Origin of the sequence: Epibacterium sp. Ofav1-8 (assembly GCF_022348185.1) — a bacterium.
Lineage (GTDB): Bacteria > Pseudomonadota > Alphaproteobacteria > Rhodobacterales > Rhodobacteraceae > Epibacterium.
On the sequence record NZ_JAKRFD010000017.1, the window covers coordinates 56802 to 104355 of the forward strand.

Below are 47554 nucleotides of genomic sequence, written 5' to 3' on the forward strand. Positions count from 1 at the left end.
TGTCGCCACCTGTCCCCAAGGGGGTGACGCCCGGCCCATCAAGAACGAGCGTTGTCCCACAGTGGGTACAGTTGGTCATCTTGATGAGCGCCAGTCGCACCGCAACCGAAGATCCGCAATTGGGGCAGCTAAACTCTGTCATGGGCGCAACTTGCGCGAATGGTGCTGAATATCAAGTCTCCATTTGGCTGCGCTGGGGGTGAGATCCGGCCGCGATGGCAAGCGCTGTTCCCCGACCACGACACCGGTCAGAACGCCGGGTTTGGCTGGCCCGGGTTGCTGTATTCGGCAGGGGCGAATTATCCCTTCAAGAATGGGCGCATTATCAGATGTGAAGTAATCACCAAATGTCTTCGTGCCGCAGTCTGGCGGACGCGAGCTCCTCCGGAGCGCGTGTTCCCGTGCCGGGCGTGCTGGCGCTGACCAAGGACGCTTGAACCGGCGTCGCACCAACAAGAGACATATATCATGACGCTTATCAAACGCACCAAAGCCGTGGCTCTGACCCGCTATCTGCCTGCCGATGACCCCGATGCCTTTCTCGATACGGAATTGCCGGTGACGGCGCCGACGGGACGCGAGGTGCTGGTCGAAGTGAAGGCCATCTCCGTCAACCCGGTGGACACCAAGGTCCGCGCGCCGAAGGACAAGGTGGAAACGACCCCCCGGGTGCTGGGCTGGGATGCCTCCGGTGTGGTCGTGGCAACCGGCCCGGAGGCGACGCTGTTTCAACCCGGGGATGAGGTCTACTACGCCGGAGACATCACCCGCCCGGGCTGCAACCAGCACTATCATCGCGTGGACGAGAGAATTGTGGGACACAAGCCCCGAAGCCTGACCCACGCCGAAGCCGCCGCCCTGCCCCTGACCACGATCACCGCCTACGAGGCCCTGTTTGACCGGCTGGGGATCGACCGCGACGGTGCGGACGCGGGCCAGTCGGTCCTGCTGATCGGAGGCGCCGGTGGCGTCGGTTCGGTGGCGATCCAGTTGGCGAAACGCGCGGGATTGACGGTGATCGCCAGCGCCTCGCGCCCGGAAACCATCGCCTGGGTGCAGGACATGGGAGCCGACCACACGGTCAATCATCACGAAGACATGGTGGCGCAGACCCGGGCGCTCGGGTTCCATCACGTCGATCACATCGCGATTTTCAACGATATGCGCCATTGGGACACGGCGGTGGAACTGATCCGCCCGCAAGGGGGGATCGTGTCGATCGATGACACCGACCTGCCAATGCCGATGGCGGGCCTGAAGACCAAGGCGGCCTCCCTGCACTGGGAGTTCATGTTCGCCCGCGCCATGCATCAGACCGCGGATATGATCGAACAGCATAGATTGCTGAGTTTCGTCGCTGCCGAGATCGATGCCGGACGCCTGCGCACAACGGTGACGGAGGTCCTGACACCGATCAATACCGACACCTTGCGGCAGGCGCATCAGGCGATCGAGACCGGTTCTGCCAAAGGCAAGATTGTCCTGAGCGGGTTCTGATCCCGACAGAACGTCACCTCAAGCGGGCGGGAGGCGGGGACACCTCTCCCGCCGCCTTCGGGCTGGTGTGGCGCGAGGCGTTGGGCGGCCTTGCGCCGCCTCAGACGGCGAGAAACCCGCCGTCCACCGGCAGGACCGCGCCGGTGATCATGGCAGATCCCTCTGACAGCAGCAAAGCGACGCTGGCTGCGACCTCCTCCACTTCGGCAAAGCGACCGACAGGATGGCGGACCATCATGGGCTGGGATTTTTCCGGCGCGGACCATGCCTCCACCGCAAGTTCTGTGAGGGTGATGGTCGGCGCGATGCAATTGACGCGAATGCCGTGAGGGCCAAATTCCTTGGCCATGACCCGGCTGGCACCTTCCAGCCCGGCCTTTGACGCCGCATAGCACAGGTGTTCGGCAAACCCCCGATGCCCCGCGATCGAGGTGATATTGACGATCGCGCCGCCCCCACCTGCGGCCACACGCGCGCGCGCAAATGCCTGACAGGTGATCAGGGCTGCCCGCAGGTTGATGCCCAGCACCGCCTCATAACCCGCATCGGTCATGTCGAAACTGCTCTCCAGCACGTTGATGCCCGCGCTGTTGATCAGGAAATCTGCGGGCCCTGCCTCTGCCATTGCATCACGTGCGGACTGCGGGTCAGACAGGTCAGCCTGCACCGTTCGGCAGTCGATTTCGGCGGCGAGGCTCTGAAGGTCGGCCTGCGTGCGGCTGATCGCGATAACGCGCGCGCCCTGCCCCGCCAGATAGAGGGCGCAGGCCCGGCCGATGCCCTTGCCCGCGCCGGTAATGATGACGCTTTTGCCGTCAAAACTCATGACTCTTCCTCCGCTTGATTGAGGTCACCTTTCCGCATTGTCCGTGGCTTGGGCGCTACATGCGCTCAAACGCGGTCGGCATCACGATCACATCGCGCACCGTGACCTGCCGCTTGCGGGTCAGCATGAATTCCAATGCATCGGCCACCTCTTCGGGGTCCATCAGCGCCCCGGCCTCTTTGGCCTTGCGCAGGTTTTCCTCGGGCCAATCGGCCAGCAGCGCCGAAACCACAGGGCCGGGCGACACCTGCGCGACCTTCACGCCATAGGGGATCATCTGGCGGCGAATGCCCTGCATAAAGCTGGTGATCGCCCATTTAGAGCCTGAATAGACCGGCTCCCAATAGGCCGGGTAATGTCCGGCAATCGAGTTTGTCACCACGATGTCGCCGCTCTTGCGCTGCATCATATGGGGCAAGACCGCCTGAATGTTCTTCATCACCGCATTGATGTTGAGGTTCAGCATCCGGTCGATGGCCGCCGGATCGCTCTGCCACAGGTCGCCGCCGATATACGCGCCGGCGTTGCAATACAGGATGTCGATCTGACCCACCTTGGCGAGGATCTCGGGCACCATGGCATTGCAGCTGTCCACGTCCAGCAGGTCGGTCACCTGCGCCACGGCGTGATCGCCATATTTTGCAACCAGATCCGCAAGTGCGGCGGCATTCCGGTCAACCATCACGACCTTGCAGTCATTCCTGAGAAGCATCTCGACGGCGGCCAGACCGATACCGGAGGCCGCACCGGTCACTACGGCGACCTTGCCCTTGAGCGATTGAGACATTCGCGAATTCTCCTGATTTTTGTTTTGGGGGAGATTTTGTGCAGAGGGAGCGGGCGACCACGCGGGGCCGCCCGAAGGACCTACCATTCGCGCCCGATGTAGATGGCGAGCAGGATGATAAGGCCCTTGATGACGTCCTGAAGGTAGGGGTTGATGCCCATCAGGTTGAGGCCGTTGTTGAGGATGCCCAGAAGCACCGCACCGATCAGCGTGCCAAGGATCAGCCCGCGTCCACCGGCAATCGCGGTTCCGCCCAGCACCACAGCCGCAATCGCGTCCAGTTCAAAGCCAACGCCTGCGTTTGGCTGACCGGACATCAACCGCCCGGTGAGGATGAGCGCCGCAAGCGCCGAGGTCAGCCCGGAAATTCCGTAGACCGTGAGCTTGATGAACTGGGTTTTCACGCCAGAGAGCTTGGCCGCGAGCTCATTGCCACCGATGGCATAGACGTGACGCCCAAAGGCCGTGCGCTGCAACAACACCCAAGCCAAGGCGTAGATCACCACCATGGCGATCACCGGCACGGGCACGATCCCGATGCGACCAATGCCAAACCAAGAAATCCACGATGGGATACCAGAGATGGGATAGCCACCCGAATAAAGCAGGCCCAACCCGCGTGCGATGCCCATGGTTGCAAGTGTCACGATGATCGCAGGCATACGCCCCCATGCAACCATGGCACCGTTGAACAGACCAAGGCCGACACCAACGCCCAGCCCCGCCAGAAGCCCGACCCAACCGGGCATCGCCATATTGACCATCAGCCCAGCTGCAAATGTGCCCGACAGCGCCATGACCGCGCCGACGGAGAGGTCGATCCCGCCGGTCAGAATGACAAAGGTCATACCAACCGCGAGGATGCCGACAATCGACACCTGCCTGAGCACATTCATGATGTTTGAAACCGAAAAGAAGTTCTCGGAAGCAAATCCCATCAGGATGGACACCACGATCAGCCCGATCAGGGGCAATGCCAGCGGTGAGTGCAAAATCCGGCGCAGATTGAAGGCGCGACTCGCGCGACCTGACTCGGCCGTAGTGGTGTTATGCGACATGTCGAACCCTCCCCGTGGTGGCATGTGTCATGATGTCTTCTGAGGTTATGGCCGTGCCCTCGACGGTGGCGACGATGCCGCCCTGCCGGAACACGCAGACCCGGTCGGACATGCCGATCACCTCGGGTAGTTCCGAAGAGATCATGATGATGGCATAGCCCTGCGCCGTGAACGCCCGCATGAGCTGGTAAATTTCGGCCTTGGCACCGACGTCGATGCCCCGTGTGGGTTCATCAAAGATCAGCACTTTCATCTGGTGGTTGAGCCAGCGCGCAATCACCACCTTTTGCTGGTTGCCGCCCGACAGGGTGTCGACACGGTCCATGGGGCCTTGTGCTTTGACACGCACCTGCTGCATCGCCGTTTCGGTGTCGGCGCGTTCCTTTTGCAGATCAAGGAACCAATGCCCGCGGCGGTATTTGCCGTAATTGTTAATGGAGATGTTTTGCAGGATCGAGAAGCTGGTGATCAGCCCCTGTTCCTTGCGGCTTTCGGGCAAGAGACCGATCCCCCGTGCCAGCGCCTCTGCTGGTTCGCGAAACCTTATGTCTTCGCCTTCTACCTGAAGCGCGCATTTCGCGGCCGGATAAGCCCCCAGCAATGCCAGCGCGGTTTCCGTGCGCCCTGACCCGACCAGCCCGGCAAAGCCGAGGATTTCACCTTCGCGCAACACAAAATCCGACACCGGACCACCACGTCGCAGCTGCACCTCCTGGCAGTTCAACAGGACCGGCGCATCCTGCGGGATGCTGGGTTTTTCCGGAAAGCTGTTTTCGATCCGGCGGCCCACCATCATCTCGACCAGACGGTCATTGTCGGTTTCAGAGACGAGGCAATCGCCCACATATTCCCCATCGCGCAACACGGTGATGCGGTCGCAGATTTCAAAGATCTCTTCGAGGTGATGCGAGATGAAAATGATCGCAACACCCTGCCGGCGCAGCTCACGCATCACCTTGAACAGATGTGCCACCTCGGAGGGGGTCAGGGTTGCAGTGGGTTCATCCAACACGAGAATACGGGCGTTGAGCGAGAGCGCCTTGGCGATTTCGACAAATTGCTGCTCGGCCACCGACAGTTTCCGGATCGGCACATCAAGCGGCACGTCGACCTCAAGCCGGGCCATAATGTCCTCGGCGCGTTTGCGCATGGCCTTGCGGTCCAGCAGGCCAAACCGCGTGCGCAATTCGCGAGCCAGAAACATATTTTCAACCGCATCCAGATAGGGGATGAGGCTGAATTCCTGAAAAACGATGCCGATCCCTGCGGCGATGGCCTCGTCGTAATTGGCGAACTGGCGCTCCTGACCTTCAATGAGGATGGACCCTGCACTGGGCTGCAAAATGCCCGTGAGAATCTTCATCAGGGTGGATTTCCCGGCCCCGTTTTCCCCAAGCAGCGCATGAACTTCGCCAGCGTTGACCTGAAGATCGACGCCGTGCAGCACCTGAATGGTGCCAAATCTCTTTTTGATTCCGCTCAGTTGCAGCATGACGCACCTGTTGTTGGCCATTGCGGGACAAACCACCCCCGACACTGAGCCGGGGGTGGCGGGTGGTTTTACCAGCTGAAGTCAGCGGCGTTCTCTGCGTCGACGACGCGCACATCGATCGGCACTTCGCTGGGTACAACACGCGCGCCCCACTTTTGCGCCAGCGCCATGGCGAGGCCGACGCGCACCTGATCGCGTGGGAACTGAGCTGTGGTCTCGATGAAGGGTCCGCCCGCGGCAATCGCGGCCACCGCTTCGGGAGCGCCATCAACCGAGGTCAGTTTGATGTCACGACCCGACCCTTGAATTGCAGCCAATGCACCCATCGCGCCGCCATCATTCACCGAGAAGATCCCGGCAAGGTTCTGGTGCGACTGGATCATGTTCTCAACCACGCCGAGGGCGACGGACCGGTCCTGACGGCCGTTTTGGGTATCGACCAGCGTGATCCCGTCATATTCCGCAAGCGCGGCCTTGCAGCCTTCGACCCGCTGGAGGATCGGCACCACCGGGATACCGTCGAGGATTGCCACCTCGCCAGACCCACCAAGCGCATCCGCCAGATACTTGCAGGATTGATACCCCGCATCGCGGTTCTTGGAGCCGACAAACGTATCCACCGGGCCATTGGCGTTTGCATCAACGGCGACGACGATCACGTCCTGCGCTTTGGCCATATGCACCGCACTCTCGATTCCGGCGCTGTCGGTTGGATTGAGCAGCAGAATGTCGATGCCCTGGGTCAGCATGTCCTCCACATCCGAGATCTGCTTGGCCACGTCATGACCGGCGTCGGTCACGACAACCTCGGCGCCCAGATCCTTGGCGGCATCGGTCAATGCCTCCTGCATCGAGACAAAGTAAGGATTATTCATTTCCTGAAATGTCATGCCGATCTTGAGGCCGTCCTCGGCCATCGCCGGCACCGCCATGGCGACGGCCATCGCCGCCGCAGATACGGCTCCTATCATCTGTTTCATTATGGTTCCTCCCAAGTTGTTCCAACAGGCACAGCCTGTCCCTTTCCGAATGGCCCCTCGCCATTCGAATTCACTAAATTCGAATTTCCGTCTGGTTCAGCCCGTTTCCGAGAACACCCCGTTCGCGGCAAAGGTTGCGCGGAACTGCGAGGGCGACATGCCCTTCAGCCGCGCAAAATGACGGTTGAAGTTGGAGAGGTTGGAGAAGCCGACATCATAGCAGATCTCGGCCACTTTGGCCTCTGGTCGGGTCAGGAGCATCTGGCAGGCCAGATCCACCCTGAGTTGGTTTTTGTATCGCACCAGCGTTGAGCCTGTGTGGCGTTTGAAGGACCGCGAGAAGGCGCTGGGGCTTTGATTGACCATCTGCGCGAGGTCTTTTTCGTCGATGTTCTCGGTCAGGTTCTCACGCAGATAGGCAATCGCCTTGTTGACGCCGTTTTCCTGCAAGGACTCTAGATCCAGCTCGTAGCTGAGACTGGCCAGCACCTCCGGTTCCGGCGCGCAGGCCAGCACGTCGAGGATCGACCAGAACAGCGCCAGACGGCGCAGGCCGCGGGCCTCGAACAGCTCCATCATCAATGGTTTGATGCGGTCGGCGGTGGCCTCGTCAAACAGCAGCCCGCGGTGACTGCGATCCAGAAGCGGACGGATCGCGTCCATCTCCGGCATGGCGGCGGCGGCATCCTCGATAAAGGTTTCGGGAAACTGGAGCACAAAGGAACGTTCAGGCACCACCTGTCCCGGTTCGACTTCGGAGATCCAGTTCTGCGGCAGGTTGGGGCCGGTCATGATCAGCTGGCCGGGACCAAATTCGCCAATGTGGTCGCCGATGTAGAAGGTGCCATGTGTGTTCACGACCAGATGGATTTCATACTCGGGGTGAAAGTGCCACCGCACGGTCCGGAACGGGTAGCCATGCATCCAGGCGGCAAAGCTCTCGCCTTTGCGAATATGCACGAGTTCCAGATCGGGTAGCATCGTTTCTCCTCCTTCGTGGCACCCCCTTCCGTCTCCACCCGGAAAGGACCACTCCCCAAACGGTAGCCCCTGCAACGCGGTGGCTCTACCTCAGAACGCGATTTTGGCAGATACTTTTTTGACCGTTGCCCTCGAATAAGCGCCCAGAGCAGGATCGCATGGGCCTGCCCGAAAAACCGAACCGCGCTGCAATGCAGCGCGGTTTGCTTGGGTACGTTGAGATCTGAGCGGTTTTCCGATGGGGCCGGGGCGTTGATGGCGTCACTCGCGCGCGGTGAAACGCACATGCCCGACTTGTACTTTTTCGGCATGCTGATCTCCTCCGGGCGCGTGGCCACGTCGGCTTGTCATTCAGGCATGGCGATCTGCAGCTTCACATCGCTGTCGCGAGCCTCCGCCGCGCGATCAAAGCCCGCGATGCTGTCTTCGAATGGCACTGTCGCCGAAATCAACGGCGTCAGGTCCACCTTCCCCGACGCCATGAGCGCAAGCGCCCGGTCGTAGACATTGGCATAGCGGAACACCGTCTCGATCCGCAGCTCCCGCGCCTGCAACCCGACAATATCAACGGGCACTGGATCAACCGGCATGCCCACCAGAACGATGGCCCCGCCGGGCCGGGCCAGTTCGTGCATGTGCAGAACCGCAGGCGCGGCGCCGGAGCATTCGAACACCACATCCGCACCCCAGCCATGTGTGGCCGTGGCGACCGCCTCTGCCAGAGGCTGGTTGCGGATGTTGACCGTTTCGATCCCGTCATAGGCGGCAATGATGTCCAGTTTCGGCTGTGCCAGATCGGCCACGATCACCCGCGCACAGCCCCCCGCCAGCGCCGCCAGTGCCACCATCATGCCAATGGGACCAGCGCCGGTCACGACCGCAATGTCGCCGGGCTGAATGCGGGCCCGCAGTGCTGCCTGCATGCCGATGGCAAAGGGCTCGACCATGGCGCCTTCGGCAAAACTCACGTGATCGGGCAATTTGTAGGTAAAGGTCGCCGGGTGGATCACCTCCGGCGTCAGGCAGCCATGCACCGGCGGAGTGGCCCAGAAACGGACCGCCGGATCGACATTATAGAGCCCAAGCTTGCTGGCGCGCGACGTGGGATCAGGAATGCCGGGTTCCATGCAGACACGATCACCCGGTTTCAGATCGACGACCGCATCCCCACAGGCCAGCACCACGCCAGAGGCCTCGTGCCCCAACACCATCGGCTCCTGCACCACAAAGTGGCCGATCCTGCCATGGGTGTAGTAGTGAACATCCGATCCGCAGATGCCCACCGTATGGGTCTTGATCCGCACATCGCGCGGCCCGAGCGTGCCGGGGATCTCGAAATCGCGCAGGGCGAGCTTGCCCTTTTCCTCCAGAACCAACGCTTTCATCCCAAGGGCCTCCATCCTGTTGTTGAGCGGCGGGCGCAGCGCGCCCTGTTTCTGTGCTCCACCGGCAAGGCGCGGCTTGTAAACCAAAACCCGCCGCGGCCATGGCATTTTCCAGTGCCGCGGAAATTTCGTATCGGTGCGATGGCGGGAACCGCATAGCCGCGCAGATACTGCACCCTCACACCCACCTCGCAGGGGGCGCATCCGGGCTGATTCGCGACCGGTCATGGTGGGACCCGACGCCAGGGCAGCGCCTCTCAACCGGGATCGACGTCCCGGGAATGCGCCGCACAGGAGCACCCGGGCAGTGTTTCCCCTCGACCTTTGGCGCGCTGACGCGCATGCTGCCCCCGGTTCGCCTGATTCCGCCCGGGTCCGGTTGCATGTAGGCTTGCGTCGTCCCCCAGCCACGACAGGATAAACACCGTACTGTGCGGGCACTACTCTGCCCGCGACAGCACAGAACGGTCTTCAATTTTGCTTGGGTGGTTTTGAGTGTCTGCACGTCCCGATTACAATCTCCTGATAACCCTCGACGCCCTCCTGAAAGAGGGCAGCGTTCTGGGCGCGGCCAACCGGTTGCAACTCAGCCCCTCCGCGATGAGCCGGTCCCTGGCCCGATTGCGCGAAACCACCGGCGATCCGCTGTTGGTGCGCACTGGGCGCAAACTGGTGCCGACGCCCCGCGCCGTGGAGTTGAGCCAGATCACCGCGCAGCTGGTTGACGAGATCGAGGCGGCTCTGAGCCCGCGGCAAGACATCGACCTGAAGAGCGTTTCCCGCGTCTTCACGTTGCGCAGCAGCGACGGGTTTGTCGAAACCTTCGGCCCGAAACTGATTGCCCGGCTGGCAACAGAAGCCCCCGGTGTCCAACTGCGGTTCGTGCAGAAAGAGGCCGACAACAACCGCCCGCTGCGCGATGGCGATGTCGATATCGAAACCGGGGTCATCAGCGAAAACACCGATCCGAACTTTCAGAGCCAGGCGCTGCTGAAGGATCATTTTGTCTATGCCATGCGGCCCGGTCACCCCTGCGCGGCGTCACCCTTGACCACCGCGCAATATGTCAGCTGCGAACATGTGGACGTCGCGCGCCATGCCGATGTCGACAACCAGCGCCGTGGTCCGATCAATGCCGCACTTGCTGGCCTCGGCCACCAAAGCCGGGTCAAAGTGGTGGTCGGCGGCTTTGCCGCGGCATTGTCGCTGGCCCGCTGCACCGATCTGGTGGCAACGGTTCCCGCACATCACACCCGCAACCTGCGTCGCGACCTGTGCAGCCATGCGCTCCCCTTTGCGGTACCTGGCATCACCGTGTCCATGTTGTGGCACCCCCGATTTGACGCGGACCCGCTGCACCGCTGGATGCGCGCGACCCTGCGCGAGATCTGCGCCCAGACCACGCAGGAGGCCCCCGGCCGATCCCCGGACATGACGTCTGATGCAGCTGTGAAGTGCAGATGACGCAACTTCTGAATAGACGAGAGAACAAGTAAGGATTGTGCCGCTCCCTCAGATTGACCGGATGTGGCCTCATGACAAAATCCTCTGCCTCTAGCATTCACCTGGACCCTATCGGCTACCTGCGCACCGGGTTTGAGACGCTGGAGGAGTGTCCGGCCTCCATGATGGGCAACGATGACAGCAGCTATATCGAACTGCTGCCGCGATACGCAGCCGGGCTTCACAACATCGAACTGGCATCACATGTGATCGTGCTCTACTGGCTGCACCTGTCGAACCGCAAACCGCATCTGGAGTCTTCGGGATGCAATGGGCGCAAACGGGGCGTCTTTGCCAGCCGCACGCCGAACCGCCCCAATCCGATCGCGATGAGCGTGACCCGGTTGATCGCCCATGATCAGAACATTCTACAGGTCGCAGGCCTCGACTGTGTCGACGGCACCGCCGTGCTCGACATCAAGCCATACGTTCCTCAGCTGGATCACATCACCGATGCGTCGATCAGCTGGACCCCCCCGCATTCTTCGCCAGCCCTCAACCGCTAGCCCATTCCCTGAACAGACGTCTTTGGAGGATTAAATGGGACCACGATTGAGACCGGCCTTTGGTGTATTGAGCCTGTGCCTGGCGATGATGGCACAGGCGCCACTGGTATCTGCCGACACTGCGGACACTGCGAACCCCAGGCGCCTGGTGATTTCCAACAGCAATACCGACTGGGGCCTGGCTACGCCCTATCTGCAGGCCCGCGGCGGTCTGGGCTATATGCTGACCCATTTTGTGTTCGACAATCTCGTGGGGCAGGACCGATCCGGGGCGTTGGCGCCGGAGCTGGCGCGCGAGTGGGAACTGTCGGACGACGGGCTGAGCCTTGATATCAGGCTGAACCCCGAGGCGCGTTGGCATGACGGCACCGACATCACCAGCAGCGATGTGGCGTTCACCTTTGCCTATATGGCGCAGCATCCGCATCCCTTTATCTCGCTCGACAACATTCGCGGTACCGAGATCCTGTCGCCGGACACCCTGCGCATTACGCTGGCCCGCCCCGACGCAGGCGTCCTGTCCAGTGTCATGGTCGGCATGCCGATCCTGCCCGAACATATTTACCGCGATCAGGACAATCCCCGCACCTTCTCCGAGCCGCGCGCCATGATCGGCTCCGGCCCCTATCGGCTCAGCTCCCATGAGCGCGCCAAGGGCCGCTATGTTTTCTCCGCCGTGGAAAACTACTATGGCGGCGTGCAGAAATACGATGAAGTCATGATCGCAAAGCTCCAGCCCGAGGCCGCCATTCAAGCTGCCGCCAATGGTCAGGTGAATGTGATTTCGGATCTGCCCCACCGCCTGGTGGATTATGCCAAAGAACATGATCTGCAGGTGCAGACTTCGCCGTCGGGCCACGCGATCAAGCTGCGGTTCGATCATTCGGGGCCGTTTGCCGCCGTCCAGCGTCGGCAGGCGCTGGCCTACCTTCTCGACCGCGACGCTTTGGCCGCGATTGCCTATCGCGGTGGCGCCCGCAGCGCGAGCCTTGGGTATTTGCAGGACAATTCGGCCTGGTACGCCCCGGACAGCGTGCTGCGCTACCCGCATGACCCAGACCGGGCCGCTGCGCTTCTGCGCGAATCCGGCTGGACCCGCGACGACGACGGGGCATGGCAGCAGGATGACACGCCGGTCACATTGCGCCTGGTCACCAGCGGGCGCGAGGAAGCGCTGGCGCAGGTGATCAAAGACCAGCTGGAGGCCTTCGGACTGGAGCTCAGCGTGCGGGTGATGGAACGCGGCGCCTTGCGCAAACAGCAACCCGGCAAGGATTACGACCTGATCCTGGCGGGGGGCAGCACCCTGGGCGATCCGGTGACCATCCTGGAGCGGGTCTTTGGGACCCGTTGGAACAACGAGCGCTATCGCGATGACGGCACCTTGCGCCAGCTGGCCATGGCCCAGGCTCAAAGCCTTGATCCGGACCGCCGCGCCGCCCTTTTGGCAGAGTTTCAACAGCTCTACTCCCGCGAACTGCCTGCGATCATGCTGGTCAATGTCAACCGCACCGTCGCCCATGACAACGGAATCGAGCCATGGTTCTTTGATGAGGGCCTCGCGATCGGCATTCCCGTGGCAACGCATAAATACATGCTGCTGGAAGACTGAGCGGCCGCATGTCAGGGCACATCTCCCCCACGGCCCGGCAGGAGGCTGGCGCGGCGGCGGCGCCCGCCGGTGTCGCCCTGACGCTGCTGCGCAGCCTGGTGCATCGCATTGCCGTGTTTGGATTTCTGCTGGTGCTGATGTCGGTGCTGCCACGGCTGCTGCCCGGCGACACGCTGGATGTGCTGATGGATTCCGACGTGCAACGCGAGCTTGCGGATGACGATCTGCACGCGCTGCGCGACCGGCTCGGGTTCGGCGGCTCCTTGGCGGAACAGGTTGGTCGGGATTTGCTCCGGCTGCTGCGCGGGGATCTGGGGTATTCCCTGCTCCACGGCGCACCTGTTCGCCGATTGCTCGCGGAGGCGCTGCCCTGGACGGGTTTGCTGATCGCGGCGGCCACCCCCGTTTTCCTCGGTCTCGGGATCATGCTCGGGGTCGAGGCCGGCCGGCAGCCCGGATCACGTGCCGATCGGGTGCTGACCGCCGGCATGAGCCTTCTGGCCAGTATTCCGCCCTTTGTGACCGCCATCGCGCTGCTTCTGGTTTTTGCGATCCTGTGCCCGGTGCTGCCCGCAGGCGGGGCTGAGCCGCTGTTTCCCGCCGCGACACCCTGGCTGCGGGCATTTGAGATCGCCCGCCACGCGGTCCTGCCCGCCCTCGCCCTGGCGCTGCATGAGGTGGTGCGCTATTTCTTTGTGCTGCGCGGCGAGGCTGCGGTCCTGTCGCATCGCGCCTTTGTGGTGAACGCCCGCAGCCGCGGTATCAGCGGCTGGCGCGAGCGGCGCGACTATTTCAGCCGCAACCTGCTGCCGGTGATCTGCGCCCGGCTGGGCCAGTCCGTTGCCACGCTGTTTACCGCCAGCCTCTTTGTCGAGGTGATCTTCGCCTATCCCGGTATCGGGTCGCTGACCTATCAGGCGGTGCTGGATCGCGATTACGCCTTGTTGCAGGGGGCCATTGCAGTGCTCGCCGCTCTGGTGCTGAGCCTGAACTGGCTCTTTGATGCGCTCACCGAAACGCTCGCGCGCAGAGGGTAGCCACCATGTCCGCCCCGGTTTACTCGGACCACGCCACGGAACGGGCCCGACCCCGCCTCACCCTTCAGCTGCTGGGCATCGTGGCGCTGAGCACGCTGGTGCTGCTGTTGCTGATCGCGACCCTTGGCAACCTGATCCCCCCCTATCTGACCAGCACCGAGACACTGCAACCGCCGTCCCAGCGCCATTGGCTCGGAACCAATGACATCGGCCAGAGCGTGATGACCGGCCTCCTGCGCGCCGCTCCGGTCACGATCGGGCTGGCGCTGGCCACCGCTGCACTGGCCCTCTTGATCGGGATCACCATGGCCGGGCTGGCCGTCATGTTCCCCAAGGTGGGTCGCGTGATCGTGCTGCACCTGACCGATATGGCCGAGATCGTACCGTCGATCCTGTTGCTGCTGCTGCTGTCCGCCTGGCACCAACCCGGCGTGATCGAGATCATCCCGTTGATGGCGTTGCTGACGTGGCATGACGATGTGCGAATCCTGCGCTCCGTGCTGCTGCGCGAAATGGGCCGGGAAAACATCACGCTCACACGGCACATGGGGGCGCGCTGGCCCTATCTGCTGCTGCATCACATCCTGCCCGCCATCCTGCCAACGCTCACCGGCCTCTATCTGCAGAACGTGGTACAGGCGACGATGCGGGTGGCGGGATTGGCGTTCCTCGGACTGACTGCCGCAGATCTGCTGACCTGGGGCAGCATGTTGCAGGACGCGATGGGCTATCTGCATACGCCGGCCTGGACATGGCTGCTGCTGCCGCCGGCCTTTTGTCTCACCGGGTTTCTGCTGCTGCTGATGGCGCTGGACCAGCAACAGGCACGCCGTAGCTCCCACCGACAAGGATCCGCCCCATGATCGAACTGCGAAACCTCTGTCTGCATGCAGGGGAGGACACGATCCTGAAGGACATCAACCTGACGGTTCGAACGGGCGAAACTCTGGCGCTCATCGGCCCCTCCGGCGCGGGCAAAAGCAGTCTCGCGCGGCTGTTGTTGCGGCTGCTGGACGGTCAGGGTGCCTGCCCGCACAAGCACCTGTCCCCGCGTGCGCGGTTTCACTGGTCCGGGCAGGCATGGCTCGCGGGCTCCGATGTGCTCAGGGCGCGCGCTGCCGAGGTTCATGCGCTGCGGGGGCGGCATATCGGTCTCATCGTGCAACGGCTCACCGATGCCCTGAACCCGCAGTTGACGGTGCGCGCCCATATTGCCGAAGTGCTTGCCCAGCACCGGATCACCGCCCCCACCCCCGAGGAGATTTGCGCCCGGTACAACCTGCCCCCGTGCGTTCTCGATCAGCGCCCCGCAAGCCTGAGCGGCGGAGAGATCCAGCGTGTTCTTACGGCGCTGGCCCTGTTGCCGCAGCCCAGTTGCCTCATCCTCGATGAACCCACCGCAGCGCTTGATCCGGCCAATCAGGCGCTCACGCTCAAGGCCATGCAGCACGGCCGCGCGGATCGGGCACAGATCCTCATCAGCCACGATCCGGCAGTTGCGGTCTCTCTTGCCAATCAGATCGCCGTTCTGGAGCGTGGTCGCATCATAGAAACCGGCCCCGCCCGCCAGATCCTGCGTGCCCCGCAGCAGGCGCTGACCCAAGCGCTGTTGGGGCAGGCCCCGAGGACGACGCCCCCGACCGCGCCTGCGCGGCCTGGTCCCGTCGTGCTTCGGGTGCATCGGCTGTCCCACAGCTACGGTGCGCGCCCGGTGCTGCGAAACCTGACCCTCAGCCTGCGCGCCGAGGCCTGTCTGGCTGTTGTCGGACGCAGCGGATGTGGCAAGTCCACTCTGGCAAAACTGATCGCGGGGCTGGAGCCGCTGCAATCCGGCCAGATCGACTGGCCCCGCCCGGATGCAATCGCGCACACCGCCCGGCACCGGGTTGGCTATGTGTCGCAGTTCCCGCATCGGGCGCTCACCGGGCATTTCTCCGTGGCCGAGACCCTGGCCGAAACGCAGGCCCTGTCGCAACACCGCCTGCGCTGGTTCCGGCGTCCCCGCCATGGTGACCCCGCGGATGAGCAGGCCATGACAGACGCGTTGAACGCGGTGTCGCTCCCCACCGGGGCGGCCTTTCGGGCGCGGCGCACCCGCGATCTTTCCGGGGGCGAGGCGCAACGGCTCTGCCTTGCGCGGGCGCTTATGGCCGATCCTACGGTCATCATCGCTGACGAACCCACCTCCGCCCTCGACGGTCGCTCCAAGGCCGAGGTGGTCCAGACCTTGCAGGATCTGAAATCACATCGGGGCAAGGCACTTCTGCTGGTGACCCATGACCCATGGGTGGCCGACACTTTGGCCGATCAGCAGCTGGAACTGCAGCAGATGTCACTGTCGCCGCGCGCGGTAGAAATGCCGCCGCAACCGCTCCCCTCGCCCACGCAGTCCCTGTCCTGAGCCGCGCCCAGATGCACCCAGACGCGACCCGGGATCTATGATCCAGCGATTGGCTAGTCGGCGACGGCGTCTCGCAGCGGTGCATCCGCCGCCGTCAGGGACAGGCTCTGGAAAAAGCGGCCCAGCATGTCCTCGATCGGCGTGAACCTCACCCCGAGGCTGTCCCGGCGCGAAAAATCATACAGGGTGGGCAGATGTGGCACATCTCCGTTCGGCGCAGGCAGGCCCGTCGCGGGCACGTAGCGCGCGATTTCCTGGTAGATCCGGGCCCAGGTCCAACTGTCGCTCAGGGTGAAGTATCGCCCCGAAACCGCCGGCGTCTCGCAGGCGGCCAGCGCAAAACGCGCCAGATCCGCCGGATCGGTCAGGGACATGGAGCCGGAAGGCACCTGCCGATGCCAGCCCGGCTCCCCTCGGGCCAGCGCGGCCAAAAACCGCAACACATGCCCCTCCATGTGCCAGGGCAACAGGGCCGGTGCGACCATCATGCTCGACAGCAGCGTGGTCAGACGCAGGCCCACCTGATCCGCCGCTTCCTGCGCGGCCTGTTCCAGTGCCGTCTTCTGCGCTTGCATGTATTTTCCCGTCGCGCGCTGATCTGCCAGCGAGGACACATCGCGCAGCTCGTTCAGGACGGGGGAGGGTGTGGCCGGCGCGGCAGAGGCGGTGCTGGAACACAGAACCGCCGCCGAGACCTCCGCCTGACCCGCGATCTGCAGGATTTGGCGACAGGCGACCTTGGACGGGGCGACAATCTCGCGCCAGGCCCGCCCCGGCTCCAACTCCGCCACAGGTCGCCCGTCACGCCCGCTTCGCGGCGTCGGGAAACAGGCCAGAATGACCGCCTCAGCACCCGTCAGCGGTGCGATAAAACTGTCTGGCGATTCGGTATGTGCCTGAAAAATCTGCAAGCGGTCCGAGGCTCCCGGGAATCTTCGCAGCCGCTCAGCACGGTGCACATCCCGAACGGTGGCATGAACCCGATATCCCTGGTGCAGGGCTTCGTGAACCATATACGCCCCGGCCAGTCCGGTTGCGCCCGCAATGCAAATGGTCTTTGGCTCCGACATGTCCGGCACCGCCTTCTTGCTTTGGTTGAATCTGTTATTTTCGCACCCTAGCAAGGTTGTGCTCAATCGGGGCATCGATTTTCCTGAACGCCCGTCTCAGCAAGCCTGAAGCCGCCCGGAGCCCTGGGTGAGGCTCTTAGTTGCCGCCCTCAGAAAACCTGAAGCGCGCCCTCCAATGAATCGATTGGTATTGCTGGCTGACTTCGCGCTCAATTCCAGCACCTGTGCATTGGAGTGGAGAGTGACATGGCTGATACCGCCGAAGCCAAGACCCTAACCCCCGCAGGTCGCGCTGCGACCGTTCCACAGGGGAGTCAGCTGGCCTTTGCGATCCAATCCGGCCCTCCAGACGACCCGATACAACGACCCGCCGCGCCACGGCCGGATCTGTCGGCCCTGCGCGCGCCCTACAATGACCGCCATGGCAACCTGCACCAGCAGATCGTGCAGTGTCGCAATGCCGGAGCCCATGTTCTGCGCGCCCAGAGCTTTGCAGAGCGCGCCCGTCTGCTTCGGGATCTGCACGCCGGACTGACCGCCCTGGCCGAGGCCGAAACGGCGCAATGTCGTGCGCATCCGTCTCATGAAGGCGATACGTTGCTCTCGGATCCGGGCTTCTTGCAAGGGCTCTCCCGGATGCGGCGGTTGGCCTCCATGGCCCTGCGCAGCCTGCCCGACCAGAAGATGATCGTCTGTGATCCCGCACGCCCCTGTGACCGTGGCGGCCCTCCCTGCCCGGATCGTCAGATGCGCATGCGGCTGAAACAACCCGGCAGCGGCCTTGCCGCGCATGTGGTGGCCAATGCGGCATCCTTTCCAAACCTGCTGGAACGGCTGAGCCTCGCCATTCTGGCCGGGCGCAGTGTTCTTCTCTGCGTGTCGGATACCGCGCAACAGGCCGCGCTTGGGCTGTGCCGTCTGCTCCGCGCCACCGGTGCGCTCCCCGACGGCGTCATGCATGTGGTGCCGGTGATCGAGGCAGAGACCCTGCTGCCGCATCTGGAACGGGGCGACGTGGTGACGCTCTGTGCCGAGCCCGGGCACACCGCCACCTTTCATGCCCACCCCAAGGTTCTGGAGGGCAGCGTGCGGTTGGGATCGTGTCAGGCAAGCTACGCGGCGCTGCTCCTTGCTCCCGAGTACGACCCCGATGCGCCTGCGTGGGACCTGTTCCTCCGGGCGGTGCAGGCGCTGCATCGCAACGCCTCCTTCGCGACCTGCGTTCTGGTGCCGAAATCCTTGGAGGAAAGCGCCACGGATCGGTTGCTGACCCTGTTTGACGAAGTCACCATCAGCCACGCGGAGCTGCCGACTACCCGGCCCTCTTCTGCGGCGTCGACCCGCCCCGGCAGCCCGCAGATTGCGGTGGTGCCCTATACCGACACCCGCTCGGCGCTGGAGATCCTGCGCACGTTTCCCGGCCGGCGCGATTTGACGGTTCTGTCGCGACAACACGGGTTTCTTGGCGATTTCCTCGCCACGCTGGCGCCCTGTCTGGACCAGATCAGCGTGGTCAGCCCGGAGATGGACACCGGCGCACCAGAGCTTGCCGAGGCGATGCCGGGCGGCAATGGCGCGGACGAGAACATCCTGTCCCTGCTGGACTTCTATCTCGAAGAAAGCGAAATCACCGGCCCCGCGACGCTGCTGACCGAAGTGTCGGGCACCTGGATCGAAGGGGTGCCCGTGCGCGAAGGCGAACATCCCTTCCGCAAACCGCTGTCGCGCTTGCGGGTCGGAGATCACCTGCGCAGCGCGGATCGCATTGTCAGCGCCGAGGACGTCGAGGCCTTTGGCCATCTGACCGGAGACCTGTTCTATGCCCATATGGACGAAACCGCCGCGCGCGCGCATCCGTTCTTTGACGGCAGAGTGGCGCACGGGCAATTCATCATGGCGCTGGCCAACGGGTTGTTTGTCGATCCCGAACCGGGGCCGGTGCTTGCCAATCTCGGGGCGAAGGACCTGCGGTTCCATGCCCCCGTCTACTTTGGCACATCGCTCTATGTGACGCTGACCTGCTGCACCATCGGCCCGGTGGGCAAAGGCGGCTCTGCCGAAGTGCAATGGGCCTGCCAGGTGCGGCGCAGTGACGACGACACCCGCGTCGCCCAATTCGACCTGCTCACACTTGTGGCAGCGCAATGGCCCCTGCCCGCCGCCCCGGCCGTCTAGTTTCCTCCCCCCCCCGGTGACCCTCCGTTAGAAAAGGACCTCGCATGACCACCAACGCCTCATCGCCCCACCCCCGCATCCTGATCGGCGCCTGCGGGTCGCTGGACCTGACGATGCTGCCGTTCTACCTGCGTGCGATAAAGGACAATATCGAATGCAGCCTGAGCCTGATGCTCACGCCAAACGCGGTGAAATTTGTCAACACCGACACGCTGGCGCTGCTGGTGGATCGCTTGATCCACGGCGATCATCCGCAGAACTGGAGCACCGACAAGCCGGGCCGGATCGCCGCAGAGCATGACCTGATGGCCGTGCTGCCCACCACCGCCAACACGTTGAGCGGCGTCGCGAACGGCTCCTCGCAAAACCGGCTGACCACGGTCATCCTCGCGGCAGAGTTTCCGGTCCTGTTCTTCCCGGTCATGGGCGGTCCGATGTGGGACAAGGCCTCCGTCCAGCGCAATGTGAGCCAGATCCGCGATGATGGTTATGAGGTTTTTCAGCCGGTCTGGCGCGAACACAACGACCCGCATATGCAAAAGATCCACGGGCATCATTCCCTGCCCGATCCTGCATCCGTTGTCGAAATCATCAAACATCGCCTGCCCGCAGGCGACTGAGGCCTCGGCCTCCCCGGTCCGTTTCAGGACTCCGTAAGCCGGGCCTCCCCGCCCGGCCGACTTCACGCCGCGAGGATCACCCCCTTGCGGCGTTTTTTAGCTCAGATACCGGGCACTGCTGCAAACTACGCTCTGATCGAGGGGGTGACCGAAGGAAGGGCACCGGCAACGCAGACCCGCCATGAACGATCACCCCGAACCAGTAAAAACCCCGCCCCAAGATCGGGGCGGGGTGCAACATGGACGCGCGGTGGGCAGGGCCGATCAGCCCGCCACATCCTTCAACTGAGGGCGGCCGGGCGGCAACAAAGTGGCTTGCAACCAGGCCGCCACATATAGCCCCACCCCAAAGGACAGATGCGACATCAGGCTCTTGAGTTGCGCAAAGGTGGGATCCGGACGGTTGCTTGCCATGACACCGGCGCCCATTGCCGGCTGCATTAGGAAGAAGGGAAACACAATTGTCCCCACACCGATCATCAGCGCGATAACCACGTTCGGCTGGCGCAACTGCCGCTGCCCGCCGACCCCGACATAGAATGCGGCAAAGATCACGCCGACCAGGTAATGTACCGCCCAGCCCAGCGTCGCTTCGCCCGTGATCGGGGCCGCCGCGCGAATACTGTCATGGCTGAAACTGCCCTGCGGCATATGGCCAAGCCATCGGCCAACCATGGCAAAGTTGCTCTGCGGTATGGCAAATAGCGCCTCGGCGATCACGGCCCAAACGTCCATGATTGCCGCAGCGCCCACGCCGACCAGTATCACACGAAATATCAGTTGAGCTGGTGTCATCATGATGGGGGTCACTCCCTGTCTCCGGCGCGCCGACCCAGCCTCGGCCGCGTGCGCGATAAATGATCGCCCGGCCCATGGTCGGACCGGGCTGGCTCTGGGGTGGTGCTATTGCAGGACCATGGTGCTGTCGAAGCCCTCACAAGCGTGCTGCGGAGCCGCATCGGCCTTGACCGGTTGCAGCGCGGTATGGGCGACATGGTGACCGATCTGATAGCCCAGCATGTCGCCGACCGCATTCGACCGGCGATAGTGCACACCGCCGATCAGGCGCGATTCAGATTCTTCCTCGGCAAATTGCTGGAGGCTGTCATAGTCCTTGCTCAGATTGGCCGCGCCCTCGAACCGGACCGGAAACGGCTCGGCCCCAAAGACGGAGGTCATGACTTCCAACGCGGCGCTGCCGCTGGTGCAGTGCTGGCAAGGGTATTCCGGATGCATCGGCGCGGGGATGCGCGATTCCCACGTCATGCCCGCCTCCAAATCCGGATGGGAATAGGTCGTGCCAAGCGCCTCGACCGCGGTCTGCGGCCGCCACAGCGCATAGCTGTACTTGGCGTTGAAACCGGCAATCAGCGCGTCCGTCAGCGCGACGTTCAGCAGGGCAAGCATACGGGTCTCTTCCAGCAGCGGCAGGGCGCAGGCGCGGCTGCTGTTGCGCGCCAGCTGGTTCCACGCGCCGGACCCCGACCCCGCGTGCAGCTTGGCGATCTCGATCTCTTCCGGCGTGGCGGGGCTGTCCTTGCCGCCGCGGGTCACCACTTCCAGCAGGCCCTGCTTATATTGTGCACTGTCGAGCGACGGCGGCGGCGGTACCCGGAAATGGGTTGCGGAGGTGAGCACGAAGGGTGTCATCTCCTTGATCTTTGGCGCCACCATCGCGCGCTCCGACGTGGGCTGATAGACACCGGCGTCCGCTTTGGCGGGCGTAAAATCGAGCGAGAAATCCGCGCCATCCTCAGCCCGGACAGCCAGGACCGCAGCCGCGGCGGCACTGCCAAGACGGCGCCCGGCTTCGCGCGCGGCCTCCTCACCGGCGGCATCAAAATAGGCCGCGGCCATCGCCTCGAATTCCTGCTGTTTCTCCGGCATCAGTTCCGACATCACCGACAGCGCCGCCTGCGCCACAGCGGCCTCTGCCGAAGCGGAGGTGTCAACCTCGCCTTCATAGGCATAGGGCGTGTAGAGCCCCTGGGTGGCATTGGCGGCATCGAACATCGCCAGATGCAGGATGGTCAGCGTGCGTTGCCGCTCGGCCCCCGTCCATTTGGCCTCGATCAGCAGGGGCGCAACGCTGTCCTGCAGATCCGACGCCATTTCCGCCCGGACCAGCGGCGCCGATGCGAGGGTCGCCACAGCGCTGCAAAACAGCAGAGTTTTAACTTTTTGGAATCCAGAGTTCATAATCTCACCTCAAAAGACACAGTTCCCAGCCGAGTGTGAAACGGCCCGATTGTTCGCACAAATCGAAACACCGGAGGTCTGACCCCGGCAAATCCGAAGCCTCCACGCGGCCGGGACATGCGCGTCAGATCTGGCCCAATACGGCCCACCACAGGAAATCCAGCGGCACCAGCAGGCAGAGGCTGATCGCAAACAGGGCGAGGCAAAACCGGATCACGGCACCGGCGCGCAGGTTGCCCGCCTGGATCGCCACCACCAGCGGCGGCGCCTGGAACGGCAGGAAAACATTGGAAAATGCCAGCACCTGCGTCATCAGCACCGTGCTCACCGGCAGGCCCGCAGCACTGGCCAGATCGCCGGCCATCGGGGTCATGACCGCAGGCACCCCCGGCAGGCTGGTCGCCATGGCCACCAGTGTCGACATGCCGGTCAGGACCGAGAGGTTCCACACCGGGGTGTCCGGCGACAGGTTGATCCAGTCCCCGGAGACCTGCACCAGCGCCTCTCCCAATCCGGCATGGCCGATCAGGGCCCCAAGCCCCATGATGCCCGCCACGAACAGCAGCGCACCGTAGCTGAGATCCTGGTTGATACATTTTGGTCCGGTCATCCTGAGGCTCGGCCACAGGCACAGCAGCGCCGCCGCAAGACCGATCCAGGCGGGCGAGATCCCGTGCCAGGCATCCGCCAGCCACAGCGCCAGACACAGGGCAAGGATCGCGATCAGCATCCCCTGTTCCCGGGTGACGGGCTCTGCCTCTTGCGCATCCAGATCCGTGCGGTTCGGCAACCGGTCCGGAAAGAATACCAGTGTCAGGCCGATGATCACCCCGGATTTCAGCAGCCCCAGAACCGGGAAATGCAGCAGGAGGTAGTCGAAATAGGAAAACTCCAGCCCATATTGCGCTTCGCTCATCCCGACGAGGATCATGTTGGGCGCATTGGCGGGCAGAATGGTAAAGGCCGGCGCAAAGGTGGCAAAACACGCGGCAACCAGCATACCCGTGCGCCCGTTGGAACGGGCCTCAAACCCAAGCTGGGCCGCCAGCGCCGAAATCACCGGGAGCAGGATCATGATGCGCCCGATCGAGGACGGCACCAGAAACGCCAGCGCCACGCTGCCCGCAACGATCCCGGCGAGGGTGCCGGTGTAGGTGCGGAACGGCAACCGGGTCAGCAGCCGCGCCACCTGCGAGTCGAGCCCGGTGAACTTGATCGCCGCGCCAAGCACAAGCCCGGCAAACAGCAGCCAGAAGGTCGAGGTTTCGAAACCCGAAAACACCGTCTCCGGCGGGGCGATCTGGGTCACCATCGCCACCAGGAAAAAGGCCAACGCGGTCCAATATTCCGGCATCACCGCCGTGGCCCAGAACCCCAGGCACACAACCGCGATCGCCGCCACCGGGGCCAGATCGGGCGAGAGATACCTATGCGCGGTGGTCCAGGCCAGGATACCGAGCATCACGATGATAAGGATCTTCCACACCGTTGCCGACAGGACCAAAGGCGGTTTGCCGATCGGGATGCTGGCGGACGACAGGGAGACCTGCTCTGCTTTCTTGCTCATGTCACGTTCAATCCAATGCTGAATATATCAAGCAATTCTGTGTCGAGCGTGACCGTGGAAATCCAATCGATTTATCCGAGATGAGGCCCCGGCAAACCAAATGTCTCTCGCGCGCAGTCTGATAAGATCCTGTAAGGTATACAAAAAGTCCCCCTGATGCTGCGCGGCATCAGGGGGACGACAGACCGTTTTCACGAAAATTCGATGGCGCTGCAGAAGCGATCATCCAGATCAGGTCAATTCCCGTTGCAGTTCCCGGACCTCATGTGCCAGCCGGTCCAGCATCGGATCGGCGATGCCCTGCGACGTCAGATGCTCGGCGGTGTTGAACAGATAATCGACGTTCGGGCCCCGCTCACCGGCGGCTGTCGCGATCATTCGGGCCTGTTGATCCGGGGTGAAATCCCCGTATTGCTCGTGATCGCGGTTCACCACATAGGTAAACGCCTGCACAACCCGCCCGTCCTGCAACCGCAGCGGGGCGATGATTTCACGATAGGCCGGATTGAACAGCTCCCGCGCGCGGATGGAGGCCATGACCGGTTCTTCCTCGGCGGGCGGGATGGCCAGTGCCACGCCCTCGCAATAGCTGGCGTCACCCGCATCCAGCGCCAGTACCAATCCGGGGTCCGCAAAGGTGCCGCGATAGCGCAGCGAGCGCAGACAGAACCGGCGATGCCAACCGTCCAGGCGCGCCACGACCTGTTCCTGCGGGACAAAGCCCGGATCCCAGATCAATGATCCATAGGCAAAGACCCAAATACATTCACTCATGTCGCCTCCAATCGGTTGCGGTCTTGGTGTTCAGTCCAGCTTTTCATAAGCGGCAACGAGACTGCTGTAGGGCGGCAGGAACAGCGCATGCACCTCCGCGCCGACCTGCACCGGCTGGCGAATGTCATAATGCAGATGGATGGGAATTTCGGTCAGCCAGCTGTTGCTGACGGTGCCGATGCGATCGCCCTGTTTCACACGATCCAGTGGCGCTACGGTGACGCTGTCCATATCCAGATGCACATAGCGGTGCAGGGCGCCATCCGGTGACTGCACGGTCACCGCAAACCGCCCGATGTGAGAGACCACCCCGTCGGTCGCGGCGACCGTCCAGTGGACACCTTTCTCGCAGGTTGCAGGCCGCAGATCCTGCCCGCTGTGACCGCCCGAGCTGCACACCGCAATGTCGCTGCGGCGAAACTCACAGAAGTTGTCCCGCCACGGATAGCTGTAGTTCACGGCATCGCAGGAATCCCCCTCCGGGCCTTTGGCCCCGCCGATCGAAAACGCGTGCGAATTGGCATAGGCCGGGCCGCTCTCCATCGGAAACCGCATATCCGGAAAGAACACCACCGGGCTCTTTACCCCTTCGCCGCTGTTCTCAAGCAGGTCACCCGGCGCGTGAAAATGGGTGTCGGCGAGGCCCTGGCTGGCAGCCAAGGCCACAAAGGCCGCCGCGGTCAGAGATTTACATGCCATTGGCTTGTCCTTTCACGACAAAGAGGGTTTCGGCCAGGCTGGTCAGATAGTCGGGTTCCGTACAGCGGGTGTCCGTGGTCGGCGCGTCGCAGGTGATGCGCAGGGTGTAGAAGGCCCCGAACCGCTCAAGGCTGTAATCGGCACCGGTGCCGATATTCTCATAGGCGGTGGGCTGATGATGCAGTGTCAGCGCATCCCCCGCCTGCAACACGGATTTTGAACCGGAAATCGACACCTGGATGTCCTCTTCGGCGTAGAACGCCGCATAAGCCGTCCCCTGACTGACAAAACCGGGGGTCGACAACTCTGCCGCACCGCCAAACAGCATCACCGGCAGCGCGGTGGGATCGGCGCTGGCGGGCAAGGCGAGAAACGCATCGGTAGCGGGTTTTTCCTGTTCGGCGGTCTGCACGGCGGCGGCCTCAGCGGCGGGCCAGTCGATACCACGCTCGACCAGTTTGGCCTGTAGCGGCTCTGCCGCAGTCAGGGCCCCTGCCCCGGCAAGCAGCGCGATAGCGCCTGCGCACCAGGGGCTTTTGGTAATGATTTTCAACATACTGATCTCCATTCTGTTCGGGTTCTCCACCCAATCCGCGCTCACGCGGTTTCCAGATTTCGGGACGCTTCCTTGGCCGGTTTCGCCGCCGGCCGGGCCTTGCGCATCATCTGGTTCATGATATTGCGCCGATGCATTTCCTCGGTGCCGCCCACGCTGCAAAAGGCCAGCGCGTCCCGCAGGAAGGTCGATACCTCGCCCTCGTGATAGCCCCGGCTGCCGTAGAGTTTGAGCAGATCCACGGCGCCCTCGGTGATCGCGCTGGCCCCCGCCAGCTTGGCGATCGAGCAGGTCATCACCGCATCGGGCGATTGCGTCAGCAACTGATGCAATGCGCCGTAGGACACCCATTTGGCGGTATCCGCGGCGATGCGCATATCGGTCAGCTTCTTCTGCACATACTGGTGATCCACGATCGGCTGACCAAAGGTCTGCCGGCTCTTGGCATAGGACAGCGCCTCGGTCAGCATCGGGTCACACAGCGTCGAAGCCACCAAACCGTAGTAGAGCCGCCCGAGCGAGACAAACCGCACCAGGTTGCGCAGCCCCTCCCCCGGCACGCCCAGGATATGGCCATAGTGCAGCGGCACATCCTCGAACGTCAGAGCGCCGGTCGGCAGGTCGAGGTTACCGAGTTTGCGATCCTGCGGGCCGATGGTCACGCCCTTGCTGTTCTGGTCCACCAGCACCAGCGAAATACCGTCACGCGCATGGCCTTCCAGTTTGCAGACCACCAGCGTGAAACTTGCCACCGGCGCATGGGCGATATTGTACTTCTGACCATTGAGCACAAATGTCTCGTTCGGACGCGGGCTCAGGAAGGTGGAACTGGCGCGCACATCGGTGCCGGTGTCGGGATCGGCGATCGCCGTGGCGCTCAGTTGGCCGCGCAGGATGCGCCGGAAATAGTCCGACTTCTGCGCCGGTGTTCCGAACAGATCCAGCGCATAGGCCATACCCGCCTGGGCGATCACCGACAGCAACAGGCCCGGCGTGCGGATGGTCGAGGCCAACCCCTCCAGCGCTGCGGTGAAATCCCACCAGTCGCACCCGCGTCCGCCATAATCCTTCGGCACGATCATATGCCACAGCCCGGCGCTGCCCAGTTGGTCCCAGGTTTGTTGATCAAAAGCCCGCCGACCCAGGTGCAGCTCATCCCGGTCGGTCCGGCTGCCAAGGGACGCAAATTCCGACCGGATCGCCAGCTGCTTTGATGTCCAACTCAAATCCATTTGCGCTCTCTCCTTCTTTGATCACGCCTTGCGAGCGAGCGAGATCAGCTCTCGCCCTGAAAGTTCGATACGCGGGTCTTGAAATCTTCGGGGATCGGGTAGGTGGACTGTTTTTCGTAGTCGAACATCACATGCACCGACAGCAGCTTGGCAACCACGCGCCCGTCGGCACTGCCGTGGCGGATCTCGTGCTCAATCTCGAAACTCTTGCCACCGAACTTGGACACGGTGCTCAGCACCACAACGGTGTCACCGTAATGCGCCTGACTGATGTATTCACAGGCGGTCTTGACCATGATGTGCGGCAGTTTCTGGTCCTTGGGCAGCTCCAGCAGCGCATGCATGTATTCCAGATAAGCCGACTGCATGTAGTCGTAGTAGATCGGGCTGCTGACGTGGCCCATGGAATCGGTATCGCGGTAGCGTACCTCGATGGCGGTCTCAAACGCGCGCTGTGTCATTGGGGGATACTCCTTTAGGGTTTGGTGCAGAAACTTCGAAAGTGGCGTCGCGACAGCCCGAGTGTTTCAACGGGCCATGGATGGTGAAGCCCATGGGGACCTGGCCAAAGGCCCGCAGCACGTGCAGGCCGTGTTTCTCGGCGGCAGCCAGAGTGGTGATGCAGCCATCGCCGCGCCCGGCCGCGACCTCGGCAGCGGCATGCGCGTTGCTGGCGGCGTAAATGCGCTTCATCTCGGGCGGTAGCAGTTTTTCGGGGGCAGGATGTGTCTGGCACAGGGTCGGCATCTCGCCGGTGACCGATGCCAGGACCATGTCATCGGTCATCATGATAAACACATCGAGAAGACCCAGATGCGCGATGTGCTCGTAGATGATCGAATGAAGCTGCGGATAGGCGACAACGCTGAGGAGTACGGAACAGCCGCAGGCCGCAACCTGTTCCGCCGCCTGTTCCATTGACCCGTGCAGGGCCAATTCGGCATTTCGGCATTTCAACGCGGCCCATTTCAACGCGGCTTTTTCACAATTCGTGCCCGCGGGTCCAAGCGTGTGAATTGCTCTTACCCAATCATAACTATCAGAGGCTTTCTTGCTATATCGATCATCAGGATCATCCATAAGCGCGACGTCCATTCAAGATTCCTCCAAATGGGATCACCAATTGACTCATCTACATTTCACTTGTCAGGCAAACATCTGCATCGGCCGATATTTGTCTGTTTTCAATTTATCGAACCGAGCCATTTATCGCGGCCCCTGATCACATATGATCGAATGATGCACTATGTCACAATTCGGAAAACTTGAGGGCTCCCATCAGCTTTGGTGACACGGGTTGCAAGCACCTGCCACAGCACAAAAAGCGCGCTCGCAACCGAGCGCGCCCAACCTCTTCCAAGCAGCTGATTTCAGCGATGTGTCGCGATCACCATCCCGGTTGAGCCCTGGGCACAGGGCCCCGGAACACAGACTGAAACGGGTGGCTTATGCTGCCAATCCGTCGCGCGCCGCGGCCCCGAACAGATCCTGACAACGCGAGAACCAACGCTGAACCGGATCATCCTTGTCCAACAGATCCCGGGCACCAACCACCCAGCACCATTGCAAGGTTCCAAACACAATATAGTCTGGAAACAGAGGTTTATCGCCGCAGATCCAGGGCTGCTTCTCCAGCGTCTTACGCAAGGGTACGAGCCTTTCGGTCAGAACCTCGCGTTCCGAATCGCCGCGTTCGGCCAGGGTTTCCAGTGAGACACCGAACCGCTCTTCGCGCTTGGCCCGAAAATACGCCTGATCCGATTCGCTCATCACGTTATACATATCCATCGCCACAATGACCGATAGCGGTGGATGCAGCATGGTCAGGCAATAGGTCTCAAAGAACCGCGCCATCCGGCGCCCTCCGTCACCTTCGAACAGACTTGGTGCATCCGGGTAGACCTCCTCCAGATACTCACAAATATCAAAACTATCGCCCAGCACCCGGTCTCCGTCCCGCAATACCGGGACGCTGTTAAATGCGCCGCCTTCGATTCCCTTTATCGTGGAAAAATCCACTGGTTCTATGGCAAAGTCCAATTGCTTGTGATGGAGCGCCATAATTACCTTCCACACATGTGGGGAGTAGCTTTCTCCTGCTTTTCCACATAAGCTATACAGAGTTCTCATACCGGCCTCCTGCGCCAAATCATAATTTCACATGATTTTGGTTTAACGCGAAACATATCCTGCGGCACAAGCAAAATTTCTGCCATTTTTCATTTTAACCCAACAACGCAGGTATTCATGAATTGAAGCGATGCGCAGATTTCATCTGTACCCCTCGCACCGGGCGCGCGACCAGGCTGGGGCACTCCCCCGCATCCACAGGTCGACGCACCCTCAGCGCCCGTGGCCCATCAGGACCCTGTGGGATGCGCGCCTAGGCGAGTTGAAGCGCTGGCGGCTCTGCCAAGGTCCCCGACTTCATCAAATCGGAGAACAAGGCGTTGACGGCATCAATGGCAGGGTCGTTGATACGCGATGACAGAAAGCCCGACATGATCCGCGCCGTCTTGCGCACCTCATGCAAGAGGGTGACATCCTCGGGTTTGGGAAACCCTTCCTCTGCATTGACATGAACCAGCCCGACACCGGCGCCACTGGCCACCAGCGTTCGGGTCACCGTCTCATCATCCACATTGATCACACGCTTGGGTTGTATGTCATGTTGCTCCATCAGCGCCTTGGCCCAGCGGCCGCAACAGCCATCCTGAGACGAGACAATCCAGACCATATCGGCGAGTTGCCCCCAATCAATCGCATTTCCCGCCTGGACCACCCCCACCGGCGCCGCCAGGTGAATGCTGAAACGTGAAACTTCCGTTAATGTCAGGTCCGGCATATCGCCCTCGGGCTCGGTGAAGAATCCCATGTCCAGTGTTTCGTTGCGCAGCCCGTCGATCACCTGCGCAGAGGTCAGATGCTTGAGCTCGATTTCCAGCTCGGGAAACCGCTCTGAAATCAGGTGCAGAAAGGAACTGACAAAACCGTTGCCAGAATGGCGTCCGGCCCCAAGCGCAAATTTTCCGACAATACTGCCTTTCAGGCGTGTCGCCTCTTGCAAAAACCGCTTGTGGCGCTCCAGGAGCTGGGTCGCCTCGCCCAACAGCCGCTCTCCATCGGGGGTTACGCTCATGCCGCGGGACGTGCGCTCGAACAGGGCCAACCCCAGCGCCATTTCGATTCCCTTGATCTGGGCGCTGACAGAGGGCTGACTGCGGCACAGGATGTCGGAGGCACGGGTGATGCTGCCTTCTTGGGCAACGGTAACAAAGACTCTTAGCTGTTGAATATCCAAAACTGTTCTCGTTCGTTTTTCACGCAAATACCCTTGATCGGTCCACGGGGTTGGCGGAGACGTTCGACCTGTTCAGCTCTGCGATGCGACCGTCCAGAGCGGACAGGCGCATGGCGTGGATGCTGATCCAGAACGTTGCACTTCACACCCCAGAATACAAGCTAAACGTGCATAGCCATTGCTGAGGACAGGCACTATTCTCACGTCAACGACAATAATTGTGCATGAGATGCCGCATTTGCACGGTTTGCCGACGGCGCGCGCCAGATCACGCGAAATAGCGAGGCCGGAGCGAACGCTGCGCCGCAGCAAGGGCTGCAGGGGATAAATGCATGCGCCACGGGGCGCGGCCCGCGCGGGGCGATTGCTCCGCTGAGGGCGGGTATGGCGCTCTCGGTGATCCGCGCTCCGCCCAACCAGATACAGAAAACCGACAGGCGTTAGGCGGATCAACAGCCTGCACCAGACCTTCGCCCCAGCCCTTGAAGGGTCGAACTCAGCCGATGTCGGCGCGCCTGGGCATGGTGCTTTGCCGCATCATCACCTCGTAGCCCAGATCGACCACGGCGGGGCCGGACCATGTGCCGTTCAGCTTTGCCAGCACAATTTCCAGCGCCATCTGCCCCATGTCGAACCGACGGGTCCGAACGCTGCTGAGAGCGGGATTCGCCGCCGACATCACTTCCAGATCATTGAATCCGCAAATCCCAAGCCGATCCGGGACGGACAGCCCGGCGCGCTGTGCTTGGAACAAGGCCCCAAGCGCGAGGTCATCGTTGTTGCAGAAGATCGCATCCACGTCCGGGGCCTGCGCCAGCAGCTGCTGCAACATCTCGGCACCTTTGGTGACCGATGACGCCTCGGGCGACGTCATCACGCGATCGGTGTGAAACACTCCGGCTGCCGTGGCTTCGGCGCGAAACCCGTCAAACCGGCGCCGGGTGCGCGGGTCCATCCGCGCGCCCAGAAACCCGGGCCGCCGGTAGCCCTGTGCCAGGAGATGCCGAGTCGCCGCCTGCGCCGCGTGAAAATGCGAAAACCCCACGCAGGCATCGACCGGGTTCTCCCCCGTCTCCATGATCTGCACCACCGGGCAGTCGAGGCTTTCCAACAGCGCACGGGCCGCTGCGCTCTGATCGAAGCCACTGACCACAAGACCGGCGGGTTTCTGGCTGGCAAACAGCCGCAGGGCGTTTTCCTCTGTCCGGGCGCAATAGCGGGTGTTGGCCAGCTGCACGTCATAATCCGAGGGCTCTGAGGCGGCGTAGATCCCTTTCAGCACTTCGGCAAAGACGCTGTTGGTGATCGACGGGATCAACACGCCGATGACATTCGACCGCCCCGTCGCCAGATGCCGCGCGGCGGGATTTGGCACATAGCCGAGTTCCGCCACCGCCGAATCGATCCGCTTGCGCACAGCCTCGGAAACCATGCCGGGGCGGCGCAGCGCCCGCGACACGGTGATCGCACTGACGCCGGCCAGCCGGGCCACGTCATCCAAAGTTATTCTTTTCTTTTCGGACATTGGCGGAATTTGTCTCCCTTTGAGAAATATCTTTCTTGACGAATGACAGCGCTGTCAACATCATGACAGCGCTGTCATTGAATGGTGGCGCTATCAGACGGCGATTTGCGAGGAGGCAGGCACGCAGTGCGACATATTCTGGTCATGGGCGTTTGCGGTGTGGGGAAATCCAGCGTCGCGGAGGCAATCGCCGCCGCGCTCGACGCACCCTACGTGGAGGCCGACAGCTTCCATTCGCCCGACAATGTGGCGCATATGCAGGCTGGCCGGCCGCTGACCGATGAGATGCGGCGCGACTGGCTGGAGGTCATCGGTGCGGAGCTGGCGCACCAGTCCCGGCCCGCGGTTCTGGCCTGTTCGGCGCTCAAGCAACGCTACCGTAACCTGCTGGCAGCACAGGCGGGCGAGATGACCATCATCCACCTGACCGGCGCGCGAGATCTGCTCGAACATCGGGTTGCGTCCCGTCCGGGCCATTTCATGCCCCCCAGCCTCGTCCAGAGCCAACTTGACGCGTTGGAGCCGCCGTCGGGGCCCCATGTCACAGAAATCGACGTCGCGCTGTCGCTGCCGCAGGTGGTGGCGCGGGCGCTCGACTTTGTCCGGAGCCGAGGAGGCGGCACCGGACGCTAAACCCAAACCTCACACAGGACACTCTCAGGGAGGAGACCCATGAACCATCTGATCAAAGCAACCCTCGTTGCCACCACCCTTGCCGGCGGCGCCCTGGCGCAGGACTACAGCCTGCGCTTCCAGTCGTCGGACCCGGCGGGCAATCCGAACTTCCAGCTACAAACCCGCTGGACCGAGATGGTCGAGGAAAAGACCGGCGGCAAGGTCGCCATTGAACTGTTGCCGGTGGAAAGCATCGTCGCCCACAACGAAACCCAGGACGCGATCGCGGCGGGTATCCTTGACGGCCATGTCACCGACACCTCCTATTTCTCCGGCAAGGACCCGGCCTTCGGCCTGATCGCCAACCCGGTCGGCGCCTGGAGCGCGCCGGAGGAAATGTTCACCTTCATGCGGACCGGCGGCGGCAATGAGCTGATGCAGGAGCTGCTGGCTCCCTACGGCCTGCATTTCATCGGCGCCACCACGCCGGGGCTCGAGGCCTTTGTCTCTGCCGTACCGCTGGAAGGCGTCGATGACCTCAAGGGGCTGAAGATGCGCGCGCCCGAGGGTCTGGTGCAGCAGGTCTTTGCCGCGGCCGGGGCCGCACCGGTGAACCTGCCGGGCTCCGAGGTCTTCACCTCGCTCGACAAGAAGGTGATCGAGGCGGCGGATTACACCGTGTTCTCGACCAATCAGGCGCAGGGCATGCATGATGTGGCCAAACACCCGGTCTATCCCGGCTTCCACTCCATGCCGCTGGTCGAGATTTCGATGAACAAGGCCAAGTGGGACGCAATGCCCGCCGAGATTCAGGCCGCGATCACCGAATCCGTCGAGGAATTCGCCGACCTTCAGGTGGCCACGCTGCGCGAGGCGGATCTGGCTGCGGTCGAGGCCGCCAAGGCCTCTGGTGAGGTTACGGTCCACGACTGGCCCGCCGCCGAGCGCGCCAAGTTCCGCAGCATCGCCACCGGCGAATGGGAACAGGTCGCCAGCCGCTCCGACAATGCGCAGAAAGTCTATGACACGCTGACCGCCTATCTGAAGGGCGCGGGCCTGTTGAACTGAGCCCGACCCCAACAGCGAGGGGGGGGGCCGATGCGCCCCCCTCTACCATCACGCAACACCGATCATGACGGGAGGACCGGCCTTGGCCGAACAGGAACATGCAACAGCGCCGGATACCGAGGGCCCGGGTCCGATCCCGCAGGCCGGGCGTCTGGGGCGCTGGATCGACCGCGGCGGGCTGGTCTTTGCCGCCGGAATCGTGCTGGCCATGCTGATCCTCATCCAGGAGGTGATCCTGCGCTATGTCTTCAACGCGCCCACCATCTGGGCACATGAGACGACGATCTTCCTGTGCGGCATCGCCTTTGTCTACGGCGGCCTCTATTGCACCGCCCGCGACCGCCATATCCGCGTGGTGCTGATCTATGACGCGCTTTCGCCGCGCTGGCGGCGGCGGTTCAACGTGGCGATCTCTGTCATCAGCGGTGCGGCGGCGGCAATGTTTGCCTGGGCGGCCTGGACCATGGTGGAGCGCGCGATCTTCATGCCCGACGGCAGCTTCCGGCTGGAACGCTCGGGCAGCGCCTGGGACCCGGTCTATCCGGGCCTATCGAAGCTCTTCCTGTTTCTCGTGCTCGCCGTCATGGCGGTGCAATTCGCGGTGCTCGCGGTGAACTACCTCAAGGACAAGAAATGACCGAACTGTTTGGCTCCTTTCAGGCCCTCGGCATCGAGAGCGCAACCCTGTTGATGTTCGTCATGCTGCTTGGTCTTCTGGTCACCGGCATGCCGCTCGCCTTTGTGACGCTGCTGGTGGCGCTGATCTTTGCGCTCGGGTGGACCGGGCCGATGGTGGTGCCGCTCATCACCAGCCGGGTCTATTCCTTTGTGGCCAGTTTTGTCTTTGTCTCGGTGCCGATGTTCGTCCTGATGGCGGCGATCCTGGACCGCTCCGGCATTGCCCGGGATCTGTTCGACGCCATGCGGCTGGTCGGGGGGCGCCTGCGGGGCGGGGTCGCGATCCAGACCATTATCGTGGCGGTGATCCTGGCCGCCATGTCCGGCATCATCGGCGGCGAAGTCGTCCTGCTGGGGTTGATCGCCCTGCCCCAGATGCTGCGGCTCGGATATGATCGCAAGCTGGCGATCGGCGTGGTCTGCGCAGGTGGGGCGCTCGGCACCATGGTGCCGCCCTCCATCGTGCTCATTATCTACGGGCTGACCGCAAATGTGTCGATCGGGGATCTCTTTACCGCGTCCTTCCTGCCCGGGCTGATGCTGGCCGGGTTCTATGTCGCCTATGTGCTGATCCGTGCCTACCTGAACCCCGACGTCGCGCCAGTGGTCGAACGCGACGAGGTGCCGATGGCGGAGAAACTGCGTCTTCTCAAGGGGCTGGTGCTGCCCCTCCTGGTGGTGGCGATGGTGCTGGGCTCGATCTACGGCGGCATCGCCAGCGTCACCGAAGCCTCTGCCGTGGGGGTGGCCGGCGTCATCCTGTCGACACTGGTGCGTGGCGAATTCTCCGTGGAGCTGCTGAAAGGCGCTGCCCTTCAGACGCTTCAGACCGTTGGCATGATCGTCTGGATCGGCATCGGTGCCTCGGCCCTTGTGGGGGTGTTCAACTTCATGGGCGGCATCAACTTTGTCTCGGCGCTGATCACCGGCATTTCGGACAATCCCCATGTGGTGATCCTGTTCATGATGGCCATTCTCTTTGTGCTGGGCATGTTCCTCGACTGGGTCGGGATCGCGCTGCTGACCATGCCGATCTTTGTCCCCATCGTGACCAAGCTCGGCTTTGATCCGGTCTGGTTCGGCGTCGTCTTCTGCATGAACATGCAGGTGAGCTTCTTGTCGCCGCCCTTTGGTCCCGCGGCGTTCTACCTGAAATCGGTGGCCCCGGCGGACATCAGCCTTGGCGAGATCTTCCGGTCGCTCCTGCCCTTCATTGCGCTGCAGATCCTGGCGCTGGCCATGCTGATCGCCTTCCCCGGCATCACCGGTAGATAGAGCTGAGAAGCGGGAAAACACAGACATACGGCATCGCCGAACTCAGTCTTCGTGATGCCCGAACGACCTCCCGGCCACAGCTGCACCGCGTGGCCGGGTGCGCGTTTTTGATGTCATCCCCCCTGCGTTTACTGGTCCCGCCGCGCATCCGTGCCCGCACCGGCTGGCGGTCGCAGCGGGGCAGGATCCGCAACAATTCCCCCGACCCGCATATAAGATTGTTACTGACCCCACGTCGCGAAAGGTGTACGGAATATTAAGACGACTTAACAGATAACATTATTACTTTGCCTGGAGGCGTCCATGGCCGAAGAACCGCTCAGCGGCCCCGAGATCAAGAAGATCATTTCAAAGAGCCGCAAGAAGCCCGTGAGCTTTGCGTTCAATCCCGGCAAGGATGATGCCGACGGTTACCTGCTGCTTCACCTGAAGAAGCCCGCCAAGATGCTGGGCAAACAGGCGAAGTCCGAAGGCGACGGCGGCAAGGCCGCTTTTGGCACCTTTGAGACCGAAGGCAAGGTGATGAAGCTCGAGTGCGAGCTGTCGATCCCCGCCCTCAGCAAGAAGCTGAAGAAATATCTCAAGACGCAGAAGATCAGCCTGCAGCCCGTTGTCCTTGGCGAGGAGGATCTGGAGGCCGCCCTGGCCGAGCACAACGCCGATCCGGACGCATTCTATGATGAATTCGCGGACGCGGCAGACGACGACGCAGAGGATGACGGCCCCGACGCAGGTGCTGTCGGCACTCGCATCAAGGCCATGGTGACCGCGTTCAAGGCACTGCCCGATCCGGCACAGGCCAAGCTGGCAAAACCTGTCGAAACCGTGGTTGCTGCCTTCAAGGCCGGCAAGCTGGAGCAGGCCAATGCCGCCATCGACAAGGTGATGCCCGCCATCGAGGCCGCGCAAGCGGGCTCTGGCGATCCGGTTGGCCAGACGGGCACCGCGGATCGCGCCGGGTTGGAAACCCAGCTGAAATCGCTCGCAGGGCGCGTCAAACAGCTTGAAGAGCCGCAAAAGTCCAAGCTTGCCAAAGTGGTGCAAACCCTGGCCGGCACCCTGAAAGCCGGGGATCTGGACAAGACCGCTGCCGGGCTGGCCAAACTGGCGCAGGCGCTTGACACCGTCGCACCTCAATCCACCTCGGACAGCTCCGGCACCAGCCCCGAACAGGAACGCTACAGCACGCTTTTTGCCGAAATGGAGCCGCAGGTGCAGACAGCCCTGCGCGACAACCGCTTCCCGGACGAAAAAGCGCGGGGCGATTTCCTCAAGCTTTGGGAATGGGGCAACAACAACGCCGCAGACGGGATCTATGACAAGGCCGTCGCCGCGCTGACCCGGGCGCAGCCCTTGCTGGCCGCCGCAATGGCGTCCGAAGGGTCCGATTACGCCGCCGATGTGCCAGAGGATGTAAAGCCCTTCGCGATCTCCCGGCTGAAATGGCAAAGCACCCTCACCACCATGCACAGCGAGCTGAAGAAACTCCAGAGCGCAATCCGAACCGTGTGCAATGGCGACCCCGAATTGCAGCCGGTGGCCGACAGCGTCGGAGAGTTGGACGCCTATCTGGATCGGCTTGACGACCGCCTGTCCGACAAGCTGGACGAGGTGGTGAACGCCGCGCCCGGCAGTGACCGGGAGGCCCTGAAAGCGCAGGCCCGCGGATTGCTGAAGGAATACCAGTCAGAACTCTCTGGTGACTTTTTTCGCGTGATCGACGCCGACAACGGCTTTGCCAATGTGGCGATCGCGTCCTCCGCTGCGTCGGCGCTCTCCGAAATCGAGAGCGCACTCAAATAACGAGGTCTTTGACCGACAGGAGTTTCCGTCATGCCCTGGGATGATCTTTCCAAACCGCAGCAGACGTTTATCAAATCGTATTTCACCACCGGCAAGGGCCTCGCCAAACTCGGCAAGAAGCGCAACCTGAAGGAAAACAAGGACCTGATCGAAGGCTATCGGGCCTATCTGAGCGCCGAACAGGCCGCCTTGTCGGCCTTGCGCGGCCTCGAAGGTTCGCCCGAGCACACCTTCTTTCACGATGAATATCTGAACGCCAAACGCATGAGCGAGGCCAACGGAACCTTTGTGATCGGTGCCGGCGATTTCCAGAATATCGCCCGCCGCGCCCTGCGTCAGGGCATCACAAACGCCCGCAAGGGCAAGGAAGGCGGCGAAAAAGCCGAACTGGCCGATGGATTCTACCGCCAGATCCAGAGCGCGGTCAGCGAGGATCAACCCAGACTCAAAGAGTTGGAAACCAAGGTCGAGGGTCTGGCGCAGCTTGATACCGAAAACGTGCTCCAGGTGCCGGACACCGCATTTGCCCAGGCCCACGCCGATCTCTCCTCGCAAAAACACAATGCCATCCGCCACGCCATCGAGGACAAGAACCTGTCGCTTGAGGACGCGAAGCAGGCCATGGAAACCGCGCTGAAGGAGTTCATGGCCACCCGCAAGACCCTGATGGAAAAGGTCGATGCCGCGCTCAAGGACACCGCCGCGCTCGAAACCCTGGCCGAGGCCATGCGCAAGGCGCCGGAGTTCCGCCAGACCATGCAGGAATGCCAGACGATCGCCGACGATCTCATCGATTGGGAGGTCGACAAGGCGGATGCTTTTGGCAAGACCCTGCGCGACATCGGCACCAAGGCCGAAAAATCCCGTCGGTACGATCTGGAACTGGCCACCCTGACCAAGTGGAAAACCCAGGCCGAAAAGGCCCGCACCGACGCGGCGCAGGCGTTCGACACCGAAGCCCAGAAACACCGGACCAAGATCAACACGCTGACAAGCGGGCTGACCGGGCTCAGCACCAAGGTGCCCGCCGCACAGAAGCAGCAGCTGGCAGACCTTATCGCCATGGCAGAGCTGGTGCTGAACGAGGGCAAGAACATTGGCGCGCTCGCGCCGCTTGCGGGTCTGTTGGACAAGGCCGATACGCTGCTCGTCGAACTGAGCCACGCCGAGGTCATCAACCAGAAAAGCGCGACCCTGATCACCCAGATTTCCGAAGTGATCGGCAAACCCGGCGGCACCGACAAATTGCCCGCCGCGGAAATCCAGCCGACCAGATATGACGAGCTGAAAACACGCTTCAACGAGCTGCACGAGAGCTGGCAGGAGCAATCCCCCGACACCGCCCACACCGCATTTGATGCGCTGGCCAAGCAGGTCGAGGCCTTCAAGACCGCCACCGATGACATGCGCGTCTGGCGCGATGACACGCTGGTCAAATACAAGGCGGTGGAAAAAAAGGTAAACGCGCTGGCCAAGGCGATCTTTGACTATGGCAAGGAAGACCACGGCACGGTCGCGACCATGCTGCGCAAGGCCTTTGGTGTGACCGGAGACAAATACGAAGGCGCCCTGCGCGACACCCTGACCGAAGCCCATGGCATGATCGTGGGCGAGGATCCGACGCTTCAGAACTATGCCGAGATCAAGCTGACAGACGTCGAAACCAAGGCCGATGCCTGGCTCAATGCCACCGCCCGTCTGCGGGCCGCCGAGAAGGCCGGCACCGCCCCGGACCCTGCGGATATGGGGGTGGTCGCCGAACTGCTGACCGATCAGCAGGCCGCCGTCGACGCGCGCGAGGAAAAAGAGCGCAAGATCAAGGATTTCGAAGCCCGCACCAAGCAGACCGCGAGCAATCTGAAAAAGCTCAAGGGCAGCGACCAGATCACCGAGCAGACCCGCGAAGAATACGAGGCCATCGAAAAGCTGAACGAGTCTGCGCTGAGCCAGGCCAAGGGCGGCAATCTGGAGGCGGCCGAGGAAATCCGGTCGCGCGTTCAGCACCGCATCACCCGCGCCATGGGCAACCCGCCCAAACCGGTCGACAATTTCGACAAGCTCGCCGGCATCGGCAAGAGCTGGGCCTCGGCGGTCAACCGGCTCAGCCAGGATCTGGCAACCCTGGCGCGCACCGCCGGTGACGCCGTGGACGAAGACAGCGGCTTTGACGGGGATAAGGCCAGCAAGGCCAAGTCCGGCCTCACGGCGATAGAGAAGGTCGCAACCGCCTTTGACGCGACCGCCTTTGATGCCGCCGCTTCGGTGCTGGGCGATCCGGACACCGCAGGCGACGAAAAGGCGCGCAAAAAGGCCCGCGAGGATGCGCTGCGCCTGGTGCGGCTCTATCGCGGCTACATGAAGGGCAACGCGCTGGTCAAACACGCCGCCATGAACCCGTTCAAGGTCAACGGCATCGCCGTGCCCATGAACGCCATCCTGAATTACATCGAACTTGAAGTCCTGCGCGGCGTTTGAGCCGACCGACGAGGGAGGACCCCCCATGCCCATGACGCCCGAACAGACAACCTGGGTCGGCCAGGTCACCGGCGTTGCCGCCCAGGCCCAGCAGGCGGACACGGATTTCGAGCAGCGCCAGGCCGGCGCGCAGATGATCGCCGAAACCCTGACCGACGACGCCCTGCAAGAGCTGCAGGACGCCTTTGCCGCCATTCAGGTGGAATTGAAGAATGGCAAGTCGATGCCGCTTCTGGACACTGCCAAGCACGACCCCTTTGCCGAGGTGGACACCTACGCCGACATGCCCGGCGCCAAGCCCATCGACGGCGACAAGCTGGGGCGGCTGCAAGAGCAATACCAGAAGATCCTCGCCATGCAGGCGGAACTGGAACAGCTCGACTACTACAAGGTGCCGGAACCGGCAGATCCGGATTTCCCTACCTACGAGGAAGCGCAGGCGATCAAGGACGCCCATGACCGTATGGCGCGGGACCTGTGGCAGCCGCTGATGCGGCAGGGGATCATCCCGGAAAACATGATCAACGACCGCCACTCCGAAGTGGTCCAGACCTTTCAGGAAAGCTCCGCCCTCTACGAGGCGCGTTTGCAGGAGCATTCCAAGAACATGTCCAAGGCCGATATTTTCCTGGAAAAATTCGCCCCGGTCGAAACCATCGGCAAGGCCACGATCAACGCGGCGGGCAAGCTCACCGGCTTTGCCGGGTCGGTCGCGGCTGTGACCGAAAACGCCAAGGTGCTCACCGACACCAAGGAGGCCGCCGAGGTCATCGAGATGTGCGACGTGGTGTTTACCGCCACCTGCAAGATCGTGCCCACGGTGGTCAAGGAACGCGATGCCATCAAGGCGGTCGACATCTTCAACGAGGCCCTCGGCACCACCCTCAAGAGTGCGGGCGTTGATCCCACCGTGGCCGATTGCGTGACAGGCATCATCAATGGCGCCGCGCGGTCCGCTAATGCGGGCAAACTGATTGCCCAAGGCGATCTCGAAGGGGCGTTCAACGAATTCGGCAAGGCGATCACCTCCAGCTTTGCCGCCACCGGCGACAAGCAGCTGACCGAAGTGGGCAAGCTGATCGGCGAGAATGTCTCACGCCTCGCCACCGCCACCGGCGCCGCCAAGGCCCTGGCAGAAGATCCACCGAAACCGGGCAAGGCGATGGATTTCATCCTCGCCGAAATCGGCAATGCCGTCGGCTCTCCCGAGGTGAAGGCCGTAATCGGCATCCTGCGCACCGGCGCGCAGGAACTGCCGGACGCCATCGCCAAGAAAGACGCCTTTGCGGTGACAGACACGCTGACCAAGATGCTGGGCCAATCCCTGACCACCGCCGGTGTCGATGCCAAGGTCGCGACTGCGATCACGGGCACCATCACCGCCGGGGCGCGCGGTGCAGCCGCCGGCAAGCATCTGGCCGAAGGCAATGTCGAAGCGGCGTTCAAATCCTTTGGCGACGGGATTGCCACCGGGCTTGCCGGGACCGGCAACAGCGATGTGGCCGCCATCGGCGCGTACATCAAGACCGGCCTTGAAACCGCCGCACAGGCCACCGCCGTCAAGCAGGCCATGGCAAAGACGCCGCCCGACACGCTGGCCGCGATGAAGGCGATGGAAGACGCCGCCGCAGGCATCATCGGGTCCAGCGGCGTCAAGGATGCCATCAAGGCGATCGCCGCCGCCGAAAACAGCGAAAAGCTGGGCGAGGATCTGGAAACCGCCCGCTCCAAACTGGAAGAGGCCACCAAGCTTGCCCAGGAGAGCACCGAGGAATACGGCAATATCGAGGGGCCGGATACCGCGCCGATCTCGATCGAGGCGATCAACAAGCTGAAGGAACAAAAGGCGCTTGAGGAAGCCGCCGCCGCCCGCTCCGAAGAGGAAAAACTGCGCGCCTTCATGGAAGAGAAGGACGCCGCCTTCGAGGAGCTGCTGGTCACCGGCTTCCCACCGCCAAGCTCCGACGCCGAGGAAATCGCCGCCGCCGAACAGAAGCGGCTCGACTCGATGGAGACGCTGATCGCCATCGTTCAGCGCGACAAGATGACCTTTCAACTGGCCCAGAAGATCGTCACCAAGGGCCCCGGGCTGATTGCCGACCTGGTGCCCGGCATGGGGCTGGTGCAGGCCTGCGCCGAACTGGCCTTTGCCATCGCCGAAGCGGTCAAACACGCCGAGCAGCTCCTGATCTGGATCGAAAACGTCGAGGACGCAGGCGCCGCTGCAACGGTGCAGCTGGATGCGATGATGAACCGCTACGGGCTTGAAACGAAACAGAATATCATTGCAGACATCAGGGTGGGCATCAAGGCGGTCAAAGTCGCGGGCGAAGCCACCAAACTGTCCCCCGCCGCCCCGATCGGGCTGGCGATCTCCTCTGGTGCGGACGCCGGCGAGGCGCTACTCGACCTCGGTGTCGAGATTGAGAAGAACGTCGCCATCGCGCAGGCCTGGGCCGCATACAAGACAGCGCTGGAGCAGCCGCAGAACCGCAAGGCCGCGCGCATGGCCCTGCGCAAGAACCCGACCCTGTCGAAATACGCCATGGCCTATGGGGCCAAGGTCGAGGGCAACGCCATCGCCAAGGAGGCCATGCGCCGCTGCGGCATCAACGAACGCACGCTTGCCCAGCCCGAGACCAATGTCGACAAGGTGGTGACCTATCTGGAGCAGCTCTATGACGAGGACCCGGTGGTGGTTCGCGCCGTCGGGGTCGCCAATGACTGGCACCCGGGCGAGATCGAACTGACCTATGAGAGCTTCTGCCGCTTCCACATGAAGGCCACCAGCGTCGCCAAGCCGACCGTCACCGGCCCCGACGCCGGACGCATCAAAAGCACGCTGGCCACCTATGAGACCGCCGTGCCCGCGTTTGAACAGGCGGTCGAAACCGCGGCGCGCACCGGCACGCCGCCGGACGAGACGGTCGAACGGGCCGCGGTGGAGGCCGTCGTCGCCCTGGGCAAGGCGCTCAAGGCCTATAGCCCCGAGGCGGAGACCGGCGGCCTGCATCAGGAAATGGCCGATTATGTTCACACCCTGGGCGCCAAGACTTCGCTGAAGCATCGCGCGCTGCAAAAGCTCATCGCCGAAGTGGTCGCGCCTCAACGAAAGCTGCTGGAAACCACCTGAGCCATCGTGATCGGATCCTTCGGGAATCTGGCCCCGGCGTCGGGTCTCAGGCTGGCAGGCCTGCCGCGCGCATGGCGTCATCTATGGTCATCAGGTGGCCGCGCATGGCCTCCGCCGCCTCGGTGGCAGCGTGTCTTGTGATGGCGTCCACGATGGCATGATGTTGCTGGCTGTGGCCCTCGGTAAAGGCGGTCACGCCCAATCTGCGGTAGGTCCGTTCCCATTCCCGCTGCCAGGCGGCGTGCCGCCGCACGCCCGCCAGATAATCCAGCAGGCCAAGCAGGATGGGGTTGCCGGTCACCTCGGCGATGCCGCGATGAAATGCGGCATCAATCTCCTCGCATTCGGTCCGGGTTGTCGCCCCGGTGCCCCGGCGCACCAGATCGGTCAGATAGGCCACATCAGCGCGCGACGCCAACTGGGCCGCCTCGGCCGCCACAGAGGGTTCGATGGTCAACCGCGCCTGCATCAACTGGAGCGGCGACGCCCCTTGCACCAGAATCCGCTCCCGGATCGGATGCCCGCGCGGGCGCGGACCGTAGAATGTCCCCTGCCCGACATGGCGCCAGATCTCCCCCGCCTGCTCCAGCTCAGCGAGGGCCTTGCGCAGGGTTTCGCGACTGCATCCCAGGCGGCGCGCCAGATCCCGTTCACAGGGCAGCCGATCCCCCGGCAGGATGCGCTGCGCTGCCAGCATCGCCTGAAGATCGGCCAAGACCTGTTGAACCCGCCTGGTTGTCATGCGCCCTCTCCCCATTTCAGACCAATTTGCAGACCATTTCACATCCATGCAACAGCCGCGTCAGCCACAGGAGAAACACCATGCTGACCACCATTGCCCTGATCCTGACGGGGCTTGCCGCAGGCGCTCTGAATGCCATCGCCGGGGGCGGCACCTTTCTGTCCTTTCCGGCACTGGTCTGGGCAGGCGTGCCGCCGATCATGGCCAATGCCACCGCGACCCTGTCTGCGCTGCCCGGATATGCCGGCAGCGCCTGGGCCTATCGCCACGACATCGGCACCGGGGATGGGACATCCGCCCTTGCGCGCATGATCCTCATTGCCAGTATTGGCGGGCTGATCGGCGCCGGGTTGCTGCTGGTGACACCTAGCGAGCTGTTTTCCGGCATCGTGCCCTGGTTCCTGCTGCTCGCCACCCTCGCCTTTGCCTTTGGTCCGGCCTATCTGCGCCACCAGATGAGATCCGGACGTCACCTCTCCGAAACCGCCGGTCATGCGGTGATCTTTGCCGTTTCGATCTATGGCGGCTACTTCAACGGCGGGCTCGGCATCATGCTGCTTGCCGCCTTTGGCGTGATCGGCATGACCGACCTGCACCAGATGAACGGGCTGAAGAACCTGATGTCGGTGATTCTGTCGCTTGTCTCGGTCGCGACCTATACCCTCGCCGGGCTGATCGACTGGACCACGGCCGTGATCCTGGCGCCGTCCTGCGCCGCCGGCGGCGTTCTGGGCGCGGCGCTGGCCCGGCGGGTCCGGAATACCGCCCTGCTCCGCCTGTTCATCATCGCCGTGGGCATCATCATGACCGTTGTGTTTTTTGTGCAAGCGCGGAGTTGACCATTCCTGCAAGGTGATGAATTTTCGGGCACACAGCGATAAAGGCCCAATGCGTGCAACTCCTCAGATCCCTCGGACCCGCAGTGTCCCGCGTCCCCCTGCACGAAGCCATCCGGGCCGGCACCGGCGCGTTGCTTGGTTTGGGGCTGACCGGGATGTTCCTGCTGTCGCCCGAAGTGGACCTCAAGCTGGGGCTCTATCTCGTTGCGCCCTTCGGTGCTTCCTCGGTGTTGCTGTTCGCGATCCCGAACAGCCCGCTGGCGCAGCCTTGGTCCGCCATCGTCGGCAATACCGTCGCGGCGCTGGTCAGTGTTGCAGTCTGCCTGCTGATCGCGGAGCCCACGGTGCGGATCGCGGTCGCCGTGGGTCTGGCGATCTTTGCCACGCTGTTGTGTCGCGCGGTGCATCCGCCTGCGGGCGCGGTTGCCATGACCGCAGCCATGAACCCGGAGGCCATTTCAGAGCTTGGCTTCTGGTTCGCGGTCGCCCCGATCGCGCTGGGAACACTCGCGCTGGTGATCTGCGCGGCGATCTATGCGCGCCTTACGGGGCGGCGGTATCCGTTCCGGCAATTCGACAGCCCGGGCCCGCATCAGACTGATGATCGCACCCCGACCGAACGGCTCGGCCTGACGCAGGCAGAGCTGACGGCGCTTCTCGAACGCTACAGCCAGTCCTTCAACCTTGGGGTGGAGGATCTCGCCCGGCTGATCGGGGCAGCGGAATTGCAGGCGGCCAGCCATGCCTCCGGTCCGCTGACGGCCGGTGAGATCATGTCGCAGGACCTGATTACGATCACCCCGGAAACGCCGCTCGCGGATGTCGCCGACCTGTTCCGGCAGCACCGGTTCACCTCGCTGCCGGTCGTCGACTCGGATACAAAGTTCCTTGGTGTGATCTTCCAGATGCATCTCATCACCCAGGCACGGGCGGACGCGCTGCGGCTGGATCGCGGTTACTGGTCCGCCCTCCGGCGGATGCTGGACCGCACCCTGAGAAAACCCACCACCGCCGGCGACATCATGAGCGTCGCCGGCCCTCGCGCCACCCCGGACACCCCGGTCGGAGCGCTGCTGCCGATGATGGCCGACGGGGAGACCGACGCGGTTCCGATCCTCAGATACCGGCGGATCGTAGGAATCGTGACCCGCACCGATCTGATCGCGGCCCTGGCCCGCTCCACTGCGCGGCAGAACGTCTAGCCGCCTTTGGCGGGGGCGCGGGATCAGATCGTCGCGCCGCTCAAGGGCGCATCCCGGTCAGCCGACGATCAGCTGCTTCATCTGCAACGCCTCATATTCCAGCGCCGCGAGGCGGAAATTCACCACGTCGCCGATGGTGATCATGCCGACAAGCTGATCCTGGTCCACCACCGGCATGTGACGGAAGCGCCCGTCGGTCATCCGGCGCAGTACCTCCACCACCGATTGATCCGGCGTCGCGGTGACCACATCTGTCGACATCAGATCCTTGACCGTCTGCGGCAGGGTCTTGCCCGGCGTATCCGCAAGGCGCCGCACGATGTCGCGCTCGGAGAGAATCCCCACCAGGTCTCCTTGCGGGTTCTTCACCAGCAGCGCGCCAATCCCCTTGTCGCGCAACACCTCGACCGCATGGGCCACCGTGTCGTCCGGGTTGATCCAGAACAGCCCCCCGTCCTTGCTGGCCAGAACATCGCTGACCTTGGCCTCGGCGGCGGACATATTGGTGCTCAGCGTCTGGCTGCTGGTCTTTCCCTTGCTCTCGGAGCCCCGTGTTTTCGGAGTGAATGAAGCAGGCATGGCATTTCCTCCCTTTATCATCTTATACGGTATTACAATTCTCGCCCGAGTAAACGCTTTCCGATCAGAGAGGTTCCATTGATCGACGTCACCCTCACCCCCCTCAGCGCCACGCTGCTCTTTGTGATCGCCTGCCTGGCGGGGTATCGCTATCGCACCGTCTGGAAGACCGAAGGCCCCCGCAGCCATCTGTGGCTGTTTGGCGTGATCGCGGCGCTGTGCCTGCTGGTGCTGGGCTTTGTGCCGATGCGCACCACCGGCTAGCACCCGCCGCAATAGAAAAACCCCCGAAGGTGTCTTCGAGGGTCTTTATGGGTCTTGGAAAACAGCGAGAGGTCGGACGTTCAGCCCTGATCCCGCTCCATCTCTTCCAGCATCTTGCGGGCCCGCGGACAGGCCAGCCGCTCGCGCAGGGGGCTGTCGGGGTCGATGTCCTTCTTGCAGACCAGACACTGATCCGCATCGGAAATCGCGTTCAGCCCGCCGCAGCTGCCCTTGATCGTGCGGCCGCTGAACAGGACGCCAAAGGCCATGCCCAGCATCACGATCAGGAACAATCCGAAGGTCAGCAGAAAGGTCGACATTACAGGCTCCCTGAGCTCAGGCGGCGCCGGCGGACAGCACTCAGGCTGTCAGCGCCTTGAAACGGTTGGATGCGGTGGAGGTAAACCCGGTGGCACCGTTTTCAACCGCACGATCCAGGAACAGCACCGCCATATCACGCTGATTTGCGATCTCGAGACCGCGCTCACGGCCCAGCACCAGCATTGCGGTTGCCCAGGCATCCGCCAGCATCGCGTTGTCGGTCAGCACCGTGACCGACGCGGTGTCGTGCTCGACCGGGCGACCGGTGGTTGCGTCGATGATGTGGGAATAGCGCTTGCCGTCGTGATCGAAGAAGTTGCGGTAATCGCCGGAGGTCGCCATGCCCATGTCCGACAGACCCACCACCTGGGTCACGCCGCGATCATAGGCCTCGGGCGTCTCGATGCCGATCTGCCAGGGCTGACCGTCGGGGTTGCGACCCGCCGTGTAAAGATCGCCGCCGATCTCCACCATATAGTCGGTGATGCCATACCCCTTGAGCACGCGCGCCACCTGATCGACGCCAAAGCCCTTGCCGATGGAGGAGAGATAGACCTCTGCCCCGGCGTTGAGCTTGGTCAGACCGCCGTTCTGCACGGCCACCGACTGCGCCTGACCGCAGCAGCCCATGGCGGCGGCAATATCGGCCTCGCTTGGCAGGGTGCCCGGCGTCTGACCGGCGCCAAAGCCCCAGAGGTCGATCAACGCCCCCACGGTGACGTCAAAGGCACCGTCGCTGGCCATATGCACATCCTGCGCGGCCTGCATCACATGGTG

Annotated in this window: 44 protein-coding genes (1 of these 44 running past the window's edge); 19 read left to right on the forward strand and 25 right to left on the reverse strand. The window is 62.8% G+C overall.

Annotated elements, in window-relative coordinates; all coding sequences use genetic code 11:
* Nucleotides 1-142, reverse strand: the 5' portion of a protein-coding gene (locus MHM97_RS20950; protein WP_239325262.1) for a DUF4178 domain-containing protein. The gene continues 494 nt to the left of window position 1, outside the view; only the first 142 of its 636 coding nucleotides appear in the window; its start codon is at nucleotides 140-142; its stop codon lies off the left edge, out of view.
* A gap of 326 nt (nucleotides 143-468) precedes the next feature.
* Here MHM97_RS20950 and MHM97_RS20955 point away from each other — a divergent pair, with 326 nt between their 5' ends.
* Nucleotides 469-1497, forward strand: a complete 1029-nt coding sequence (locus MHM97_RS20955) for a zinc-binding alcohol dehydrogenase family protein (protein WP_239325265.1) — start codon at nucleotides 469-471, stop codon at nucleotides 1495-1497.
* 100 nt (nucleotides 1498-1597) lie between these two features.
* Here MHM97_RS20955 and MHM97_RS20960 read toward each other — a convergent pair whose 3' ends face one another.
* The 7 genes from MHM97_RS20960 to MHM97_RS20990 all read right to left on the reverse strand — a co-directional run bounded on the left by MHM97_RS20960 (nucleotide 1598) and on the right by MHM97_RS20990 (nucleotide 9006).
* Nucleotides 1598-2323, reverse strand: a complete 726-nt coding sequence (locus MHM97_RS20960; RefSeq protein ID WP_239325267.1) for an SDR family oxidoreductase — start codon at nucleotides 2321-2323, stop codon at nucleotides 1598-1600.
* Nucleotides 2324-2378: 55 nt separating this feature from the next.
* Nucleotides 2379-3110 carry an SDR family oxidoreductase gene (locus MHM97_RS20965; protein WP_239325269.1) on the reverse strand — a complete coding sequence of 244 codons (732 nt, stop codon included), beginning with the start codon at nucleotides 3108-3110 and terminating at the stop codon, nucleotides 2379-2381.
* A gap of 80 nt (nucleotides 3111-3190) precedes the next feature.
* On the reverse strand, nucleotides 3191-4168 hold the full coding sequence (locus MHM97_RS20970; RefSeq protein ID WP_239325271.1) for an ABC transporter permease: 978 nt from the start codon (nucleotides 4166-4168) through the stop codon (nucleotides 3191-3193).
* Nucleotides 4158-5660, reverse strand: a complete 1503-nt coding sequence (locus MHM97_RS20975) for a sugar ABC transporter ATP-binding protein (protein ID WP_239325273.1) — start codon at nucleotides 5658-5660, stop codon at nucleotides 4158-4160. The genes MHM97_RS20970 and MHM97_RS20975 overlap by 11 nt, the downstream gene beginning before the upstream one ends.
* Nucleotides 5661-5728: 68 nt before the next feature.
* Entirely contained in the window at nucleotides 5729-6640 is a 912-nt protein-coding gene (locus MHM97_RS20980) for an ABC transporter substrate-binding protein (protein ID WP_239325275.1), read from the reverse strand.
* Nucleotides 6641-6736: 96 nt separating this feature from the next.
* Entirely contained in the window at nucleotides 6737-7621 is an 885-nt protein-coding gene (locus tag MHM97_RS20985; RefSeq protein WP_239325277.1) for an AraC family transcriptional regulator, read from the reverse strand.
* Nucleotides 7622-7968: 347 nt separating this feature from the next.
* Nucleotides 7969-9006, reverse strand: a complete 1038-nt coding sequence (locus MHM97_RS20990; protein ID WP_239325279.1) for an NAD(P)-dependent alcohol dehydrogenase — start codon at nucleotides 9004-9006, stop codon at nucleotides 7969-7971.
* 495 nt (nucleotides 9007-9501) lie between these two features.
* Here MHM97_RS20990 and MHM97_RS20995 point away from each other — a divergent pair, with 495 nt between their 5' ends.
* From MHM97_RS20995 to MHM97_RS21020, 6 genes are all read left to right on the forward strand, one after another.
* Nucleotides 9502-10470 (forward strand): LysR family transcriptional regulator, encoded by a 969-nt coding sequence (locus tag MHM97_RS20995; RefSeq protein WP_239325281.1) that lies wholly within the window; start codon nucleotides 9502-9504, stop codon nucleotides 10468-10470.
* A gap of 71 nt (nucleotides 10471-10541) precedes the next feature.
* Nucleotides 10542-11015 carry a tRNA (N6-threonylcarbamoyladenosine(37)-N6)-methyltransferase TrmO gene (gene tsaA, locus MHM97_RS21000; RefSeq protein WP_239325283.1) on the forward strand — a complete coding sequence of 158 codons (474 nt, stop codon included), beginning with the start codon at nucleotides 10542-10544 and terminating at the stop codon, nucleotides 11013-11015.
* Between the two features lie 34 nt (nucleotides 11016-11049).
* The gene (locus MHM97_RS21005; RefSeq protein WP_239325285.1) at nucleotides 11050-12627 is read left to right on the forward strand and encodes an ABC transporter substrate-binding protein; all 1578 of its coding nucleotides are present in this window, start codon (nucleotides 11050-11052) and stop codon (nucleotides 12625-12627) included.
* Between the two features lie 8 nt (nucleotides 12628-12635).
* Nucleotides 12636-13664: an ABC transporter permease gene (locus tag MHM97_RS21010; protein WP_239325287.1), complete on the forward strand. Its 1029-nt coding sequence runs from the start codon at nucleotides 12636-12638 to the stop codon at nucleotides 13662-13664.
* Nucleotides 13665-13669: 5 nt separating this feature from the next.
* Nucleotides 13670-14527: an ABC transporter permease gene (locus MHM97_RS21015; RefSeq protein WP_239325288.1), complete on the forward strand. Its 858-nt coding sequence runs from the start codon at nucleotides 13670-13672 to the stop codon at nucleotides 14525-14527.
* Entirely contained in the window at nucleotides 14524-16065 is a 1542-nt protein-coding gene (locus tag MHM97_RS21020) for an ABC transporter ATP-binding protein (RefSeq protein WP_239325289.1), read from the forward strand. The genes MHM97_RS21015 and MHM97_RS21020 overlap by 4 nt, the downstream gene beginning before the upstream one ends.
* A gap of 53 nt (nucleotides 16066-16118) precedes the next feature.
* Here the strand turns inward: MHM97_RS21020 and MHM97_RS21025 are convergent, their stop codons facing one another.
* Entirely contained in the window at nucleotides 16119-17135 is a 1017-nt protein-coding gene (locus tag MHM97_RS21025; RefSeq protein ID WP_239325290.1) for an NAD(P)H-binding protein, read from the reverse strand.
* 246 nt (nucleotides 17136-17381) lie between these two features.
* Between MHM97_RS21025 and MHM97_RS21030 the strand changes: the two genes are divergently transcribed.
* Together MHM97_RS21030 and MHM97_RS21035 are read left to right on the forward strand one after the other, a co-directional pair.
* The gene (locus MHM97_RS21030) at nucleotides 17382-19310 is read left to right on the forward strand and encodes a MaoC/PaaZ C-terminal domain-containing protein (protein ID WP_239325291.1); all 1929 of its coding nucleotides are present in this window, start codon (nucleotides 17382-17384) and stop codon (nucleotides 19308-19310) included.
* 44 nt (nucleotides 19311-19354) lie between these two features.
* Nucleotides 19355-19930, forward strand: coding sequence for a flavoprotein (locus MHM97_RS21035; protein ID WP_239325292.1), 576 nt, complete (start codon nucleotides 19355-19357; stop codon nucleotides 19928-19930).
* Between the two features lie 264 nt (nucleotides 19931-20194).
* Here the strand turns inward: MHM97_RS21035 and MHM97_RS21040 are convergent, their stop codons facing one another.
* From MHM97_RS21040 to MHM97_RS21095, 12 genes are all read right to left on the reverse strand, one after another.
* A complete protein-coding gene (locus MHM97_RS21040) occupies nucleotides 20195-20728 on the reverse strand; it encodes a DUF2938 domain-containing protein (RefSeq protein ID WP_239325295.1) in 534 nt (177 codons plus the stop codon).
* 105 nt (nucleotides 20729-20833) lie between these two features.
* The gene (locus MHM97_RS21045; RefSeq protein WP_239325297.1) at nucleotides 20834-22129 is read right to left on the reverse strand and encodes a vanadium-dependent haloperoxidase; all 1296 of its coding nucleotides are present in this window, start codon (nucleotides 22127-22129) and stop codon (nucleotides 20834-20836) included.
* A gap of 124 nt (nucleotides 22130-22253) precedes the next feature.
* Nucleotides 22254-23696: an SLC13 family permease gene (locus tag MHM97_RS21050; RefSeq protein ID WP_239325299.1), complete on the reverse strand. Its 1443-nt coding sequence runs from the start codon at nucleotides 23694-23696 to the stop codon at nucleotides 22254-22256.
* A 231-nt stretch (nucleotides 23697-23927) separates the two neighbouring features.
* Entirely contained in the window at nucleotides 23928-24470 is a 543-nt protein-coding gene (locus tag MHM97_RS21055; protein ID WP_239325301.1) for a gamma-glutamylcyclotransferase, read from the reverse strand.
* A 30-nt stretch (nucleotides 24471-24500) separates the two neighbouring features.
* Nucleotides 24501-25169, reverse strand: a complete 669-nt coding sequence (locus MHM97_RS21060) for a M23 family metallopeptidase (RefSeq protein ID WP_239325303.1) — start codon at nucleotides 25167-25169, stop codon at nucleotides 24501-24503.
* Nucleotides 25159-25725: a hypothetical protein gene (locus MHM97_RS21065; RefSeq protein WP_239325305.1), complete on the reverse strand. Its 567-nt coding sequence runs from the start codon at nucleotides 25723-25725 to the stop codon at nucleotides 25159-25161. Before MHM97_RS21065 ends, MHM97_RS21060 begins: the two co-directional genes overlap by 11 nt.
* Before the next feature lie 41 nt (nucleotides 25726-25766).
* A complete protein-coding gene (locus MHM97_RS21070; protein ID WP_239325307.1) occupies nucleotides 25767-26957 on the reverse strand; it encodes an acyl-CoA dehydrogenase family protein in 1191 nt (396 codons plus the stop codon).
* 44 nt (nucleotides 26958-27001) lie between these two features.
* Nucleotides 27002-27418 (reverse strand): acyl-CoA thioesterase, encoded by a 417-nt coding sequence (locus tag MHM97_RS21075; protein WP_239325309.1) that lies wholly within the window; start codon nucleotides 27416-27418, stop codon nucleotides 27002-27004.
* Nucleotides 27399-28052, reverse strand: a complete 654-nt coding sequence (locus MHM97_RS21080; protein WP_239325311.1) for a prephenate dehydratase — start codon at nucleotides 28050-28052, stop codon at nucleotides 27399-27401. Before MHM97_RS21080 ends, MHM97_RS21075 begins: the two co-directional genes overlap by 20 nt.
* A 351-nt stretch (nucleotides 28053-28403) precedes the next feature.
* Nucleotides 28404-29087: a glutathione S-transferase N-terminal domain-containing protein gene (locus MHM97_RS21085; RefSeq protein ID WP_239325313.1), complete on the reverse strand. Its 684-nt coding sequence runs from the start codon at nucleotides 29085-29087 to the stop codon at nucleotides 28404-28406.
* A 253-nt stretch (nucleotides 29088-29340) separates the two neighbouring features.
* The gene (locus tag MHM97_RS21090; protein ID WP_239325315.1) at nucleotides 29341-30258 is read right to left on the reverse strand and encodes a LysR family transcriptional regulator; all 918 of its coding nucleotides are present in this window, start codon (nucleotides 30256-30258) and stop codon (nucleotides 29341-29343) included.
* Nucleotides 30259-30754: 496 nt separating this feature from the next.
* Nucleotides 30755-31783 (reverse strand): LacI family DNA-binding transcriptional regulator, encoded by a 1029-nt coding sequence (locus MHM97_RS21095; protein WP_239325317.1) that lies wholly within the window; start codon nucleotides 31781-31783, stop codon nucleotides 30755-30757.
* A 126-nt stretch (nucleotides 31784-31909) separates the two neighbouring features.
* Here MHM97_RS21095 and MHM97_RS21100 point away from each other — a divergent pair, with 126 nt between their 5' ends.
* The 7 genes from MHM97_RS21100 to MHM97_RS21130 all read left to right on the forward strand — a co-directional run bounded on the left by MHM97_RS21100 (nucleotide 31910) and on the right by MHM97_RS21130 (nucleotide 42830).
* On the forward strand, nucleotides 31910-32416 hold the full coding sequence (locus tag MHM97_RS21100; protein WP_239325319.1) for a gluconokinase: 507 nt from the start codon (nucleotides 31910-31912) through the stop codon (nucleotides 32414-32416).
* A 39-nt stretch (nucleotides 32417-32455) separates the two neighbouring features.
* Nucleotides 32456-33466: a TRAP transporter substrate-binding protein gene (locus MHM97_RS21105; RefSeq protein ID WP_239325321.1), complete on the forward strand. Its 1011-nt coding sequence runs from the start codon at nucleotides 32456-32458 to the stop codon at nucleotides 33464-33466.
* A gap of 82 nt (nucleotides 33467-33548) precedes the next feature.
* Entirely contained in the window at nucleotides 33549-34103 is a 555-nt protein-coding gene (locus tag MHM97_RS21110; protein ID WP_239325323.1) for a TRAP transporter small permease subunit, read from the forward strand.
* On the forward strand, nucleotides 34100-35419 hold the full coding sequence (locus MHM97_RS21115; protein ID WP_239325325.1) for a TRAP transporter large permease: 1320 nt from the start codon (nucleotides 34100-34102) through the stop codon (nucleotides 35417-35419). The genes MHM97_RS21110 and MHM97_RS21115 overlap by 4 nt, the downstream gene beginning before the upstream one ends.
* Before the next feature lie 303 nt (nucleotides 35420-35722).
* The gene (locus MHM97_RS21120) at nucleotides 35723-37222 is read left to right on the forward strand and encodes a hypothetical protein (protein WP_239325328.1); all 1500 of its coding nucleotides are present in this window, start codon (nucleotides 35723-35725) and stop codon (nucleotides 37220-37222) included.
* Between the two features lie 30 nt (nucleotides 37223-37252).
* The gene (locus MHM97_RS21125) at nucleotides 37253-39697 is read left to right on the forward strand and encodes a hypothetical protein (RefSeq protein WP_239325330.1); all 2445 of its coding nucleotides are present in this window, start codon (nucleotides 37253-37255) and stop codon (nucleotides 39695-39697) included.
* Nucleotides 39698-39722: 25 nt separating this feature from the next.
* Nucleotides 39723-42830, forward strand: coding sequence for a hypothetical protein (locus tag MHM97_RS21130; RefSeq protein WP_239325332.1), 3108 nt, complete (start codon nucleotides 39723-39725; stop codon nucleotides 42828-42830).
* 46 nt (nucleotides 42831-42876) lie between these two features.
* Here MHM97_RS21130 and MHM97_RS21135 read toward each other — a convergent pair whose 3' ends face one another.
* On the reverse strand, nucleotides 42877-43572 hold the full coding sequence (locus MHM97_RS21135; RefSeq protein ID WP_239325340.1) for a FadR/GntR family transcriptional regulator: 696 nt from the start codon (nucleotides 43570-43572) through the stop codon (nucleotides 42877-42879).
* Between the two features lie 80 nt (nucleotides 43573-43652).
* On the opposite strand from MHM97_RS21135, the gene MHM97_RS21140 reads away from it, so the two are divergent.
* The gene (locus tag MHM97_RS21140) at nucleotides 43653-44411 is read left to right on the forward strand and encodes a sulfite exporter TauE/SafE family protein (protein ID WP_239325342.1); all 759 of its coding nucleotides are present in this window, start codon (nucleotides 43653-43655) and stop codon (nucleotides 44409-44411) included.
* A gap of 53 nt (nucleotides 44412-44464) precedes the next feature.
* A complete protein-coding gene (locus MHM97_RS21145; RefSeq protein ID WP_239325344.1) occupies nucleotides 44465-45613 on the forward strand; it encodes an HPP family protein in 1149 nt (382 codons plus the stop codon).
* A 57-nt stretch (nucleotides 45614-45670) separates the two neighbouring features.
* Here the strand turns inward: MHM97_RS21145 and MHM97_RS21150 are convergent, their stop codons facing one another.
* Nucleotides 45671-46192, reverse strand: a complete 522-nt coding sequence (locus tag MHM97_RS21150) for a CBS domain-containing protein (RefSeq protein ID WP_239325346.1) — start codon at nucleotides 46190-46192, stop codon at nucleotides 45671-45673.
* A 78-nt stretch (nucleotides 46193-46270) separates the two neighbouring features.
* On the opposite strand from MHM97_RS21150, the gene MHM97_RS21155 reads away from it, so the two are divergent.
* Nucleotides 46271-46456: a hypothetical protein gene (locus MHM97_RS21155; protein ID WP_239325348.1), complete on the forward strand. Its 186-nt coding sequence runs from the start codon at nucleotides 46271-46273 to the stop codon at nucleotides 46454-46456.
* 80 nt (nucleotides 46457-46536) lie between these two features.
* Here the strand turns inward: MHM97_RS21155 and nqrM are convergent, their stop codons facing one another.
* Together nqrM and MHM97_RS21165 are read right to left on the reverse strand one after the other, a co-directional pair.
* On the reverse strand, nucleotides 46537-46776 hold the full coding sequence (gene nqrM / locus MHM97_RS21160) for a (Na+)-NQR maturation NqrM (protein WP_239325350.1): 240 nt from the start codon (nucleotides 46774-46776) through the stop codon (nucleotides 46537-46539).
* 40 nt (nucleotides 46777-46816) lie between these two features.
* Nucleotides 46817-47554: FAD:protein FMN transferase (locus MHM97_RS21165; RefSeq protein ID WP_239325352.1), on the reverse strand; the 738-nt coding region annotated here is incomplete at its 5' end.

Excerpts from the sequence above, each read along its gene's own strand:
- MHM97_RS20955 (WP_239325265.1), top strand. The coding sequence starts at position 469 with ATGACGCTTATCAAACGCACCAAAGCCGTGGCTCTGACCCGCTATCTG.
- MHM97_RS20960 (WP_239325267.1), bottom strand. The coding sequence starts at position 2,323 with ATGAGTTTTGACGGCAAAAGCGTCATCATTACCGGCGCGGGCAAGGGC.
- MHM97_RS20965 (WP_239325269.1), bottom strand. The coding sequence starts at position 3,110 with ATGTCTCAATCGCTCAAGGGCAAGGTCGCCGTAGTGACCGGTGCGGCC.
- MHM97_RS20970 (WP_239325271.1), bottom strand. The coding sequence starts at position 4,168 with ATGTCGCATAACACCACTACGGCCGAGTCAGGTCGCGCGAGTCGCGCC.
- MHM97_RS20975 (WP_239325273.1), bottom strand. The coding sequence starts at position 5,660 with ATGCTGCAACTGAGCGGAATCAAAAAGAGATTTGGCACCATTCAGGTG.
- MHM97_RS20980 (WP_239325275.1), bottom strand. The coding sequence starts at position 6,640 with ATGAAACAGATGATAGGAGCCGTATCTGCGGCGGCGATGGCCGTCGCC.
- MHM97_RS20985 (WP_239325277.1), bottom strand. The coding sequence starts at position 7,621 with ATGCTACCCGATCTGGAACTCGTGCATATTCGCAAAGGCGAGAGCTTT.
- MHM97_RS20990 (WP_239325279.1), bottom strand. The coding sequence starts at position 9,006 with ATGAAAGCGTTGGTTCTGGAGGAAAAGGGCAAGCTCGCCCTGCGCGAT.
- tsaA (WP_239325283.1), top strand. The coding sequence starts at position 10,542 with ATGACAAAATCCTCTGCCTCTAGCATTCACCTGGACCCTATCGGCTAC.
- MHM97_RS21005 (WP_239325285.1), top strand. The coding sequence starts at position 11,050 with ATGGGACCACGATTGAGACCGGCCTTTGGTGTATTGAGCCTGTGCCTG.
- MHM97_RS21010 (WP_239325287.1), top strand. The coding sequence starts at position 12,636 with ATGTCAGGGCACATCTCCCCCACGGCCCGGCAGGAGGCTGGCGCGGCG.
- MHM97_RS21015 (WP_239325288.1), top strand. The coding sequence starts at position 13,670 with ATGTCCGCCCCGGTTTACTCGGACCACGCCACGGAACGGGCCCGACCC.
- MHM97_RS21020 (WP_239325289.1), top strand. The coding sequence starts at position 14,524 with ATGATCGAACTGCGAAACCTCTGTCTGCATGCAGGGGAGGACACGATC.
- MHM97_RS21025 (WP_239325290.1), bottom strand. The coding sequence starts at position 17,135 with ATGTCGGAGCCAAAGACCATTTGCATTGCGGGCGCAACCGGACTGGCC.
- MHM97_RS21030 (WP_239325291.1), top strand. The coding sequence starts at position 17,382 with ATGGCTGATACCGCCGAAGCCAAGACCCTAACCCCCGCAGGTCGCGCT.
- MHM97_RS21035 (WP_239325292.1), top strand. The coding sequence starts at position 19,355 with ATGACCACCAACGCCTCATCGCCCCACCCCCGCATCCTGATCGGCGCC.
- MHM97_RS21040 (WP_239325295.1), bottom strand. The coding sequence starts at position 20,728 with ATGATGACACCAGCTCAACTGATATTTCGTGTGATACTGGTCGGCGTG.
- MHM97_RS21045 (WP_239325297.1), bottom strand. The coding sequence starts at position 22,129 with ATGAACTCTGGATTCCAAAAAGTTAAAACTCTGCTGTTTTGCAGCGCT.
- MHM97_RS21050 (WP_239325299.1), bottom strand. The coding sequence starts at position 23,696 with ATGAGCAAGAAAGCAGAGCAGGTCTCCCTGTCGTCCGCCAGCATCCCG.
- MHM97_RS21055 (WP_239325301.1), bottom strand. The coding sequence starts at position 24,470 with ATGAGTGAATGTATTTGGGTCTTTGCCTATGGATCATTGATCTGGGAT.
- MHM97_RS21060 (WP_239325303.1), bottom strand. The coding sequence starts at position 25,169 with ATGGCATGTAAATCTCTGACCGCGGCGGCCTTTGTGGCCTTGGCTGCC.
- MHM97_RS21065 (WP_239325305.1), bottom strand. The coding sequence starts at position 25,725 with ATGTTGAAAATCATTACCAAAAGCCCCTGGTGCGCAGGCGCTATCGCG.
- MHM97_RS21070 (WP_239325307.1), bottom strand. The coding sequence starts at position 26,957 with ATGGATTTGAGTTGGACATCAAAGCAGCTGGCGATCCGGTCGGAATTT.
- MHM97_RS21075 (WP_239325309.1), bottom strand. The coding sequence starts at position 27,418 with ATGACACAGCGCGCGTTTGAGACCGCCATCGAGGTACGCTACCGCGAT.
- MHM97_RS21080 (WP_239325311.1), bottom strand. The coding sequence starts at position 28,052 with ATGGACGTCGCGCTTATGGATGATCCTGATGATCGATATAGCAAGAAA.
- MHM97_RS21085 (WP_239325313.1), bottom strand. The coding sequence starts at position 29,087 with ATGAGAACTCTGTATAGCTTATGTGGAAAAGCAGGAGAAAGCTACTCC.
- MHM97_RS21095 (WP_239325317.1), bottom strand. The coding sequence starts at position 31,783 with ATGTCCGAAAAGAAAAGAATAACTTTGGATGACGTGGCCCGGCTGGCC.
- MHM97_RS21105 (WP_239325321.1), top strand. The coding sequence starts at position 32,456 with ATGAACCATCTGATCAAAGCAACCCTCGTTGCCACCACCCTTGCCGGC.
- MHM97_RS21115 (WP_239325325.1), top strand. The coding sequence starts at position 34,100 with ATGACCGAACTGTTTGGCTCCTTTCAGGCCCTCGGCATCGAGAGCGCA.
- MHM97_RS21120 (WP_239325328.1), top strand. The coding sequence starts at position 35,723 with ATGGCCGAAGAACCGCTCAGCGGCCCCGAGATCAAGAAGATCATTTCA.
- MHM97_RS21125 (WP_239325330.1), top strand. The coding sequence starts at position 37,253 with ATGCCCTGGGATGATCTTTCCAAACCGCAGCAGACGTTTATCAAATCG.
- MHM97_RS21130 (WP_239325332.1), top strand. The coding sequence starts at position 39,723 with ATGCCCATGACGCCCGAACAGACAACCTGGGTCGGCCAGGTCACCGGC.
- MHM97_RS21135 (WP_239325340.1), bottom strand. The coding sequence starts at position 43,572 with ATGACAACCAGGCGGGTTCAACAGGTCTTGGCCGATCTTCAGGCGATG.
- MHM97_RS21140 (WP_239325342.1), top strand. The coding sequence starts at position 43,653 with ATGCTGACCACCATTGCCCTGATCCTGACGGGGCTTGCCGCAGGCGCT.
- MHM97_RS21150 (WP_239325346.1), bottom strand. The coding sequence starts at position 46,192 with ATGCCTGCTTCATTCACTCCGAAAACACGGGGCTCCGAGAGCAAGGGA.
- nqrM (WP_239325350.1), bottom strand. The coding sequence starts at position 46,776 with ATGTCGACCTTTCTGCTGACCTTCGGATTGTTCCTGATCGTGATGCTG.